Below are 57,671 nucleotides of genomic sequence, written 5' to 3'. Positions count from 1 at the left end.
TTACATGAGTACTTTAATGCCTATTTAATTCCGCTAGTACATTGCTTTTACGCGCATAAATTAGTGTTTATGCCCCACGGTGAAAACCTCATTTTAAAGCTTAAAAATTCGGTGCCAGTGGGCGCATATATGAAAGACATAGGTGAAGAGGTTGCCTTACTTAATAGCACTGAAGTATTGCCTGCAGGGGTTGAACGTATTCATGTTTCTATGCCTAAAGAGCTTGAGCTGTTAAGTATATTTACCGATGTATTTGACTGCTTCTTTAGATACTTAGTGGCAATTTTAGTGCGAGAAGAGCGTATTACAGAGCATGACTTTTGGCAGTGTGTTACGCAAAGTGTTAAAGCATATCAACATGCTAACCCTGCTTTAAATGAGCGATTTAAAGAGTATGACTTTTTTAGTGATGAGTTTGCTCACTCTTGTTTAAACCGCTTACAGCTGGGTAATAATGAGCAAATGGTTGATTTAACGGATCCGGCAGGTAGTTTGCAGTTTGCTGGTAACTTAAACAACCCCGTATCGGCAAAGCTGTATGGCTAAACCGATTACCCTTGCGCAGTTTTTATATTGCCATCAACCCGTACAACGAACTTTTAAACCGAGCTTATTATTAGTGCGCGCTTTAACAGTTCGTTGTAAGGCGCAGTACCCGACTGCGCCTAAGCAATTTATTAGTCGGCATTTGTATTTGCAGCTTTGTTGGCAAGCTATTTACGCTTATTGCTATTGGTTTGCTTGCAAGCAAAGTACGGCTGACCCCATTAACATGCCGTTAGCGGTAAATGGCGCTTATTGTCGTGGGTTTAACCTGAATAATGGCGTGTTAGTAAGTAAAGCTGAGCAAACCAAAGCGTTTACTCATTTTATAAGCCAAGTTGGTGAATGGGTAAATACCGACTACGCGCTGGGTAAAAAAGAACAAGCACGGTTATTACTCGATTCGTTAAGTAGTGCTATTGAGCGAGCTCATAGCTTAGCCCTTGCAACCACTTTACATATCAATAATTGCCATCGTCAGCTGCATACCCTTATTTGTGAGCACTTTAGCCTTGATGCGCCATTTACTGAAAACCCCCAGCGTTTAACCTGTTGCCGCTATTATTTAGCCGGTTATAGCAAATGCCAAACCTGCCCTAAAAAGGATATTAAAACCAATGAACCAACGTCTTAAAACGATTGATCTTGCGCGTGGTGCGAGCGTTTTCATTATGATTATTGTGCATACCTTATGGATGTATGCCACCACAGCGCTTCAAAGTGAAAGCGCATTTGGTACGGTTGTACATATACTTGGCAAAGGCACCGCCTCGTTTTTGGTGGCAATGGGGCTATCTATGGCGCTTTCGCGCAGGCAAACACCCTTGCTATTAATTAAGCGTGGTTTACAGCTTTTACTGCTTGCCTATTTAATGAATGCGGCCAAGTTTTGGCTACCTATTGAAGTATTTAATACCATGCCCGAGGCGTTTATAAATGCTTATGGCTGGCAAAGTCCGCTCAGTGCTGGGCAGTTACAATTTATGGTGTTAACAGGTGATATTTTACAACTGGCTGGAGTTAGCTTATTGCTGTTTGGTGTGCTTAATATTGCCCGTTGGAAAACAATATGGATTGCGGTTTTAGCCATTGCAATTGCAGTTATGAGCCAGTTTGTGAGGGGGCAACAATTTACGCTTTCACCTTATATTAGCGATTTGTTTTTTGCTAATAACTATCAAGTGTATTTTCCGGCATTTCCTTGGATAAGTGCGATATTAACGGGGTATGTACTTGGTCGTTTATACCTTAGTAATCAACAAAATGCCGATTACTTATATAAAGTATGTGCACAACTTGGTGCTGCTTTACTTGTTATTGGCGGCATATGGTTAGCCATTGATTTTAAAGGACAGTTTGGCAACTTTTTCCATTTAAATGGCGGCGGTATTAGCTATTTAGTTGGCTTAAATTTATGTGCCCTAGCGGCTATACAGTATATTTTTGCTGATAAATATAATGGTCCTATTACACGTGCTCTTTTATATGCCAGTAAAAATGTAACCGCGCTATATGTTATTCAATGGGTACTTATTTGCTGGTTTATGGGGGCGCTTGGTTATCATACCCTTAGCCTTTGGCCGACTCTTTGTATGATGGTACTAATGACTTTACTGACTTTTGCTGTGCATAAGGTTTATTTAAAAAGCAAACAGAGCTTCACAGACATTACGCAAAAAACTAAACGTACAGCTTAAGCTGTAAAGGGGCTTTACGGGCGCTGATTTGGGTGCCCTAGCCTGCTTTTATTGCGTTAATAACGCTATGCATACGCTTTGCTAATGGTCTATTTCGGTGATGACACACATAAATATTTTCGCTAATTGGTTTGGTTAAATGATGCGTTTTAATAAGCGCAGGTTTATTAAAAGCACTTACTGCGTGTGCTGGTAAAACCGTAAAACCCAGCCCTAAACTTACCGGCTCCAGTATTAAACTTATTTGGTTAGAAAACCCCGTTTGCTTAATTTGATCAACATGTTCAAATTCTGGGAAATTTTCACTTAATAAAAGCTGTGCATGATGTTTTGCATCGGGGTGGCTAATAAAACCTAGTTGATTTAATGCGCTCCATGTTGGGTTTTCTATATGTGCGGGCGTTACTAATAATAGGCATTCTTTACCAATTTTGTGGCTGGTAACTTCACTAAGGGTAGGCGCTTGAGTTAAAAAGCCAATATCGGCACTATGATTGGCCACTGCTTGTTCAACACTGGTATTTGGAGCAAAGCGGTAATCTATAATTAGCTCCTTGTACTCTACTTGCAATGCTAATAGTTGATTGTAAAACTTTAGCCCGCAACTGCCTGGCGACTGTATTTTAACTAAACCGCTGTAAGGTGAATCATCTTTTAATTGCTGCTCTAAAAACTGCCATTCTTTGAGTAACTGACTACCCTGCTGATATAAATTTTGACCCTGAATAGTAAGCGTAAATTGTTTACCGTGACGCTCAAGCAAGGCGCAATCTAGTTGCTGCTCTAACTTTTTTATATGTTGGCTTACGCCTGACTGGGTCATATAAAGGCGCTCGGCGGTTTGGGTAAAATGATTTACATCAACTAAAGTACAAAACGTGTTTAACCATGTCGGATTTATCATTACAAAATATACTCAAAATGATGATTAATGATAATTTTACTTAATGTTGGTCAATTCGTAAACTAACTCCATCAACTAAACATAGTTAAGTAGGAGTATTTATTATGAGTCATACATATCCACGTAGTTTTTCGCACATTGGTATTTCAGTTCCCGATGTTGAAAAAGCCGTAGAGTTTTACACTAAGGTGATGGGCTGGTACACCATAATGGAGCCTACCGTGATCACTGAAGACAACAGCCCAATTGGCGAAATGTGTACCGATGTATTTGGTCCAAATTGGGAAAAATTCAAAATAGCGCATCTTTCAACAGGCGACCGAATTGGTGTAGAAATTTTTGAATTTAAAGACCAAGAAAACCCTAAAGACAACTTTGAATACTGGAAAACCGGTATCTTCCATTTCTGTGTACAAGACCCAGATGTAGAAGGCTTAGCAGATCGCATTGTTGCCGCAGGTGGTAAAAAACGTATGCCAGAGCCACGTTACTACTACCCTGGTGAAAAGCCGTACCGCATGATCTACATGGAAGACCCGTTTGGTAACATCCTTGAGATTTACAGCCACAGTTACGAGCTTATATATAGCGCAGGCGCATACTAAAAGCACATAGCTTAAAGTATTTAGTAAAAACAAAGCCGCAGTATTTATTACTGTGGTTTTGTGCCTAAAAAGAATACATTGCCTAGATATGTTAGTGCTGATAACGTGATAAAACAAAACTACTTATAACTCCATGTTTTAAATTAAGGACAATAATGAACATTTCATTGGAAGATATCACTTCTGCTAATTACGAAGAGGTATGCGATTTAGACGTTACCAAAGCGCAACAAGAATACGTAGCGTGTAATATGTGGTCGTTAGTTGAGGCGCACTACAATAGTGGACATACCTGTAAAGCTATTTACCAAAATAATAAGCCTGTAGGCTTTTTTATGTGGGTGCAAGAAACCCCTACAAAAGTTTCTATTTGGCGTTTTATGGTAGATGAACATCATCAAAATAAAGGTATTGGCCGCCAAGCATTATTAATGGCAATTGCAGAGATTAAAACGACTTCTAAGCTTGAACAAATCGAGATTTGTTATAACCCGCAAAACCCTGTTGCTAAGGATTTTTATTCTAGTTTTGGGTTTGAAGAAGTTGGCCTAGATGAAGACGAAGAAGATATGTTAGCCATTATTAATATAAAAAGTTAACCCAATTTTGTTTAGCGCGTTGCTTATTGCCATAAAGATTAGTGCTTAGTAAGGTGTGGAGGATGTTGCAGTGCTAATTTTTTTAGCTGTGTAATGCATGAAAGCGCTAAGTCATGATATTCATCATCGCTATACAATATCTCGTTTAGCAGATTAATAGATTGTATGAGTGCATTGTGCGCAGCACTTTGTTCGTCTAAAAAGTGAAGTGTGGAATAAAGGCGCTCTGTAAGTGAGGTAATTTGTATGATTTGCTGTTTATTCGCACAGTTATACATTTGAGCTAATAAGGACGCACTTTCAAGTGCACACCCCAAATACGGCAATGCTTGTGCAAATTGGTATCGTTTAAACAGCGCTTCGCCACTTAGCTGCGCATTTTGAATATCTATAATTGCTTGCTCTGGTTGACATAAAACATGTTGTTTGTGTCGAGCACATAAAAAAGGTAAGGCCATGGGACGTTCCATATCTGTATATTTTTTAAGACTGTAAAACAGAAATCTTAAAAAATCAAATGATAATTGTTTTTATTTGCATTTATAGGTTTAAAGCAGTTTGTTGTGTATACTAACTTCATTGTTTTGATTCTTATTTTTATAAAAACCGATATGAAAAACCCATTTTTAGCACTTGTTTTACTCAGTGGATTATCAGGCTGCAGTACAAACACAGTATCAATATCTCAAAATTCATCCTTGTATAATTACGGGCTTTATAATGCAAATGGCCAGCGAGTTAATTCAATATTGTCAGAGTCCACGCTTTTGAATGCCGATGTTGTTTTAGTCGGTGAATGGCATACACACCCCGGTGTGCACTTATTTCAGGCTCAGCTATTTCAGCAATTAAGCACACAAAATAAGCCTATTGCCTTATCGCTTGAGCAATTTAGTCGCGCTGATCAGCAAACACTAAACCTTTATCTTGAGAGTAAAATAGGTGAACAATACCTAATTGATAATACTAAGGCTTGGCCTAATTATAAGAGCGATTATCGTGCGTTAGTGGAATTGGCGAAGATACAAAATAGCGATGTAATAGCTGCAAATGCGCCTAAGCATATTGTTACCTGTATTGGTCGCCAAGGTATTAATTATATTAATAAACTCGACCCACAACAGCGTAGTTTTATTGCAAAAGAGATAGATACTTCTCCAAGCCTTTATAAAGAACGCTTTATGCAATCCATGCATCATGGAACGGCGAGTAAAAACGAAAAACTTTACGCCGCGCAAGTTACTTGGGACGAAACCATGGCTGAGTCTATCGTTAACTATATTAGTCAAAATAAGGGCACGCAGGTTATACATTTAGCTGGTGACTTTCATGTGAGAAATGGTGAAGGCATAGCGCGGGTAATTAAGCGAGTTGCCCCAGAGCTTAATGTTGTATGGGTTTCGCCAGTATCAAAGGTACAATCTGAGCAAAGTGGTTATCAATTAGAAGTTAACGCTTTGCCTGCTCGCTATGTGCAAAAAGCACATCAACAAGCTGCATTTAAAGCTTTAGCCAAACGAGGGGAGAAAACACAGTGCCAATAATAGGTTGGCACTGTGTTTGTGTAATACACTTTTTAATATTTACTTAAGCGTAAATGTGCTTTTCATCATGGCGTAATGGCCAGGAAAAGAGCAAAAGAAAGTGTAATCGGTTCCGGCGGTTAAGCCGCTGGTTTTAAAAGTAACGTCGGTTGTTTTACCGCCGCCAATAATGTCTGTAGCACCAATCACACGACTATCATTAGGCTTTATGTAGTGGTTGCTAAGCCCTGCAGCGTTGCCATCTGTGATAATACCTTGCATGTTTTAATCGTAGATAGCACCCAGTTATGACCCATTACATTGGCAGGTAATTTACCGGTGTGGCAAGGGCGTGTTGATCTTTGATGGTTGAATTTGCAGCAGTGTGTTTGGTTTTTAGGCAAGACAGAGCCTATGAAGTGTGGTTATTCCACATAAATAGGCGATAACGCAGCATAAATACCAAACATGCGCTGTCCTTCGGGTTCTGCCTAGGGGCGATAAACTCATTGTTGCTCGATTTTTACTTAGCCCACCAGGTTACAAATCTCGCGCCGCGACTTAATCGCCCCTAGATTGAACAAATTCCAATCCGCAAAGTTCAACACGCCCTATGCTTTACGGTCACTTGCTTACAGCTTTTAGGGGCGCTTAGTGTTTTAGTTGAAAACTGCATCATATCGTTTGCATCTATATTTAGTGTGCATTCGTCTGCATATGCAGCATTGGTACTCAGTAGCAGTGTAGTGCTTAGTAAGGCTATTAATTTTTTCATACTGTCTGTGCTAGTTGGTTTGAGCTGTTTCGAGCTTTATTTGTTAAGGCTACAAGTGCTTTTCGCACGGCTAATGGGCTATCGCACTCGTTCGCAAAATTAATAAAGTAATTACGCTTGTGGCTTTGTATATAAAAGCCTGTGGGTAGTAGGCCGCTCATTATTGGGGTGTTATCGGCTACGTTATAGTGCTGCATTAATATCAGCGACATAGCATCTTGATGATCTTCATTCATATGAGTGATCATGCTTTGCTGCTGGCTTTCATCCCACTTTTTAGGCTGAGCTTGCCACTCGTTTTGCTCAAGCCAAAATATTTTTCCAAAACCGCCAATATAACGCACCCGTACTGCATCTAATTGCCAAAGCTGAAAATCATGCGCATTGCGATAGCTTGCAGCCTCAGGGTACAAAGCTATATATTTATCAAGTAGCACTTCGCTTTGCTCTTTTGCCACAATAGAGCCATCACCTACGAGTGTTACTCGCCCATGTTCGTTTTGATCGCCATAATCGGCGGCATCAAAAATAGTCAGACTCATGCGTGAGTCCTGTTTTAAATTTTTGGTATGCTGAGCTATGTCACTAATAAAAAAGTAGATGCGACCTTGTTCGTCACACATATAAGGTGTAACAGAGCCAAACGGATAGCCGCGTAAATTATTTGAAATGGTCGACATTACGCCGGCATGGGTTTTAAAAACGAGCGTACGTGCGTCGTTTAATGCTTGCTCTCTCATGAAAACTCCTGACGTTGAGAAAAAACCATGGGCGCATCGTTATAAGGATGAGGGTTAACGTGCAATTTCATGGCGTACATTTGTTGTAAGTTTTGTGCTGTTAAAACGGTATTTATAGACCCGCTTTGCAGCACTTTTTGGTTGTGTAATAAAATAGCGTTGGTTGCATAAAGGCTTGCTAAATTAAGATCGTGTATAGCAATAATGGCGCTGTTTCCTTGCTCTACAAAGGTTCTAACACAGCTAAGTAAAGTATGTTGATGACGCATATCTAGCGCTGATGTTGGCTCATCGAGCAACATTAATTTAGGCCCCGTTTGCGCAGTAAAAGCATCTAACTGTGCTAATGTGCGCGCCATATGAACACGCTGTTGTTCGCCGCCCGAAAGCGCACTCATTCGACGTGTTAGGTAATGGGTTAAATCCATAAGTGAGGCATATTTTTGAACTTTATTGGCTTGTGTTTTAAGAGACTCTGTATAGGGATAGCGACCCATAGCAATGAGTTCAACTACACTAAAATCAAAGCCAACATGGTTACTTTGCATCATTACAGCGCGCTTGCTAGCTAATTGCTCTTTAGAAAATGAATGCAAAGGTTTGGTATTAAATAGTATATCTCCCTCAAAGGGATGCATGCCTGCCAAAGTATGCAGTAAGGTCGATTTACCTGCGCCATTTTCGCCTATCAGTGCGACAAGTTGTCCTGCTTGGATATTGCCGCTAATACCCTCTAAAACACGATGGGTGTTAAAGCCTATATTGAGGTTGTTAAACGTGATCATGACCAATCTCGCTTATTTTTAATGATCAAATATATAAATAGTGGAGCCCCAAGTAACGCCGTTATAATGCCTATCGGCAGCTCCGCAGGCATAACAACCAAGCGTGCTAACCAATCTGAAAGTAGCAACACTATGACACCTAAAAGCATACAAAGTGGCAGCATATTTCGTAAATGAGGCCCAACCATTAGGCGTGCAATATGAGGGACAACTAAACCAACAAAGCCAATTAAACCTGTTAGCGCAACCACCGCACCTACGCCCAATGCCACTAATATAATGACGTATAATTTAAGCTTGCTGGTATCGACTCCTAAGTATTGAGCTTGTGATTCACCGATAAGAAGTAGATTCATTGGCTCTTTTAATCGCCATAGCCCGATAAGGCTCAGTAAAAGCAAAGGACTCGCCTGTTTTATATTATCCCAGCTCGCACCGCCTAATGAGCCCATGGTCCAATAGTTAATTAACCGCAGTGCGCTGTCATCGGCATAAAAACTTAATAATCCAATAACAGCGAATGCCAATGCATTAATGGCGACACCGACTAATATAAGCGTATTTATATTAATTTGTTTTTGTTGTTTTGAGACTAAATATACCAGCGACGTTACTGAGAGTGCGCCCAAAAATGAGGCATAAGGTAAGTAGTGTTGGGCGTTAAAATTAAATTGTGCACTAAGGGCGATAAAAGCAACCGCGACCATTGCAGCGCCTGCGCTTATACCAATAATAGAGGGATCAGCAAGCGGGTTACGACATAGCGCTTGGGTTGCAGCCCCTGTTTGTGCAAGTACTAAACCTACCATCACTGCAAGGACAAAACGAGGCAGGCGTATTTGTGTAACCACATTGATTTGTAGCGCATCAAATTGACTAAAATGTTCAGGAGCTAGCCATGCAATAGCTAAACGCCAATCCCATCCTGCGGCTCCATAGCCTATGCTAAGTAATGCTAAAGCAAAAATGCAGCCATAACTTAATAGCATCCACTTATGCGGGTTACTCAGTGTTATGGCGTTAAAACGATTCAAAGTTAACGTGCTCATAAGCGTGTTTTATACTCATGCAATGCTTGAATCGCAGTTGCAATACGCGGCGACATGCCCAGTGAAAGTAAGCTGTCCATGACCAGTAACTGACACTCTTGCGCTGCTTTTAATAAACGAAGTGTAGGTTGTTTACAAAAGGCTTGTTTCCCACCAAGGCTTTGCACAACATGCGCTGGCGCCACTAAAAAATCGGGCTGACTTACAGCCAGTACTTCACTGTTAATTGCTTTAAAGCCTGTATGCGTAGCAGCTATATTGGTAATGCCCGCATAATTAAACAGCAAGTTGGGCACCGTTTCTTGTCCTGCTGCGACGAGCCCACGCTCATTAGCTGAAAGTAAAAACAAAGCGTTGTGAGTCTGTGTTTTTGCTTTAGTAGGTAACGATTTTTTTATTTTAGTAATTAGGTTTTGAGCTTTTAGGTTTGCATCTAAATCACTACCAAGGCGCTTAATTAGCTCAAGTAGTTCATTTACAGAAGTCGGTTTTTTATAGTGAATAACCTTCACTCCGGTCGCTTCTATTTGCTTGAGCGCCTGCTCTCTTCCTGCACCTTCAAGTGCAAGTAACGTAGTTGGGCGCATTGAAAGCACTCCCTCAGCGGCTAGGTCTCGATAGTAACCTACCTGTGGCAACTGTGTTGCTTGTTGCGGATACATACTTGATTGGTCAACCGCGACTAAACTATTTTGTTTTTCTAGTGCGTAGATTATTTCAGTTAATGTGCCGCCAGCACTGATCACACGCTCTTTCGCGAGTGCTGATTGAGTGGCTAAAGCCAGAAAAAAAATTAGGTACTTCATAACAAACTCCGATTTTATTTTTTAGTATTATAACTACTTTAATCTAAATGAAAATGATTATCATAATCAATTGATCTTATTTCGGGTTGGTTGTACCATTTGAAAGTAAATAATAACTATTATCATTTGGAGTGGAGATGAATCCCTTTTCTTTTAAATTTACAGCATTAGCCTCTTTGTTAATTAGCTCTGGTAGCGCACTGGCCGAAAATGTTATTGACGATCATATTGTGGTTAGTGGCTCTCGTTTTGAACAAAAGCTTGAAGATGTGACTGGCTCAGTAACGGTTATTACCGAACAAGATATTGAGCGTCAGCTCGCTGTAGATTTACAAACTATGTTTAAATACGATCCAAGTATCTCAAGTACTGGCAGTGGCGCAGGCGCGCAAACATTAACTGTACGGGGTGTTGGTGGCAACAGAGTTGTTTTTATTAAAGATGGAAGACGCACAAACGATGGCTACGCTGGCGGCGGCGGTTATTTAGTGGGTCGAAACTACTTTGATGTTGCGGGTGTTAAACAAGTTGAAGTTGCAAAAGGGGCGGCATCATCGCTATATGGTTCTGATGCACTAGGGGGAATTGTAGTAATAACAACTAAAGACCCGAGTGATTATTTAGTGGATCAACAAAGCTTGGTAAAAGTAGCGTTAGGCTACCAAGGCCAAAGTAATCAGGTTGCTGCTGATATTACAGCAGCAAAAGATTTAGGTGACTTTGCTATTAGCGCTGTTTATAGCCATCGCGATAGTGAAGAAGTACAAAACTACGTTGAAGATTTACCAGGTTACGATGCCCGCTCGGACGCTTTGCTGCTTAAAGTTGAGCAAAAACTTGATGAAAAACGCACCCTTAAATACACCTTAGATTACTTTAATCAAACGACAGAACAAGTAATCACTCCATCCATTCAAGAAACCGAAGACGAAGACACAAATATCTCATTTGCACTCGATTATGATTCAGATATGGCAACAGCTATATTTGATAAATGGTATGGGCAACTATCTTATAGTCGATACGAGCAACAAAGTGACCAAATAAGCGCAGCTAGAAATTACATCGATTATAATGACTACGGGTTTGAGCAAGATATTTTAGGCTTAAAAGCGGTATTTAGTAAGGAAGTTAAAGGAGAAAATACCGAGCATGAATTTGTCTATGGAATCGATATTGATTTATATGATACTACTCGACCACGCTTAAAAACCCGTGTATTAAATGATGGTACTGTTGATTTTACGAATGAAAAACAAAAAGCATTTCCTGGCGCCGATACTTCTTTAGTTGGTGTATATATGCAAGACAGTATTAAATTTAATGAGACTGATTGGTCGTTAGTTGCGGGTATTCGTTACGATTATTATGCACTTGAAGCAAAAAAAGATGCGCTATACGCTGACATCGAGCTTGATGATATTACCGAGTCTGCGTTTTCACCAAAGCTGGGTGTGATTTATCAGGTAGACGATAATTTATCTTGGTATGGGCAATATGTTCGAGGCTTTAAAATACCGCCACATGACCAAGCTTATCAAAGCCATGGTGTTGAGCCATTTTATCAAATATTACCAAATGCAGATTTAGACCCTGAAAGCAGTGACTCATTCGAGATCGGATTAAGATACGCAAGTAGCGATATTAGTGTAAATCTAAGTACTTTTTATGCTGCCTATGATGACTTTATCGAAACAACAATCGCGGGTGTTGAACCAACTTATATTCCTAATGTAAATAAAACATTTTACCAATATCAAAATATTAGCGAAACCCAGATCAGCGGTGTAGAAGCTGGTATTGCTATGTATGTTACCGACGATATTTTATTAGAAGCCAATGTTGCTTACGTAGATGGTGAAAACAAAGATTCTGACCAGCCACTCACTAGTATTAGCCCGTTAAATGGTTCTATATTAGTAAGCACTGAGTTTGGCAATGTTAATTGGACCGCTGCTTGGCGTTTAGCTAAGGCGCAGTCTGATGTAGTACTTGATACTAATGGTAATAAAACAACACAAGGTAACGGTTATGGTGTTGTTGATTTATATGCAAATTATCAGTGGCAAGCATGGCAAATGAATGTAGGTTTACTTAACCTACTCGATAAAGAGTACGTACCGTTTGAACTTATTGCTGGTCAATCCAAAGGTACTGATTTTAGCCAATATAGCCAACCAGGACGTAATGTTTCGGCTCGGATAAGCTATCAGTTTTAATTAATATTAAAAGTTGTATATATACCAATCGGCATAAATATCTGAATAATTTAACGGATTGAATTTTTTTATGTTTAAGCTGATTGGTATATAAAGCACTAGAAAACACTGCGTATTGCACCATAGTGTAAAGGGGGTTTACGTCTCTATAATTTTTGTACTGCTCATATATTTCAATAGCACTATGCATACATTTTCAAAAGAGTGCGTTTAAATCAATATTGGTTTACTAAAGGCACTTATGGCATGCGTATTCAACACGAGAAACCTAAGCTAATTATAAAAAGGAGGTATCAGCTCGAACAGGTTACATCACTCATACCAAAAGTATGCGTTAAACCATCAGAATTTTTATCAATTACTATCAGATTATTCTTTTCAATGTAAAACGTGTATTCGCGCATCCAATTGAGTTTAGCAATTCGCTTTAGCTCATAACGGCCAAATGCTAGCGGGCAATTTAAATACGCATAATGATAGGCTTTCCCCATTGCCCCAGGGTCTGCGGTATAAATATAAATAGTACGATCAGTAAACGTGTTTTGTTTGTGAATATAATCAGGCGTTGATAATGAAGAACCATTGACTAAAATCCCTAAACACAAAAAAGGAATTTGTATTACACCGACTAATGTAAGAATGATATAGAACAACCACTGGGCTATTTTATTTTTAATTATGCTTTTAATTTTTTTAGGTTTGGTGAAAAGCAGTATTAAACCCGTAATTACCAACACTAATTTTATATAAAGTAGATTATGGCTTAATGTATCCATAAGCCGTGGTGAGTGCCAATTTAACCCCCATAGCGCTCCCCCGTGCATGCTTTCTAGGAATGGTAACAATAAACATGCAGAAATAAGAAAAATAATTAACGAGCTATTATTGCTGCTTGTATCCATTTATTTTTGTCCTTTAAATCTAACCGGAGTCGCTGTATTTTAGTGTGATATTTATAACATGTTTTATAATACAGCGTACCTAAAATGTCATAATGCAGACAGCTATTTTATGATATGAAAGTGACTGTAAAGGGGGTTAACAGCGGCTATGTATTATACAAAAAAATAAAAAAGCGCCTTAACCACTACATTAAGACGCTTTGGATGAAAAACTATAAATAACTAGACGTTAAAATAGCTAATCGGGACTATGAAATTGTTAGAATTGATAGGCCAATGACATCTTAAATTGAGTAGGCGCACCGGGGTAAACCCATAATGCGTTGTAGCTACTTTGAGCATATTCTTCATCAAAAATATTGTTAACACTGATATTTAACTTGGTGCGCTCGGTTAAGTTTACCTGCCCAAAAATACCAACTAGTTGATAACTCGGTAAGTTAAATGTTAAATCGGCGGCATCGCCTAATCGTTCACTGGTGTACTGATAACTAGCCCCTAGCTCAAGCTCTTTACCAAGCAAGGCTGTTTGATGGCTAAGTGTTAGGTTTAAGTTATTTTTAGGCACATTGACTAATGGGCTGCCTTTTTTTATTGGCACGCCCCAATCAGCATTTATTATGTCGTTTGCCGTACTGGCATCTATATAAGCGTAAGATAAATTAAACTTTGTATCATCAGTAATGTAAGTACTTAAATCGAGTTCAACACCTTTACTGTTTGCTTTACCAATAGGCGCTGAAAAACCAACGTTTACAGGGTCGGCTACTAACATATTACTTTTAGTGGCATCAAATAATGCTAGGGTTCCCGTTATGCCTTGGTAGCTAAATTTAGCGCCTACTTCAAATGAGTCACTGTATTCAAAGCCAAATGGGTCGCCACTTGCATCTGTGCCACTTAATGGTAAAAAGCCTTCAGAGTAACTGCTGTATAAGGTTACAGCGTTGTTTAGCTCGTATAATAAGCCTATTCGCGGGCTTACCTGGCTCTGTGAGCTACTTGAAAGCACAGCACTTTTGGTTTCTAAAATGTCTTGATCTACGCTATCGAACCTAAGGCCAACTAATAGCTTAAATTTATCAGTCAGATCCATTTGATCTTGAACGTATATACCATAAGCATCTTGTTGTTCGTTGTTTTCGTAGAGTAAACCTACTTCAGGACGCGCAACGTTATAATTAGGTTGATAAATATCAATTGTGTAGGTGCCGTTACCGCCGCGATAACGATAAAGTCCAGTGCGTAAGTCGTATTTGTATGCATCGGCTCCCATTAATAAATGATGGGTAATGCCTGCGGTATCAAAATGCCCGCTTAGCTCAAATTTAAGGCTGGTATCATCAACTTCATAATCGCGGTAGCGCTGTTGGCGGGTAAGTGTGCGGCCATCATCGAATAATGATTGGCGCGAGGGTGCAAGTTCAGCATCAGACGAAAACCCAGTTAGTGTAGAGCTGCGGTAGTTTGCGCCTACAACGAGTGACCATTCATTGTTTATATCATGATTTAAAGTCACTTGGTGACCACGAGAATATACTTGCGTGTCACCATCGTTTGGATTGCCTAAATAGCGCGAGTTAGGGACAGTATTAAAATTATCATTAAGTACAACAACCCCACGGTCAAATAGCTGGGCTAAATCAACGTATTCAAATTCATAAGTGATGCTGGTTGAAGCGTTTATTTGATGATAAATCGATGGTGTAACCACCTTTTTATGGGTGTACACCTCATCGCGGTAGCTGTCGCTATCTTGCCATGCGCCATTTATTCTAAATGCAGTGTTATCGTTAATGCCGTTTGTATAGTCACCTTCAACGCGATTAAAATTATCACTACCTAAGCTGAGCTTTAGCTCACCCTGTTGCTCAAACTGAGGTTTTTTGGTCACGATATTAACTGTACCGCCGGGCTCTGAGCGGCCATAAAGTGCGGAGCCTGGGCCTTTTAATACTTCAATGTACTCAATGTTTGATACATCACGAGGGCCGCTGAATCCGCGCCCACCGCTAAAACCATTAATTAAGTAACCCGATGGCATGTTTTCGTTACCCGATAATCCACGAATCGAAAAGCTATCCCATAATGCGCCACTGTTATTTTTACGTGAAATACTGGCAGAAAAGTCCAGCGCATCTTGTAATTGAGTTATTCCTTTTTGATCAAGTACCGCGTTATCGAGGGTTTCGATTGATTGTGGCATTTGCTTTTGAGGAATATCGCCTCGGTAAGCTTGTTTATATGTAACCGCAATTTTCTCTATTGGTTGACTTTGGGCAAGGCTTTGTGCGCTTGCACTTAAGCAGGCTAAGTAAATTAATGAGTACTTCATAAAATGCTTTTTAGTAACGTTATATTATAACCAAAACTATAACATGTGTTACTTTATAACAAAATGTTTTTTTGCGCTCTATGTGTGCGTCTAATTTTTACACTAGCGACTATGCAGCTATCACGTTAAGATGGATAAAAATAACACAATAAGAACAATATAATGTTAACAAAAACAAATGCATTAATTTACTTTTTAGCGTTTAGTAGTGGCTTTAGTATTATGGGAATAGAGCTATTAGGTGGGCGAATTTTAGCGCCTTACTTTGGCAGTAGTGTGCATATCTGGGGCAGTATTATTACGGTATTTATGCTTAGCTTATCATTTGGGTATTTACTGGGGGGTAAGCTGTCTATTCGTCATCCTTCGTTGACCAAATATGGGTTAATCTTTTTAGTTGCCAGTATTATGGTACTACCCATTGCTTTGTTTGCTGAGCCAATTATGGCATTTATTTTTTCGCATATTGAAGACAGTCGCTATGGCTCGTTACTCGCCTCAACCGCGTTATTTTTTATACCCACCATTATTTTAGGCATGATCTCGCCCTACTCCGTACGTTTACTGGTCACAAATAGTGAGCGCAGCGGCCAAGTAGCAGGTGGCCTTTATTTTGTAAGTACCTTAGGCAGCGCACTGGGCACCATTATTACCTCTTTTTATATGGTACTGGCGTTTGATGTTAACGCGATTATTTTAGGTTTTGCTGGTGTATTGGGCACGCTTGGGCTAATTGCTATTACCTTTGACAAACTTAAAGTACGAGAGGCCGTTTATGCTTAAGTTTAAATCCCTGTTTGTTTGTATTACGGCGCTACTGCTTTCATCATACAGTGCAGCTAATGTTGTGCATAAAGAGCGCTCCTTGTATCGAAATCTACTCGTTGAAGAAACTGGCGATTTACGCTGTTTAAAGTTTGATGAAAAAACCCGACAAAGCAGCCAAAGTTGCATGTACATTAGCGACCCTAAAAAACTCGTGTTTAACTACACTAAGCTGGCTTTTTCTAGTTTGTTACTGATTGATAACCCTAAAAATGTGCTCATTATTGGTTTAGGTGGTGGAACGCTTTCTAATATGATTCACGAGCTATACCCGAGTGCGCATATTGAAAATGTAGAAATAGATCCTGCGGTAATTAAAGTGGCGCGCGATTATTTTAACTTTATAGAAACCGATAACGTAACTGCTAAAGTGCAAGATGGGCGTATTTTTATTAAACGTGCGGCGCTTAAAAAACAGCAATTTGATTGGATTATTTTAGATGCGTTTAATGGCGATTACATTCCTGAGCACTTACTCACAAAAGAGTTTTTTGAAGAGATAAAAAGCGTATTAGCCGAAGGCGGAATTGTGGCTGCTAACACGTTTTCATCAAGTAAACTCTATGAGCATGAGTCGGCAACCTATCATGCGGTATTTGGCGATTTTATTAATGTAACAGCCAATAATAATAGTAATCGTATTATTTTAGCTGGTTATAGCAATATCCCTACAGAGCAACAAATAGCGCAGCGGGTGACGCAGCTAGCTCCGTTACTTGCCCCTTATGACGTAGATATAAAGGCAATTAGCCAGCGTATGTTTTTCACCAAAGATGGTAAAGATTGGCCAAGTGATACTAAGGTGCTAACCGATCAATACTCTCCAGCAAATTTACTTAACTTTTAGTAGCTGTTATATGGTCACTTATATCCGGTGGCCATTACTTATTAAAAAGATAATATTTTAAGGAAGCGATAATGCACATTCACTTTATTATTCATGAACATTTTGAAGCGCCAGGCGCTTATGAAACCTGGGCTAAAATGAATGGTCATACGCTGTCTTATACCCGTATTTATTTAGCTGGAAACTTACCGCAACATGCTGATGATATAGACTTTTTAATCGTAATGGGTGGGCCACAATCGCCCGCTACATCGCTTGCAGAATGCGCTTATTTTGATAGCAAAAAAGAACAAGCCTTTATTGCCAGCATGATCACGGCAAACAAAGTAGTGTTGGGCGTTTGTTTGGGGTCGCAATTAATTGGTGAAGCGTTAGGCGCGGCTTATCAACCTAGTCCAGAAAAGGAAATTGGTAAGTTTGCTATTACCCTCACTGATGCAGGTTTGAATCATCCGTTATTTAGCCATTTTGGCAGTGAGCTTAATGTGGGGCATTGGCATAACGATATGCCAGGGCTGACTACTACAGCCAGTATTATTGCCTATAGCGAAGGTTGTCCAAGGCAAATAGTCGCTTATAGCGATTTAGTATTTGGTTTTCAATGCCACATGGAACTGACCACCGAGGTGGTTACCCTCCTCATTGCCAACGATGATTTAAGCAATGCCCAAAACCATCGCTTTGTAGAAAATCCCGAAAAGCTCTTAAGTCAGGACTATAGTGAAATGAACAATAAGCTTTATACTTTCTTAGATAAGCTTGCCGTACACTATTTATCTAAATAATACTTATTTACGTGAAGTTAAAATACCAAACATTTACTTAGCCTGCTAACTAATGCTAAAATTTGCTGGATATTCACAAGCAAGAGTTCCTATGAGCAGCACTATTCCTTTTCATGAAACACTCGATTTAACCTTATGCGGCAATATGGGTCGAGTGCACCGCTTATGTCGAGAAGCGGTGACAGTGGCGGTTGAACCCTTAGGTTTAACTCAGTCGCGCTGGACGGCAATGATTCACTTACATCATTTACCTTTAGGGGCAACACAGCAAGCGTTGGCGACCAGTTTAGGGATTGAAATGCCCTCATTAACGCGCACCATTAAGCAATTAGAGCAGCAAAATCTGGTTATTCGACAAGTTGATGAACACGATAAACGTAGTAAAAAATTGTACTTTACCGATGAGGGTATAAAGTTATTAGAACACTTAAAAGAGCTAACAAGCGATATTAAACAGCGTTTATATGCCGGTTTAAGTACTGAGCAACTTGATGGTATGGCGCACAGTTTAGTGCAAATGGAAGAAAACGCGCGGCGTTGTATTGCAAGCTTATCTGGAGATAAATAAGTATGACACCTGATCAAAAATTTGCCCGCTACGTTAAAGTTTCGCTTGTTGGTTTTATTGTTGTCTTTTTTTATTATATTGTTGCCGATGTATGGTTGCCGGTTACGCCACAGGCACGGGTTTATCATCCGGTTGTGCAAATATCACCGCAAATAAATGGCCGTGTTACCGATGTATTGGTCAGTAATAACCAAGCGGTTAAAGCGGGTGATGTATTATTTGAGATAGATAAAAATACTTACCAACTAGCACTTGAGCAAGCACAGCTTGCCCTTGACGATGCTAAACTTCAAAATAAACGCCTTGATACCAATGTAAAAGCGCTTGAGGCACAAATAAGTGCAGCTAACGCTAAATTGCATGAGCAGCAGCTATTAAAAAAGCGTGGCGAAACGCTTTATAAACAAAACTCTATTTCGGAACAAGAGCTTGAAAGCATTCGTGCAAATTTTGCAGCAAGCCAATCTAATTTAGCCGCCTTTGAAGCACAGCTTTCTGAAGCTGTTTTAGCGCGTGGCGATTCAGGGCAAGATAATTTAGCGCTGCGCCATGCGGCCAATCAGTTAGCGCAAGCCGAGCTTAACTTATCCTATACGCAAGTGCGTGCTTTAAGTGATGGTGTAGTGGCTAATTTACAGTTACTTGAGGGTTCCTATGCTGTTGCGGGTAAGCCATTACTTGCTATTGTGGCAAGAAAAGCAGATTTAGTGGCTGATTTTCGTGAAAAGTCACTATTAAATATGCAGCCAGGCAGTTTAGCAAAAGTAGTGTTTGACAGCCGACCTGGTGAAGTATTCGACGCTAAAATTGAAACCTTCGAAGCAGGTGTTAGTGACGGGCAACTTAGTGCGAATGGATTACTTAGCACCACCGAAACCAGCAACCGCTGGGTTCGTGACGCTCAGCGTCAACGTATTCATTTAGTGCTGCCAAATAACACTCAACTTATAAATAATATGCCCAGTGGTGCGCGTGCCACTGTGCAGTTACTTCCACAATCGGCTATAGGTCAATGGTTGGGATCAGTACAGATCCGCTTTATTAGTTGGTTACATTACATTTATTAGTGGGGCGAGTAATGACACAACATGTTAGCCAAGCGCCACAACTCGATTCAAATGGTTTACGCCAAGCGCTACGGATTGCTGGCGGCTGCACTATTGGTTTTACTTTGTGCAAGTTAATGAATTGGCCCAATGGAATATTTTTTACAGTTTACCCTATGTTATTACTCGGTTTAGTGCCAAGTATTAACAAAGGCGTGATCCGTCAATTTGTTGCCAGTGCTGCCTACAGTGCGTTTATAGTGCTTATTTTACAGGGCTTATTTTCACACTTGCCGGTGTTAATGACGCTCATTATTTTTGCCAGCTTTTGTATATTGTTTTACTTAATGAGCTCTGGTGGTGCGTTTTTATTTGGTGCGTTAGGTGCGGTGAGTTTATCGATTCAGTTGCACTTTGCCAGCCATGTTGATCAAGGAAGCAGCATTTACCCGCTTATTTTAAGTAATGGTATGGCTATTTTTATTACTATTATTATTGCGCTCTTGATGCATGGTTTGTTTCCTGATGTGACAGCGCGGCCCATGCGGGCTGTGCCACACAAGGATAAAGAAAGTATTCGTCACGAGGTGTTGCTATGCGCTAGCGTTGCGACTTTATCATTCGAGGTTTTTCAGGTACTTGACTTACAAGATTCAATTTCGGCGCAAGCGGCGTCTATTTTAATTTTGTTTTCGTTGTGTTTTAAGGCTGCGGGCACCGCAAGTTGGCAACGTATTATTGGTACACTGATAGGCTGTAATGCTGCTTTAGTTGCGCAATTGTTTTTGTATAACCATACTGACGTTTTGCTTTTTCCGGTGGCTATATTATGGATTTTGTCTTTTATATTCAGTCGTTTTCATATTTTAGGCGGTGGTCCACCGGGTGTTGGGTTTGGGGTATTGACCACGTTTGGCATTTTATTTGGTCAGTCGTTAGGCCCAGGGCAAGATTTAATATACAGCGCCATGTATCGATTTAGCTCGGTGGCTGTTGCAGTAACAGTAAGCTTAAGTGCAGTGTATGTAGTGCATCGAATCCTCAACCGATTTAGCGTCACCCGCCATCATACTTATGATTAAATTAAAGGCTGCATCCGCAGCCTTTTTTATACTAGCCTATTGCAAGTAAATTCAACGCAGTTAGCGCTGAAAATAGCTGCTTGAGATAGATTTATTATCCAGAGTTCAGATTACTTAAGTTATAGCTTAATATTACCGCGTAGGGCTTTGGTTTGGCCGTGTTTGGTTTTTTTGTCCATGCGTTTACGCTGTGAGTTACGGCTAGGTTTGGTAGCACGACGTGCTTTATTAACTTTAGTCGCGCTTAAAATTAAATCTTTTAGCCGTTTTAATGCATCTTCCCTGTTGAGCTCTTGAGTGCGGTGGCTTTGCGCTTTAATTATCAATACCCCTTCTTTGGTGATCCTTGAATCTTTTAAAGCAAGTAATCGTTCTTTATAAAAGTCAGGTAATTTAGAGCGATTAATATCAAAGCGTAAATGTATAGCACTGGCTACTTTATTAACATTTTGCCCGCCTGCACCTTGTGAGCGAATAGCGCTGAGCTCTACTTCCCATTCATCTATGGTTACGGTATTTGAAATAGTTAACATAGTGCCCCGCTCTTTTTGCAAAAAATGTATTATATCATCAGTACATTGACTTGTGGTGAATCAAGCGGTCATTGCTATTTACAGTCTAATATTTGTTAAATAAACACATAAAAACTAATTTATTCTACACTTACTATATTGCTTTTTAATTCGCTTTAATTATATGAAACAAATATCTATTTTAATGTTTTTGGTGTGTATGCTCGCTATTTCATATGCTGTTTATGCTAAATCATCACAAACATTTAGTGCTGGTGTAATTGCACAAGAACAAGTTTATCCAATCAAAGTATTAGCTTTGGGTGATTTTCAGCGTTGCTTTGTTGTTGCTGCGCAAAAAGAAGATGCTCTGTATTCTGCGTGTTATATCAAAAAGAGCGCGCAATCGATTTGGGTTGCTGAATCTGCGGGAGCGCGTTGTGAAATAAAATGTGAGTCGCATTTAAACAGTGATGGCAAAACACAGGTGCAGTACTTTACTACTGATTTATAGTAAAAATGCTGTGCCAAGGTTTCTTTATCGCGGTGGTGAGCCCTTTTATTTGTTTAATCACTTGCGTATCACAAGCTGTTTGCTTTGCATTATGAGGTCCTGACAGCATCAAATAGTGGGCTTTACCTTTTATTGCTCGTTCTGCTATGAACAGTGATGGGTTTTCTTTTAGCAGTTTTTTGTTAACGGATTTTTTAGAGGTATATGCACCATACTGGCAAAAATAAGTCTCAGTATTTTTGGTTTGCATATCGCTCCACTCCCCTATTTTTCGCCACTGTGGTGAGACATATCGCCTTGCATCAACCATAAAGCTACCATGAAGCGCTGGTATTGAATAAACATCATTAATGGTTTGTTGTGCTTTAGCTGCATTGTTATATGGGCCTGCAACGAGGTAATAGCTATCACGACGTTCATGCTTATATAACTGCAAAGCATAGGCTGCTTTATCAATTTTATTCGCAACAGTAAGTGCCGATTGAAACTTTTTGAATACGCCTAATTGCACAAAATAAGGTGTTTGTTGGTTTGATTCAGCCGCTATTGTAGCTTGTTCAGTTAAGGTATCAGCGTTATTTGTGTATACAATAATATCTTGCAATATTATGGTATCGCCGCTTTTTTCAGTGATGACCTGCTCAGGAAGATTTTTTATAGTTATGTTTTCTGAGAGTTGCTCATTTTTTTCTATTTCAAGTATATAATTTCCTTGAGAAACATTGGGGAAATAATAATAACCATCATATTCAGTGACCGTTGAATAATGCTTTTCGCCGTCTTTTTCTTTAAGTACAACCGTGAGTCCTGCGATAGGTTTACTCTTTTCATTGCTCGATAGATAAATAGTCCCCTCAACCTCGTTGTAGACCACTAAAGGAATATTTACTTTGGTTTGTCCGCCTCTATGAGCCAATGTTTTAATTTTTCCTAAAGAGGGCTGCAAGTAAGGATTAGACAACGAGCGTAAATTAACATCTAAAACCTGGCCACCGTAACTGCTTGGTAGCAAGACCTTTCCGTCATTATTGGTGTATTTATCTCGCCATAGGTAGTTGCCAGTAAAATTAACGTCTTGAATTGGCTCATCGCCTTGGTCAAAGATTTCATTTTCATTCCAATCTATGAACGAACTAACTTCTATTTGCCCGGAATTTAATGAGCGAGGAGTGTCAAAGTTAAAGTCTGCTTCTAAATGATCAAAACTAAATGTGCCATTTAAACCTAAAGATAAGCGCCAATCTCCTTGATTATCAACTTGCCCTGATACTTGTATATTAAATATCTCATGGCGGTAAGTATATTGATGATTTAAAAGCGTACTTGCCGCAGAGTTAGACTGATACGTCAGCTGGGTTTGATTAAAGGTACTTTGTGTTTGTGGCCAGCGTAAACTACTTCTCAAACGAGTGAGTTCTGCGCCATTATTAGCCTGCCAATCTAAGGTGTTGGTCCATTTCCAAGAGGCAATATCTATTGAAGAATAAAGCCGGTTTATTAGGTTATTTGTATCGTCATCATAAAATAGTTGGCTTGACCATGTTCCTGCGACATAACTTTTATTGATGCCTAATGAGAACCGATTTTTAGTGTTAGTATTTTTACGTACTTCATTGTTCCACCTCATATTCCAGTTAAGGGAGTTAAAAAAATCAGTGCGGCCATTGAGGCTCAGTGACAGCCTATTTTTGAGTGAGTTCTCTTTTGCTACAAATAAAGCGCTAGAAAAGTTATTAAGGGCACTGTATTCAACATTAACATTGATATCGTTATAAAGTTTATTAGAAAGTAGGCCTCTAAAACCGGCAAAATAAGCATAGCCAGCATCGAGTTGTTTTGTGGCTAAAAAACGGTAACTGCCGTGATCTGTAAGTGTGTTTAGCCCAGATGATAGGTAGCTGCTGTTATTTTGTTCAGTTTGCAAATGAGTAATTTGAGCGTCATAAGTAATAAACTCACTAATGCCATAAGAGAGATTACTTTTAAAGGCATTACTCATCGCCGTTGAGGAGTTACTGGATTGATTAAAAACGCTTTTATCTGTTTCTAAAAACTCCACCTGATAGCTTATTTTTCCGGGCGATAGTGCGTCTGCCCTATTGTATATTTTTGAGTGCGTGTAATTTGCTCACCCTGTGAGCCAAAAAGTTTAATTTCAAAGATATTGTTGCCGTAAAAAGTTTCAACATCGGTAAATCGAACCAAATTTTCGTCGTTAGCTTGAGTCGTGGCAATAAATTGGCCATTTCGATGCAGCTCTGCTTGCCAGCCAGGTAGTGCCGGTTCTTCTATGGTGATAGTTGAAAAATTTTGTGCCGAATGCGGGTTAGCATTTGAAATATAAAATCCCCGGCCTTGGTTTGAGCTAGTAATAAGCTGATCTGACTGAGATTGAATATCTCCCAATTGGTAGTGAATGCGTGCCAGTGAGTGATCTTGTTCACTTAAGTTAAAGTCTTTAGTTATTTTTAAAAAGGTATTAGCGGTGTTTTCGTTTTTGTTGAATCGTAGTTCAGCTCGATGATGAAATAAGTCAAAGTAGCTATTAAGCCTGAGTAGTCCCTTATAACGATTATTAGACGATTTATAGCTTGCTGATAGCGAATATTCAGACACGGGGTAGGTTAGCGCTTGGTATTGGTCGTCTATAAAGTGGTCGTATTGCAGTGCTTTGGACTTAATTTTTTTTGTAATACCACTCGTTACTTGGTTGTTATTATAAGTAAGCAAGTTACTAGAAAATGAAACCTGCATCAGTGAGTAATCAAAGCGCGAGTCGGTATTTAAAAGTGTATTTATAACAGATAAATCAACATAGTGGTCGTAGTCATCGACAGCCCACAATGAAACATTTTCTGAGGGGGCTAAAGTTGAGGAAAGCTCAGCATTCAGCACCTGCTCACTTGAGTCAACGTTAGCAGACAGTGTATTTTGTGACACGTTTAAGCTAATTCCCATGGTCGATTTCAGGCCGCTTATGGGAAGTAGCAACTTATTTGATTTTGAGTAGTAAGCTTCTAAGTCGGAGACAACAGAACGGCCATTAACTCTTACATTTATAATCACAAAAGACTCCTCATCAATAGGCCATTGATAAAGAGTCGGTAACTGCTTTGCGATGATTGCTTTGGGTACAATTAACAGTAATGTACAAAGTAACAAGCGAGCCGTTATACCATAGTATAAGGCATTAATGTGTAGCATTTGTTATTTGATATTAATAGGGATCGCTAACTCGATTTTACCGCCGTAAAGCTCGTTTTCTTTGTAATTGAGTGTCACAGGCCCTGTCACAGGGGCCTGTAAAGTGATGTATACCTTGCGACGTGATAAAGGGGTATAAACGGCCACATTGGCTATTTCACCAATCATTACATTATTCTCATCGACTAATTCAAAGTTTCCATACACAGAGCGATTCCCTGTGAGTGTTTGCCAAAATGTTAGAGTCGGACGCCCATTTTGAGTAATTAATTGCGGGTTTATTAATTCTGAGTCAGCCTCTAATTGGCCATGACGAACAATAACAGGCACGCTGTAAGCAACTTTAGGTCTAATGCTTATTCCATCAATGTCGGGGTTTTGTGACTCAGAGGCTATGATTTTAAGCACCGCCCTGTATTCGCCTACAGCAAGCTCAGCTTTTTTGCGAACGGTCATTCTGATAGCTTGCATCCCTTTTGGGGCAATAGTGCCGCGACGTGGAGAAAACCGTAGCATGTTTTTGGCAGAGCGTCCTTCAACTTGTTGCGGAGTAACATCTATAAGTGCTCCTTCTTCGGTCATATCTTTATGGGTAACAACAAGTTTAAAATCGAGATTTTTATTAGAGGTATTTCTGATAAGTAGTGAATTATTTTTAGTACGTCCATCAAAGTATAAACGGTATTCAGACAGCGCAAGGTTGGCACTACAAATTTCAGGTAGTAAAAGAGTTAGGCAAAGGGCGGCCCAACAAAAAAGTTTAAGAATCATGGGACAACTCAACAACATGATAATAAAAAGTGGAGCGCGTTGCTCCACACATTTTATTTTTAATGCGCAATTGCGCAAAAAAATAAACTGAGGCTAACTTAGTAAGTTAGCCTCAGCTTTCATAGTCTTATTGGAAAGACACATCTACAGTATAATCTACAGTGTAAGCAGCGCCCGCTGTCAGTGTAGAATCAACTGTCATATCACCATATACACTAACAGTAATATCGGTTGCACTTGCATCAGTAGTGAAAGCAGACGCAACATTGTCAGCAGTTGTTACACTGGTTGTGCCATCTGTAGCCGTTGTTACTGGAGCAAAAGTTAAGTTAGTGCCTGTGCTTCCAGATACAGTAATATTCATTGCTGAATTTGGCGCTAAACCAGATACAGTAATTCCACCTAATTGAATGTTTGCATCTGACGCATCACAGTCACCCGATACAGCGCCTGCATTATCCATCGTACAGGTTGAGCTTGTAGATAAGCGAATTTTACCAAAGTGCAGTGGGCTATCTTCTGCAAAAGTAGGCTCAGTCCAACCATTTACACTTGCTTGAAATGTTTGGTTAGATGCAAGTAAAGAAGTTGATGAAATTGCTAGCAAAGCGGAAGCAGCAAAGATTTTTTTATTCATAGTTTTTCCATTTTTAAAAATTATTATTTTTTTACTTCCGTGCAAATTAGTTTTGAGGGTTATCTCAGTCCATTGTTTCGGATTTAAACACAATTGTTATCAAAATGAAATCTTTTGTTAACATTAAGGCTTTTTAAAAGAGATAATTAGTATGAAGTTATTAATTTTGACCAGCAAAATGCAACAAGAAAAATAGCTCCGATGTTAATTATTTTTTAACGCTAGAGGGAGTTATTTTAAGGCATAGTCAAAGCGACTTAATTGATGTTGAGCCTATATGAATGTTTATAAACTATTTTTAATCTTTCATAACCATTTTTTAGTTTTTTATGGCAATCGCTCTGTGCTTAAGCGGTGAAATAAAGTGACTGCAACATCTATGCTAAATGTTTATTTTTTGAGCATAATTTACGCGTTGTATCTCTATTGCTACCTTCCCAGTTAAAATTATTACGGATTAAACTGCATTTATCAAAGATCAGATTTTTACTAACATGTCGGTTTAAAAGTATAAAATTTAATTTTCCAAGCCTGTTTTTTCATCGTTTTGGTTGTTTTTTAGCTTTCTTTGGTAATAAGTTAGTAAAAAATCGGTTTATGCCAGCGGTATTTTATGCCTTGTTGGTAAAATACTGATCCAGTGTTATTTGAGAGAAATTTATAGCTTAAAAGGTCTCTAATTATTAGCTTCTTATATCAAAATTACCTGTTAAGGCTATGGAAAAACTTATTAAATAGAGTGCTTTATTTAACTTTTAATTTCATACACGGACGTGTGTTTACTGTGTCTTTATGTATTTAGCCGGTAACAGCAACGCATCCAGAGTAAGCATTCACTTAGATAGGTTATTTTATAGCTGACTTTTAATCTTTATATAGATCACTATTTAACTAACTCAATTAAATGCCTATTACTGCATTCAAATACAAATAAGAATTACTATCTTTTGTATTTGTTGGCGTTATAATATCGCCATCTTTTTTTAGCTATGTTTAAAAGGAATTTGCAGTTTATGCAGGCCACCAACCGTCTTTTAGACTTTCCCAAACCCGTTTTTTCTATGTTATGGCAATTTATGCAACGCTTTAGCTATGAATTAGCGGTTTTATCGCGTTTTTTTATTGCCATTGTTGGCGGGTATTTTTTTACAGCCGTAAGTGTGTCGCTATTAAGTGCAGTAGTGCCTGTGCCTAAAGTTGACGCGGTTTTGCTTAGTGTGTCTGCGAGTATTTTAATTTATGCCCTGGTGTTTATTTATAGCTTTTATATTCATTCATTAAAAACTGTTTGGATCAGTATTTTACTAAGTATTGCAGCGCAACTTGTCGTGTTATCGCTATTGAAGGGATGGTTATGAAAGGGAGTTTTTTTCGTTCAATGACGTGGTTACATACATGGGTGGGTTTGCTCGTGTGTTGGTTACTGTATTTAATATTTTTTGCAGGCACTATTAGCTTTTTTAGAGATGAAGTGAGCTTATGGAATCAGCCAAGTGTCCATAATATTGAGCAGCAGGCAGATCGTATTGGCGCGCAAAAGCAACAAATCGTGTCGGGTGTTGAGTATTTAAATGCGCAAGCACCTAATGCGCCTAATTGGCGTATAACGCTTCCTGAGGAGCGTATACCTTATTTAACGTATGGTTATGCAAAACCAAAAGAGCCTGGACAGCGCAGAGCGCAGTTCGAAAATACCCGTTTAGATCCAAATAATATGCAGCCTTTAGCACCCTTTGTAGATACTCGAGGGGGGAATTTCTTTTATCGCCTGCATTTTGATTTGCATTATATTGATGTTAAAACGGCGCGTTGGATTGTCTGCTTTGCTAGTTTATTTATGCTCATTGCGTTGATATCTGGCGTCGTTATTCACAAACGTATTTTTAAAGATATGTTTGTTTTTAGAGCTAATAAAGGCAGCCGTAGCTGGTTAGACGTGCATAATTTAAGTTCGGTATTTGCCTTACCGTTTCATTTAATGATTACTTATACGGGCATTATTACCCTGATATTTATGATTTTCCCCTACCCCGCGCAAACCGTTTATGAGGATGGAATACGAGGCTTTTTTAATGATGTTTCGCCAAGTAGTTCTGCAACAGAGTCGTTGCAAGGCACTGCACCGTTAGTGCCTATCAATACTATTTTGGATCAGGTTTATACTAAGTGGCCAGAGGCTGATATAACTAGGGTGATTATAAATAAGCCGAATAAGGCCGCTGCGACTATTATGGTTTTGGTCAGTCCTGGAAAAACATTAAGGGATCAAGCACCGCGTTTGATATTTAGTGGAGCGAGTGGTGAGCTTGTTGCTCAAACTGATGATGAACTTACCGGCAGTAAAGCGCTGTATGAGTCACTAAATTCAATGCACACTGGGCGTTTAGCAGAGCCATTATTACGTGTTTTATACTTTTTAGGCGGCATTGCTGGCTGCATAATGATAGCCACGGGCTGTATTATGTGGGCGAAGCGTATTCGGGAGCGAATGAAAAAAAATGCCCAGCCATCATGGGGTTTAAAACTCGTCGAAGCGCTTAATTTAGGAACTTTAATGGGATTGCCCTTGGCAACGTCTGCGTTCTTTTTAGCAAACCGATTAATCAGCACTCGCGCAATGGAGCGCGCGGATAAAGAGATACTTGCCTTCTTTTTAACTTGGTTGTGTGTACTTATTATCGCTTTTGTAAAGCGTGACAAGTCGCAGTGGTGTGTTATGGCTGCCATAAACTGCATTGCTTGTTTTAGTGTGCCAGTGGTTAATGCGCTAACAACACAAGGGAATATAATCAGTTATTTACGTAATGAACAGTGGGCTTTATTTATGTTTGATAGTCTCTTTTTACTGTTTGGTTTGCTGTTTTTGTTACAAACCGAAAAATTACGTACTGCGCTGCAAGCTAAAAAACCTAGTCCGATAAACACTAAGGAGCAAAAAGTATGATGGCACTGCTCCCTTTTAGTTTATGTTTGGTGGCTTTTAACTGCTTTGCACTGGCTAAGTTTAATCATTTTAAGGATGTTTTTAACAAGCGCCCGACTGATCAGCAGCGTTTAATTTTATTGAGTGTTGCTTGGATCAGTATTTTACTAAGTTTACTACTTTGTGTTAGCGAATTACACGGCTATGGCGCTCTACAGTTTTGCGGGTTTATGTCGTTAAGTGCTTTAATTATAATGATTTTTTATAGTTTTTTAGTCAATCTAACTAAGCTTTTTAACTTGCTTGTATTATTGATATTGGCCACGAGTACGTTATTTTTTGGTTTAAATGGGCTTTAGTTAGTAAAAATCTGATCCCAAAGAATAGGCTAAATTGAGGTAAAAAAATGGCAAGCCATCAGGCTTGCCAATTAAAAAGGGGGATTGTCATTATGTCTTGTACTTGCCTGTCTCTTTGCAAGTGAGGCTAATATAGCCCCTCTTTATTTAGTTTACCTTACAGTAAGGTGAACGTTTTATTACAACCTAGGGGCGTGTAAACCCCCTTTACAGCGATTTTTGATTTACCCATATAATCTCATCAGTTGCAAAACCAAGCGCTTTTACTTGGCTTAAAAACTGCTGCTTGAGCTCTTTACTCACTGTAGGTGTTCGCGATAAAAACCATAAGTAATCTTTGCTATAACTGGTAATAAACGCATATTGATAATCAGGTTGGTCGAGCTCAAAAATAATATAGGCACCATAAAACGGGCCAAAAAATGACACTTTAAAATGCCCTGTATCGGCTTTTTCTACAAATTTAGCTAAGCCTTCAGCTTCGTCCCATTTTTGTACTTTACTAATAAAGCCTTTGTTTAATACCTTTACCGTTCCATCATCGTTAATTGAATAAGTGGCTGTTACTTGCTCCATTCCTTGTTCAAAAGAGTGGTCTAATCGTGCTATTTCATACCACTTGCCTTGGTATTTCTCTAAATCAAAGTTTTTAACAGGGGTTATTCCTTCGGGTGCGCTGGTACAGGCACTGAGTAAAAACACGGTGGTAATAAATAATGCGGTTTTAAAAGCGAGTTTCATGTTGTTTCCTTTTCTTTAGAAATTGCTATAGGATCGCTTTAATACTAAAGCAATTTAAAGAACTTAGCATGAAAATTTGGGTTGATGCTGACGCTTGTCCGGTGGTAATAAAAGAAATTTTATTTAGAGCCGCAGAGCGTACGCAAACAGAAACAATACTGGTTGCAAATCATGCCATGCGCATCCCACCGTCAAAATTTATTAGCCGACTACAAGTGTCATCGGGCTTTGATGTGGCTGATAATGAAATAGTAAAACGAATAGAAAAAGGCGATTTAGTGATCACTGGAGATATTCCACTGGCAAGTGAAGTGATTGATAATGGCGGCCAAGCGCTTAATCCGCGCGGTGAGCTTTACACCACTGAAAACATTCGTTCATTACTAAATGTACGCGATTTTATGGATACTATGCGCTCAAGTGGCGTAGAAATGAGTGGTGGGCCGCCTCCATTAAGCCAAAGTGACAGACAAAACTTTGCTAACAATCTTGATCGTATTTTAGCGCAAAATAAGAGCAGTTAAAGTGAGCAGCCAGTTAATAGGGTTAGGTGATAATTCATTCAGTGTTGCTGTGTATGTAGCAAAAGCGCCCCCTATGCCTTACTTTGAAACACTTGCGCAGCTAGAGCCTGTAGTTAGTGGGCAAATAAATAGCATAAACCAGCACTGTGGCAATGGCTGGCGAAAAGTTTTTAATGTGTACGCCAAGGTGTTATTTGCGCTGCCAAGCGAGTATTACTCATTTGCTAAACAAGCCGTGAGTTGGCAAGCATATCGCGATGAGCTGTTGTTACAGCAGCATAGCGGGACTGCATTACTCTTTAGTGCGCCGGTGCTTACTGAGCATAAAAATCAATTGCACATTATTGCAGGAAGAACTCACGCTAAAAACTTGATACAACAAGGTAAGTTAAACGCCCAACTTGATTGGCTTGATGATGAGTTTGCTATAGATAAAAGCCAGAATATTATTGTATGCCCCTATTTTGATTATAGGCAGCTGAGTAATATTAAAATTGCCCGTTTGAGTGAATTAGTGGCTCAGTTGCGAATAATCTAAGCCACTTTCGTTTTTTAGGTAAGTGTTACGCTCAGTGTGTTAGCGCTATCAACTAGCATGAGCGAGCCCAAAATAAATAGGATGCAGGCCGATGCACGGCCAAATTTTAGTGAGAGCGCCGGATTATTGCTGAGGATTTTTCTGGCACTTACCCCTATTAACCAATATACCAGCGCACAGCCAACTAAATGAATAATGCTAAGTACCAGCAATTGTTCAGTAATAGAAAATGACAGTGTTGGTAAAACAAACTGCGGCAATAAGGCTAAAAATAACAGCATCACTTTGGGATTCAAGCCACTAATTATAAAGCCCTTTCTCACCCACTTTAGAGGCGTATCTGAGGTGTGTTCTTGGCCATCGTTATAGGCTGCAGGCATTGGAGGAAATCGGTACAGTGATACGGCAATCCAAATTATGTACAAAGCACCAAATAAGGTTAACAGCTTTATAAACATGGCATGCGATGCTAATAACGCGCCTAAACCTACCACCACTATTAAACTGGCCATTAAATGCCCAAGTATTAACCCCGCTACTGCAGGAATGATTTTATCACCCGCTATACCTGCACTGATTGTATAAGCCCAATCGGCACCGGGGGTAAGTACAAACAAGATTGATACCAGCCAAAAAGAAAAAATAATATTAATATCCATACGTATCCATGCGCTAAAACCCAAAATAAGTGAGCTGCTATTTTATTTCTTTCTGATGAGTAAAAGTTACTGTATTTTACTGACATAAGCGTTCATTTTAGGAAATAATCAACTATGGATACCATAGATAGGAAAATTCTTGCTGAGTTGCAAGTTGATGGCAGGCTCACCCTTTCTGAATTGGCTGATCGTGTTGGGCTAAGCGTGTCACCTTGTCATCGTCGTGTAAAAGAGCTTGAGAAAAGCAAAGCAATTGTTGGCTACAGAACTGAAATATCACCTGAAAAAGTGGGTTTAAACTTTTCTGCGTTAGTATTTATTACTATTAAAGAAGGTGATAAAGCGTCGTTAAGCAAATTAGAGCAAGCGGTGGATGCTATTCCTCAGATCACCAATGCACAACGCTTATTTGGCACCCCTGATTACTTATTACACGTCGTTACTAAAGATTTAGCCGCGTTTCAGCAACTCTACGATGACAAGCTATCAGCCTTACCGGGTGTACAACGTTTAACCTCAACCATTGTGATGAAAGATATTGTAAGAGCGCGTAACTTGCACTTTTAACAGGTTATGTTTTACACGAACTTTAAAAAGTTAAGGCGATGACGCTGCAAAGCCTATGGCAGCGGGCTTTGCCTAAATAGGTAAAAATAAAGTGTAAATAAAGCTTGTTATAAAGTGTATTGCTGTTATTCTGCTTGCCATCGGGTTGATAGAAAGCCCTGTTTATTTGTAAGTACCTCGTTGTTATTAGTAATAATCCTTCGCGATATCCTCAAGTTAAATGTTTGTTTTCTTCCTGTTAAACGCCTATTTTAAGGCAAATTTTTTATTATTTTTTTAGGATATTATTATGTCTAATACAACTACTGGTACAGTAAAATTTTTCAATGAAGCAAAAGGTTTTGGTTTTATTGAGCAAGAATCTGGCGCAGACGTTTTCGCACATTTCAGTGCTATCTCTGGCGACGGTTTCAAAACATTAGCCGAAGGCCAAAAAGTACAGTTTACTGTAACGCAAGGTCAAAAAGGCCCGCAAGCTGAAAACATCGTTTGCATCTAAATAGTTTTAATTGATGGGTTAGTGTTAACCCATCAATATTTATAAGTTTGAAAGAAGTTTTGTTTTATTTGTTAGTACCCCGTTGTTTTAGTAATAATCCTACGCGATATCCTCAAGTTAACTATTTTTTCGGCTCAATCGCCTCTTTTCAGGCACACTTTAATTAATTTTTAGGATACATATTATGTCTAATACAACTACTGGTTCAGTAAAATGGTTTAACGAAGCAAAAGGTTTTGGTTTTATCGAGCAAGAATCTGGCGCAGACGTTTTCGCACATTTCAGTGCTATCTCTGGCGACGGTTTTAAAACGCTAGCTGAAGGCCAACGTGTACAGTTTACTGTTACTCAAGGTCAAAAAGGCCCGCAAGCTGAAAACATCGTTTGCATCTAATTATAGAAGGAGTGGGCTTTAAAGCGCACTCACTCCGCTTAAACTAGTGTTAAGCAATAAAGCTAATATCATTATGATATTAGCTTTTTTTTTGACAAAAATTTATACAACGTAACCGCTAAAGCCAAGTGCTTTAAAATAAAGCTTTGGAATACCAAATCCACATTCATTCAGTAGTTCACTAAAGCGCATACGATCTAGGGGGTAAAACTCTCTTTCGAGGTTATGCCCCATTTGAGTTTTGCCAGCTTCAGTTAAGCCTAATTGAGCACAGGTGTTTAATTGTGACTCACGCTCAAATGTTGTTTCTGGGCGCATTAAATCAGCAATGTAAAGATTCGCTCCTTTTTTAAGGTTAGTTTTAATGCTTTTAAGAATTTGTTTTTTGTCGCCGTTATCTTCTACAAAATGCATCACCAGTAAACATAATACGGCGTCTGCTTTCGCTTTTACTTTATCAACTGGGCTACATTCAATAGTGACACGGCTATCAATACCTTGCTCTGCAAAGCGCTGTTTTGCAATATCGAGCATATCACTGGAGGTGTCTTGGGCAGTAAACTGCCATTTAGGATTTATTTGTGCTAATGCTAATACTTCCTTACCTGTGCCGGCACCAATCACTAAAATGTGTGCATCGTCGCTTAACGTGGTTTGCAGTTGTGCATTGGTTAGTTGATGAAGTAGCTCATAGCCTGGGACTAAACGGGTAATGCGGTTATCATATTCTTGTGCTTCTTCGCCTTTGAAAGTGGGCATGCTGTCTCCTTAAATTACGTTTATGGTGGAGTATCCACCCGGTTTTTTAGCGACATGAATTTGCGTAGCAACGCGTTCGCTCATTTCACTTACATGTGAAATTACACCGACCTTTCTACCTTGCGCTTGCAATGAATCTAGCGCGTCCATGGCAATACTGAGTGTTTCACTATCTAGTGTTCCAAAGCCCTCGTCAACAAATAACGAGTTAATTTGCACTTTGTTCGAAGATAGTGAGGCAAGTCCCAGTGCTAATGCCAACGACACTAAAAACGATTCACCGCCAGATAGCGTATTGACCGAGCGTTGTTCATCGGCCATATCGCGGTCGATAATGGCTATATCAAGTGACTCAGCAATTGCAGTGAGCTCATAACGCTTGTTAAGGGTTTTTAAATGGCTATTAGCATAATGCAGCAATATTTTGAGTGTTTGTGTTTGCGCTAAATTACGCATTGTTTTACCTGTGGCATCACCTAGTACTTTATTAAGTAAATGCCATTGGTCAACCTGTTGCTTGAGCTGGCTCAGTTCAGCTTGTTTGCCCTCAAGCGCTTTTGCATTTTGGTTGTGCTGCTCAATCGCGGTGTTGATGGTGAGTAAGCTATTTTGCAATTGTGTTTGCTGGGTATTTAAGTGGTTTTGTTGCTCAATTAGCTGTGCTTCGCTTTGCGTTGGCTGATTATTTTGTTGATGCTGTTCATTAGCTTGTTGCTGTTGCTTTAACGCGGCACTGGCATCAACGACTGCTTGCGATAGTTGCTCGCCTTGTTTTAACTGAGTTTTAATATCGTCGTTGCTGATAGTTAGTAAAAATGTGACTTGCTCATGACTGATATCGCCATGAAGGATGTTAAATTCTTTAAACCAGTCGTTGTAACGCGTTTCAAGCATCACTAACTCTTGGTGGTTATCTGCCAGACGATGCTCAAGGTTTTTAAGCGTGATGGCGTGTTCATCGCGCTGTTTTACGGCACTGTCGTGTGCTTGTTGGCTGGCACTTAATTGGTTTTGGCAGTGCTCTAGCTGTGCTGACAGTTTAGCTTGGTAGTCATCGGCGCTAATAGTTTGGTTATCAAACAAGGCTAAGCGCTGTTGCTGCGTATTATTGTGCTGTTGCTGTGTTTGAGTTAATTCTTCATTGAGCGTGTTAACTCGCTGCTCTGCTTTGGTTATAAGCGGTGTTAGTTGTTGTAACTGTACATTGGCGCTGTCGAATTGTTTTTGACTTTGTTCAAGCTGTGCTTGGATTTGCTGATATTGTTCTACCTGCTGAGCTAAATCGCTAAGCGGTAACGAGCCTGCTTGCAATGCGTGCCAAAAATCACTGTGTTTAAAATGTAAATTGAGCTCTTTTATAAGCGCTTCGCTTTGAGTTGCTAGTTCATCGCATTTGTTATTAAGCTGAGATTGCTGATTGCTCAGCTCAACATGCTGTGTATTTAATTGTTGCTGTGTCGCTTGTTCTTTTTTAACTGTGCTTTGCAGCTGGTTAACAGTTTCTTGCAAATTACTGAGCTGTTTTTGCGCCGAAAAATACTGTGTTTTTTGTTCACTTAATTGCTTATAAGTTTCATCAAGCTGCTCAACTGTTAACTCATTAAGCTCGGTTTTAGCCGCTTGCATGGTATTTTTAATTTCCAGCATTTTGGCTTGTGCATCACTAATGGCTTGGCTGTACTGAGCATGCTCTGCCACCAAAACCGCGTGTTGTGTTTGGTGCTGATGAAGCTGTGTTTGAGCATCTTGGTGTTGCTGCTTTTCGTTATTATATGCATTTTCAAAGTCGGTTATTAGGTTTGTAAAAGGTTGGCTTTGATTGCTCGCGAACGGGTGCTCTGTAGCCCCACAAACGGCACACGACTCATTTGGAACCAGTTGTGCGCGTAAATGCTCAACATGCTCACTGGCACGAAGCCTCGCTTGATTAAGCGCTTGCTCTGCGTGTTTAAGTGCCTGCTCTTTGCTGGTTAAATGCGTAAGCAGCGTAGTTTTAGAGTGTTCACTGTGGCTGAGCTTTTCTGCCACATCACGTTGCTGTTGCACCGTGTGTTTTAATTCTTGGTTAAACTGCTTATAGCGTGTGCGCTGATCTTTTAAATAATCAATGTTTTTAAGCTTAACGTCGCATTGTTCAATGTTAAATTGAGCGTGCTGCTGGTTTAGCTTATTTAGGCTTTGCTGCTGCGTTGTAAGCGTTTGCTCTGCTTGTTCGAGTTGTTTATTTTGCTCGCTAAGTTTTGCTGTGAGTATTGTTTGTTGCTCTGCGTGAGCCTGAGCTTGCTGCTGGGTTGTTTTTAGTTGTGTCTGAGTATTAAAAAACTGCTTAAAACTATGATGAAAATAGTTCCAATCAGTTGCCAATGGCTTTAATTGACTCTGCTCGTTCAACCAGTGCTGATGCCCTGTGATTTGAGTTGTGGCTTGCTCTGCACTTATTTTGTTTTGTTGTAGCTGCTGTTGTAAATCACTTAATTGTTGCTGCTCTTTGGCGCTTTGTTGAGTCAGACTTTTTATAGTTTGGTTATATATTGCTAATTGGCTGTCGAGCTCTCGCGCTTTTGCAATCAGAGGCTCTGCTGTTAGCTTTTGTTGTTTTGCTGTATCTAATTCGTTTTGCTGTTTTTTAACGTTACTTGCTTGCTCGGTGATCAGCGAGTTGTGATCAAGCTCGTTTAATTGTTTTATTTGTGTATTTAACTGGCTATTTTGTGCTGTTAAGCTTTCACAGCGCTGGCGGTTATCTTTAATTTCAAGCGCACTTTGCGCTTGTTTCGCTTGCTCCGTTTGCGCTTTAACAGCATTGAGTGCGGCATGTGCTTGTTGCTCGTTTTGCTGAGCATTTTTTAATGTCAGCTCCAAGCTATGTGCTTGCTTATACCAATTAACGCCTTGCTCTGTCGTTGCTAAAGTTGTTTTAGTGTGTTCAATTTGTTGTTTTAAATCAGCCAGCGTTTGTTGTTTTTCACTCAGCTCATCGTCAGACAATAACGTATAACTGGCTAAACTTGCCGTTAGTAATTCAAATTTATCTTTAATAGCTTTGTTGCGCTCAAATATACGCTGCCCTATTCGACTAAATTTATCGGTGCCAGTCAGGCACTCTAAAAGCTGCGCGCGCTCATCGCCAGTGGCTTTTAAAAAGGCGGCAAACTCATGTTGTGCTAGTAACACCGCACGCGAGAACTGCTCAAAGGTCAAACCTATTTTATTTTCTATGGCTTTTAAGGTGCCACTTTTGTCAGCAATTAAGGTTTCATCGGGTAGGCTATGTAAAGTATGTTCGGCCACTTTAAGTTTGCCGGTTACTTTTTTATGCGTACGTTGAATACTATAACGTGCTCTGTAAAGCTGTTGGTCTTGGCCACTAAAATCTACTTCGGCGTACCCTTCCCATTTGCCACGGCGCAATAAATTGCGGGCATCGTTAAGCTTAATGTTATCGCCATTAAAATCAATTAGGTTACCTTTATCGCCTTTCAAACGCGCAGTTTTAGTATAAAGTGCTAAGCAGATAGCATCGAGTACGGTGCTTTTTCCTGCGCCGGTGTCACCTGTAATGGCAAAGAGGCCTGCGTCTTTGAGTGGTGAGGCTAAAAAGTCGATTTCGGCATCGGCAATAGAGGCTAAATTATGAATACGAACAGCCGTTATTTTCATAGCAGTTGCTCCTGTTCAAGTTCTTCAATTACGTTGGTTAACAGTGCTTTTAATTCATTGGGCACGGTCGCTGCGGCCATATCTTTATCATTATTAAATGCTTGTTCGAGTAAGCTAATTGGGTTGAGCATTTCCACAAAACTTAAATCTTCAAATACCGTTTCTGAGGAATTACTCATTTGCTGGTCACGAACTCGCTCTATGCCACAAAAATTAACCTGTTTTCCTTTAAGTGCTTGCTCGATTTGTTCTCGAAAGGTGGTATCGATATCACTTGATTTAAGTTTTACTCGCAAGTAAGGAGCAATGTCGTATTGCTCTGTATCGAGTGCTTTTATTTGCTCACACAGCTGCGCTAAAGGCACACATTCTCCTTCAGGAAGTACAATGACTTCAGCTAAGCGCGGAATGTAAAGGGGGTTTACAGTGGTGTTTAACGGTTGGTTTTTTTGCTCGCTAAATTCAACCACATTTACTTGATGGGTATACTTTCTCTCTGAAAACGACATTGGAATAGGCGTGCCGCTGTAACGTATTTGCTCATTTTTAGCTACTAGTTGTGCTTTATGTAAGTGGCCTAGTGCGACGTAATTGGCTTGCTTACCAAATACCGACGCTGAAATAGCTTCTTCACCGCCAATGACCAAATTACGTTCAGAGTCACCGGAAATATTACCGCCTTTTGCATGCAAATGACCCATAACAATTAAAGGCGTATTTTCAGCGTTAAGTGTTAGCGCATGTTCAAGAGCAAGTTCATAGGCTTTTGCAACGCCCTGTGCGTAACTGGGGCCATTTTCGGTTTGGCTAAGCGTGCTTATGTCACTGGTGCGTAAAAAAGGCATAGCGAGTACCACAGCGCGTTTATCATCGTTATTAATCGTTATTACAACGTCACTGGGTTTAGCAGGATCAAACCGCCCTACCACATGAGTATCAAACTGGGCTAATAAGGGTTGTGCAGCCAAAATACGATTAGCGGAGTCATGATTACCCGCAATAATAACAACGTGTAATTGTGGGCACTGGGCTTTGGCGTTTTTTATAAATTGATAGAGTTGGTTTTCGGCGCTAGCACTCGGTGTGGCAGTATGATAAATGTCACCTGCAACAAGCAATAAATCGATTTGTTGGTTAACGAGGGTGGTTAACAGCCAAGAGAAAAAAGCATGGTGTTCATGACGGCGATCATGTTCATAAAATTGCTGACCTAGGTGCCAGTCTGAAGTGTGAAGAACTTTCATTTTGCGCTCTTAAAAAACCATAAGAGCGCCAATATACCCAAGGCAATTAAAGATGCAAGTATCGCTTTAGGTTAAAGTATACCAAGCTATAAAAATAACGGGCAAAGCAGCGAGCGCGATTGTTAAAGGCCACTTTAATGCTTTGGCTTTTTTAGCTTGTAATACTTGCAGTGCATTAGTTTCATTACAAGCAGCGACTTTATCAATATACAGATAACCCGAGTTTATATACTGCTTACAATTTTGCACGTCTGCTGGTATTGCAATTAGTTTTTGCTGCTTTTTTAGGACATAAAAATCCATAAACTCACCACACTTGTTACGACTAGTTAGAACAAAAAATATTTGAGAGAAACGCTAAAAAAATGCTCTCAAATTAAAAAAGTGGGCGATTCTAATTACAAACCATAGTAAAGATCAACCTAAAACTGCGTTATTTAGCTTTTTTAATGAAAATAGCTGTGTTTTTTGCTTTTATCTCTACTTTTAGTGATAGCCAGTGTGTTTTGTAAACCCCCTTTACAGTTTTGTTTGGCGTATTAATTGCCTTTGTTTTTTTATTCAATTTCTGACGAAATGTCCGTTCTTTTTTGTTGTATAAAACGCTATTTATTGTATTTACAAAAAGGTGGGGAATATCACCCTATAAAAGCAGGGTTTTATCGCTATTTTATTGAAGCTAAGCTGTAAATTTGTCACAGTAGCGTTACTAAAATCGATCAGGATTAACAATGAAGAAAAATTTATTTACACTGAGCGCGTTTGTATTGCCTTTGGCAATGGCAAGCACTGTGCTTGCCTCATCTGTTGAGCAAACTAAAGGCAGTTATGTTGATAAGTTTCGTCAACTAGATGAAGCTTTACCTACGCCTAATGTTTACCGCAGTGCAGCAGGTGCCCCTGCTGAAAATTATTGGCAACAACGCGTTGATTACGATATTGATGTAAAGCTTGATGAGCAAAAGCGTCGCTTAACGGGGAGTCAAACAATTGAATATAAAAATAACTCTCCGCATACATTAAAGTATTTATGGCTTCAGCTTGATCAAAATATTTTTAAAAATGACTCAATTGCAGAAACCACGCAAACATTTAAAAGTACCCTACAGAACGAGCCAGATGCAAAGCCTGCTAAGTTAAGCTTAGGTGATTTACGTCGTCAGCAATTTATGGACGATAATGAACTGGGTTACACCATTAGCAATGTTAAAGATGAAGATGGTAAAGCACTGCGCGTGACTGTGGTTGATACCTTAATGCGCATTGATTTAAATACCCCACTTAAACCCGGTAAGGATGTTGAGTTTAGTATGGACTTTGCGTTTAACCTCGTTGAAGAAGACGCGGTAGGCGCACGTGCAGGTTACGAGCATTTTGAAGAAGACGGTAACGATATTTTCTTGGTTGCACAGTGGTTTCCTCGCTTAGCGGCTTACACCGATTACGAAGCATGGACAAACAAACCGTTTTTAGGTAGTGGTGAGTTCACTTTAGAGTTTGGTGACTACGATGTTGAAATTACGGTTCCTGCGGATCATATTGTATCGGCAACTGGTAAGCTTGATAACCCAAGCTCGGTATTGACCAGCACTCAGCGCAAGCGTTTAAAAGAAGCTGAAACAGCAAAACGCCCTGTGTTTGTTGTTACCGAAGAAGAAGCGCTCGAAAACGAAAAAGCCGGTACAGACAAAACAAAAACATGGCATTTTAAAGCAGAAAATGTTCGTGACTTTGCTTGGGCATCATCACGTAAATTTATGTGGGATGCTAAAGGTTACCAGCAAGGTGGTGATGAACAACCACTCGTTATGGCGATGTCGTTCTTCCCTAAAGAAGGTGGCGACTTATGGAAGAAATACTCAACTGAAGCGGTTGTACACACGATGGAAGTGTATTCACAGTATTCATTTGATTACCCATACCCAACTGCGCAGTCAGTTAATGGCCCTGTAGGGGGTATGGAATACCCAATGATCACTTTTAATGGCCCACGTACAGATTTACAAGACGATGGTACACGCACTTACTCTCAAGCAGAAAAACGCTTTTTAATTGGTGTTGTTATCCATGAGGTAGGTCATATCTACTTCCCAATGATTGTAAATTCAGATGAGCGCCAATGGACTTGGATGGATGAAGGCTTAAATAGCTTTTTAGACGGTGTTGCTGGGCGTGAATGGGATCCAACGATTCCATGGGGCGTTGAACCACGTGACATTGTTGCTTACATGAAGTCAGAGACTCAAGTGCCTATCATGACGCAATCAGACAGCGTGCTACGTTTAGGCCCTAATGCCTATACTAAACCTGCTGCGGCATTAAATATTTTACGTGAAGTGATTTTAGGGCGTGAATTATTTGATTTTGCCTTTAAAGAGTACGCTCAGCGCTGGAAGTATAAACGCCCTACTCCCGCTGATTTTTTCCGTACTATGGAAGAAGCCTCAGGTGTTGATTTAGATTGGTTCTGGCGTGGTTGGTTCTACACCACAGACCATGTTGATATCTCGCTTGATAAAGTATATCAATTACGTTTAGACACCAAAAATCCAGATATCGACTTTAAACGTTTACGTGATATTGAAGCGAATAAGCCAAGTTCATTATTTGTTGAGCGTAATCGCGCTGAAGGTAAACAAACGTGGGTTGAACAAAATCCAGATGTGACAGATTTTTATGACGAAAACGATCGCTTTACCGTTACAAACAAAGAGCGTAATACGTACAAAAAGTTTTTAAAAGGCTTAAAGCCGTGGGAGCGTAAAACACTTGATCGCGCGCTTGAAGAAGACAAAAACTACTACGTGATGGAGTTTTCAAACCTCGGTGGCTTAGTGATGCCAATTCTTTTAGAGCTAACGTATGAAGATGGCACTAAAGAGGAACGTTATATTCCTGCAGAAATTTGGCGTCGTAATCACAAAAACGTACAAAAGCTGATTATTACCGACAAAAACAAACCGCTTACCTCAGTAACGGTTGATCCAGGCTGGGAAACAGCGGATGTTGATGTAGAAAATAACCACTACCCACGTCGTATTATTCCTTCGCGTATTGAAGTGTATAAACGTGAAAAGAGCAAGGCAAAAGTAAGCCGTGATATTATGCAAGATATCAAAACAGAGCTGAAAAAAGACGAGCCAAAAGACGAAAAAAATAACGACGAGGACCAATAATAATGCGCTTTTTGCTTATTATTGTTTGTTTTTTAATTGCTGCGCCAAGTATGGCGCATCAATTAAAATCATCCGTTACAACGGTGTTATTTAATCAGCGTACGCACAACATTGAATTGATGCATCGTTTTTATTTACATGACACAGAGCATGCTGTTGGTAACTTGTTTAAAGGCAAAGTGGATATTATGAGTAACAAGCGTGACCAAAAACGCTTTGCCAAGTATGTTGAATCTCATGTTGCCTTACAAACCTTGAGCGGTGAGCCCCTCACCCTTAATTATGTAGGTGCACAAGTGGATGGTAAGTTTTTTTGGGTGTACCAAGAAGCTGCTATTCCCGATGAGATTGAGGGCATTAGAATGAGTCATGGTGCACTGCGTGATTTGTGGCCTGCACAAGTGAATATGGTGAATGTTGAAGGGCGAGGACAGATAAAAACCTTAAACTTTAGCCAAGACGATACCTGGCTTGAAGCGAAATTTGAGCCGAAATAACCACTATTATTGCGCACCTTTAGAGGGTGCGCACTTTCCTTTATAGCTGATCGAGTTAATTAATTGCATCGTAAAGTCTTTACTATACCAGTTATACAAACCCAAACTATTACGTTATCAAATGAGCTATAATTAAATTTCAATGGACTGAGCTGTTTTTTATATGTTTATTGATATACTTTTTATTAAAGGTTTAGATAACCTAAGCCAAACCTAGCATACTGAGCTAATTATTTAGCGCAAGGAATGAAATGAAAACGCAAATTGAGGCAATCAAAGGTGTTATTTTTGATTTAGACGGAACTTTAGTATCTTCAGAATTAAACTTTTCATTGATAAAAGCCCAAGTAGGTTGCCCTGCAGAGCAAGACTTACTCGATTACATAGAACAACTGCCTTCCCCCTATATGCGTGAAGAAGCAATGAATATAGTGCATCAGCATGAGTTGTTAGATGCGCAATCGGCTAAGCTTCTACCTGGCGTTGTAGAGGCTGTTAAAGCGCTACAAGCTAAAAACATACCTATGGCCATTGTTACACGTAATTTTGATAAGGCGGCGACATTAAAGTTACAGAATAACCCGCTACCAATAGAAACAGTACTCACCCGAACAGACGCACCAGCAAAACCCGATCCGAGCGCTTTATTAACGGTTGCAACTCAATGGGAAATGCCGGTTGATAATGTGATTTATGTTGGTGATTATTTATACGACATACAAGCGGCGCACAATGCTAATATGCGTGCCTGTTTGTATGCACCTGATGTGACCCCCGGGTATGCCGAACAAGCCGATTTTGTTATTCATGCATTTGATGAGTTGGTGTCATTAATTGACAATTACGCTGAAAAAAGTTGAGTTATGTTAAATTGAGCTTTGTTTTATTTGTTTAATAACATAATGGGTATTATTTAAATTAATACCCAGCTGCTTTTGCACAGCATAGCATGTTGAACCACTAGCCCAATACGGTTTGAATTGGTAAAATATCGCAAACCAAATGTATTCAATAGAGGCACAAGATGGGCAGAGCATTTGAAGTCCGCAAAAGTTCGATGGCTAAAACAGCCAACGCAAAAACTAAAGTAAATTCGAAGTACGGTAAAGAAATTTACGTTGCAGCCAAAAGTGGTGAACCCGATCCCGATGTAAATCAAACATTGCGCCGCTTAATTGAAAAAGCAAAAAAAGACCAAGTTCCTGCGCACGTAATCGAAAAAGCAATTGAAAAAGCAGCCGGCGGGGCAGGGGAAGATTACTCTTCAGCCCGTTACGAGGGTTACGGCCCTGGTAATTGTATGGTGATTGTTGACTGTTTAACCGACAACCCAAACCGCACAATTAAAGATGTACGTTTACCGTTTACTAAAACAGATTCAAAAATAGGTACGCCTGGGTGTGTTGCACATATGTTTGATCACCTTGCTGTTTTAGGATTTGCGGGCGATGACGACGAAGTTGTGTTAGAAGCCCTCATGATGGCTGACGTTGATGTAACCGATGTAGAAGCCGAAGATGGCAAGGTATCGGTGTTTGCACCGCATACTGAGTATTTTAAAGCTAAAACGGCACTGGAAGAGGCATTTGAAGGCATTAACTTTGAAGTTGATGAAATTACCTTTGTGCCACAAGTACATGTTGAAATTACTGACGAAGAAGTTATTGCCAACTTTGATAAATTTATCAATATGCTTGAAGATTGCGATGACGTACAAAATGTTTATCACAACGCGACCATTAAAAATTAATTCGTAGCGATCTGAATAGTGATTATTCACTAGCGTTATAAAAAATTAGCTTAGGGTCTGTTGACCTTTGCGGATTAAAATTTGTTCAAACTAGGGGCGGTTTAATCGCGGCGCGAGGTTTGTAACCTAGTGGGCTAAGTAAAAACCGAGCAAAGCTTCCGCGTCCTGCTCACGCCCCTTACCTACATCCATGTAGGCAACAAAGAGTAAATCGCCCCTAGGCAGAACCCGAAGGGCAGCGCCTGTTTGGCATTGATGCTGCGTTATCGCCTATTTATGGGGAATAACCACATTATACCCAAATTGCCTTAATATACAGAATTCAGCGTTTCACAGGGACTTAATATCAAGGCGTTCCCTTTGCAATAATGGTCCTCCCTTTTAAAAAGGAACAACGAAGGGAGTAAGTTCCTGTGAAACGCCCTACGGGTTGGTTTAAAAGCTATTTATGCTGCGTTATTGATTTTAACAAGGGAATAACCATTATTTTCAATCAATGCCTTGTCAAAATAGCTTTTAATTCCAACTGAAACTCGCAGATTAAGGTAATTTGGGTATAGATAGGCTCTGCCTTGTCTAAATACCAAACAGACTGCTGTAAATTTAACCTTGAAAGGTCAACAGACCCTAGTAAAGCTGATTTTTTTATTTTTAGGTTAAGTTTTAAGTTAGTGCTGTGCTTTATATTTCAAGCGGTAGCTGTGTAGTAGCGGCTCTGTGTAACCGCTCGGTTGACTAACCCCTTCAAATACCAGTGCTAAAGCAGCTTGATACGCAATACTTTTAGCTAATGTCTGCTCATTAGTTGCCATTGGCGTGTAAAGGCTGTCATGCTCGTTTTGGCCATCAACAACCTTAGCCATTTTTGCCATCACTTTTTGTACTTGCTCTTTGCTACATACACCATGATGTAGCCAGTTGGCGATATGTTGGCTTGAAATACGTAAGGTGGCTCTGTCTTCCATTAAACCAATATGATTAATGTCAGGCACTTTAGAGCAGCCTATTCCTTGGTCAATCCAACGTACTACGTAGCCTAAAATACCTTGCGCGTTGTTTTCAAGCTCGCTTTGAATATCTTCTTTTGATAGCGTTTCAGGGTTTGGCATGAGCGGCGGTGTAAGTAAGCTCTCTAGGCTTGCTATTTGACGCGTGGCAATGCTTTGCTGCAGGCTAAATACATCAACATCATGATAATGCATTGCGTGTAATGTGGCGGCAGTAGGGGAGGGCACCCAAGCGGTATTTGCGCCAGATTGAGGGTGCGCTATTTTTTGCTCCATCATCATTGCCATTTTATCTGGCATTGCCCACATACCTTTACCAATTTGCGCTTTATGGCTTAAGCCACAGGCTAGGCCAATATCAACGTTGCGATCTTCGTAAGCGCTGATCCAAGGCTGTGCTTTAATAGCCGCTTTCGGCAGCACAACACCCGCTTGCATTGAGGTATGAATTTCATCGCCAGTGCGGTCTAAAAAGCCAGTGTTAATAAACACAACACGCTCTTTTGCTGCATGAATACATGCTTTTAAGTTGGCTGATGTACGACGTTCTTCATCCATAATACCCATTTTAAGGGTGTTTTTAGGCAAGCTCAGCGCCTCTTCAACCATACCAAACAAGGTATTAGCAAAGGCGACTTCATCAGGGCCATGCATTTTCGGTTTTACAATATTAATACTTTGCGCGGTTGAATTTTTAATCGTGTTTTTAGTGTTTAAATCGTGCAAAGCAGCTGTTGCGGTGAACATGGCATCCATAATGCCTTCAAACACATCATTGCCGCTTACATCGGTAATGGCTGGATTTGTCATTAAATGTCCCACGTTACGCACAAACATCATACTGCGCCCTTTGAGGGTCATTTTTTGGCCATCAAGACCTGTATATTGTCGGTCAGCTTGTAACGTGCGGTCGACCATTTTGTCGCCTTTTCTAAACGTTTCAACCAAGTTGCCTTGCATTAAACCAAGCCAGTTTTTGTAAACTTGTACTTTATCTTCTGCATCCACTGCGGCAACCGAGTCTTCACAGTCCATAATGGTTGTTAGTGCGGCTTCTAGCACCACATCTTTTAACCCTGCTTTATCAGCTTGACCAATAGGGTGGTGATGGTCTATTTGCAGCTCAATATGCAATCCATTGTTTTTAAGTAAAATAACACTCGGGTTTTGTGCTTCACCTTGATAGCCAATCAGTTGCTCAGGGTTTTTAAGTGTGGTGTGCGAACTGTCGCGCAGGGTAATAGCAAGGGCGCCGTCAACAATAGAATAGTTAGTACTTTCAATATGCGAGCCATTTTCAAGCGGTAATGCTTTGTCTAAAAACTGCCTTGCGTAAGCCATTACTTTAAAGCCACGAACAGGGTTGTATTGGCTGCCTTTTTCGGCGCCGTCGTCTTCGCTTAATACATCGGTTCCATATAAAGCATCGTACAACGACCCCCAACGTGCATTAGCTGCATTAAGTGCAAAGCGTGCATTACTAACCGGCACTACTAGCTGTGGCCCTGCAGTCAACGCTATTTCTGGCTCTACATTTTGAGTTTCAATACTAAAATTTTCAGGCTCATCAACTAGGTAGCCAATATCTTTTAAAAACGCTTGATACTGAGCTTGGTCAGCATTTTTATTTGCAAGGTGGTAGTCATCAATTTGCTTTTGTAGCTGTTCACGCTTAGCCAGTAGTGATTTGTTCAATGGTGTAAGTGTTTGCACTATGTGGGCAAAGCTTTTCCAAAACTGGTGTTCATCAAGATGGGTACCAGGTAATAATTGTTTTTTAACAAATTCAGCAAGTTGCTTATCAACGCTGAGTCCTGAATGGGTGAGAGTGTGGCTCATAATTAATATCCTTAAACGGTCCGACAGTGTGCAATTTTTTATATGCGTACACCTACCATATCGCAAAAAAGTGGCTTTGAATGCTTTTTAGTCATTCACTGTATGTATAGCCGCAATAAAAACTATAAATTTACTAAATCTAAAAAATAAGCCTAATGTTTAATTAAGCGCTACAGAGCTAACGTGATGTAGTCACTCTCTCAACAATAAATATTAATACCCGTTCGAAGGACTTTATTATGACAACATATCAAGGCGAAACAGATACACTAGCAACATTATGCCAATCACAAGGCAGTGCATGGAAAACAATTAATCCTGAATACGCAACACGTATGCGTTTACAAAATCGTTTTCGCTCTGGTGTTGATATTGCACAATTTACAGCAGACATCATGCGTGAAGACATGGCTGCATACGATAAAGACACAAGCCAGTACACACAGTCTTTAGGTTGTTGGCATGGTTTTACTGCCCAACAAATGATGATGGCAATTAAGCGCCATCAAAAAACAACTAAGCGCAGTTACGTGTACCTAAGCGGTTGGATGGTTGCAGCGCTTCGCTCTGAGTTTGGTCCTCTTCCAGATCAAAGTATGCATGAAAAAACATCAGTACCGGCACTTATCGAAGAAATCTATACCTTCTTAAAGCAAGCGGATGCACGTGAACTTGACCACTTATTTAATGAACTAGACGACGCAAAAGCAAACGGCGGCGACGTTCAAGCAGTACTTAACAAAATTGATAACTTTGAAACGCACGTTGTACCAATTATTGCTGACATTGATGCCGGTTTTGGTAACGAAGAAGCAACTTACCTACTAGCTAAAAAGATGATTGAAGCGGGTGCATGTGCTATCCAAATCGAAAACCAAGTATCAGATGCTAAGCAATGTGGTCACCAAGCAGGTAAAGTGACGGTTCCACATGAAGACTTTTTAGCAAAAATTAATGCAGTGCGTTACGCGTTCCTAGAGCTAGGTATTGATAACGGTATTATCGTTGCGCGTACCGATTCACTAGGTGCAAGCCTTACGCAAAAAGTACCGGTTTCAAAAAAACCAGGTGACTTAGCAAGCCAATACAATGCATTTTTAGAAACAACCCCAGTAAACAGTGTTGATGACTTAAATGAAGGCGAAACAGCAATGAAGCTTAATGGTCAGCTTTGTAAGCCAACACGCCTAGACAATGGTTTATACCAGTTCCGCGAAGGCACTGAAAAAGACCGTGTAGTACTAGATTGTGTAACGAGCCTACAGTCAGGTGCGGATTTACTGTGGATTGAAACAGAAAAACCACATGTAAAACAAATTGCTGAACTCGTTAATCGCGTAAAAGAGCAAGTACCAGATGCTAAATTAGTATACAACAACTCACCATCGTTCAACTGGACGCTGAAGTTCCGTGAGCAAGTATACCAAGAATGGCAGGAAGAAGGTCGTGACCTGAGCGCTTACCCAAGTCTTGATGATAACAAAGCGCTTATGGCTCCAGAAATGGATGCAACAGAGCTTGCAGCAGCCGCTGACTTATTAGTACAAAACTTCCAACGCGATGGTGCACGTGAAGCGGGTATTTTCCACCACCTAATCACGTTACCAACGTACCACACAGCAGCATTAAGCACAGATATTCTATCTGAAGGTTACTTTGGTGACTTAGGTATGCTGGCTTATGTACGTGATGTACAGCGTCAAGAAATCCGTCGTGAGCAAGCGTCTGTTAAACACCAAGACCTTGCAGGCTCAAACATTGGCGATACACACAAAGAGTACTTCTCAGGTGAGAATGCACTTAAAGCCGGTGGTGAAGCTAACACCATGAACCAATTTTAATTCAACTAGATAGTGTTACTTAAGGGCCGCAAGGCCCTTTTTTTATGCTTGCATAAAGGCAAAATTTAATAGATCAGTATTTTACTAGCCATTTGGTTAGTGAGATTTTTCAATGCAATGCAGGTTAAAAGTGTAAATAAAATTTAAAGGATGTTTATGCTCGGCTGGAGGGCTTGATAGTCTGGTTACGCTTTAACACGTATAAGCACGATAAATTAACTGTTTTTGCCGTATATAGATCAGAGTTTAACTAACTGAGTTAAAGCAGATCACGATTTAACTAGCTGCTCTTAATACAGATCAGATTTTAACTAACCATGCTAATAACGGCCATTTTTTATTATTAAAGAGGGGAATTTGTCTTTCTAACCCACAATTTGACCACTTAAACGATTAATTTAAAGGTTTTAGGCAGGTATCGAGAGAGTAATAAACCGATTTTTTACTAACTGCTGCAGCTTATAAAACATTTTTTTACTAACTGAGGGCTTATAAACAGTGACTCAAACCGATTTTTTACTAACTCACAGCACTATTTCTTCTATAAACCGATTTTTTACCAACTCAGTCTGAAGCTAAGTCCGATATTTAGTTTGAGTATGTAAGGGGTTACTTACATTATTGCTGTAAAGGGGGTTTACACTTGTGAGCTTCGAGCAACGAGCTTATATAGCTCGTCACTCATAACTCTGCGTTTTATTTCGAATGCTTATCAAACCACCATTGAATATATGCCACTTTGGTCATTAAGTTAGATGGACGGGCAGTAATACCATGTGAGGCGTTTGGAATACGCACCATCGCAGTATCAACTCCCTGCAATTTTAAGGCTTGATAAAACTGCTCTGTTTCTGAAATAGGCGTACGGTAGTCTGCCTCACCCGTGAGTAACATGGTTGGGGTTTTAACATTGCCAACATAACTGATGGGTGAGCGTTTCATGTAATGCTCAATATGATCCCAAGGTTTGCCCGGAAACCAATAATCGGCAAAGAAAGGATAGAAGTCGGCAGTGAGTACAAAGCTGATCCAATTAATTACTGGTTTGGCAACAACAGCTGCAGCAAAGCGATCTGTATGACCTACAATCCAAGCAGTTAATACACCGCCGCCAGAGCCACCGGTTACAAATAACTTAGATTCATCAATAAACCCTTTTGCAATAAGCGCATCAACCCCAGTCATTAAATCATCGTAATCATTGCTTGGGTAATTATGATGGATGGTTTGCGCAAACTCTTTACCGTATGAATCACTACCACGTGGGTTCATGTATAAAACCACGTTCCCTCTAGCGGCAAATAGTTGTACTTCGGCACTAAAGTGCGGGCCATAATTAGCAACAGGGCCACCGTGAATTTCAAGCACCAGTGGGTATTTTTTTGATTTATCAAAACCCGGCGGGTAAGCAACCCAGCCTTGTATTGGTAACTCATCATGGCTTGATTTTAACCATAACTCTTCAACCTTGGCGAGCTGTTTAGTTTGTAGTGCATCTGAGTTTAAATCGGTTAAACGCTTTACTGTACCTCTCTTTATTGTAGCTACATCAGCAGGGCGCTGGGTATCAGCCAGTGTAAACGCAATGTCACCATTTTCACTAATATCAAAATCACCACCAGAATAAGGGCGACCAAACGCCACACTGCCTATTTTTTCGGTAATCACCTTACGTTTACCACTTCGAGGTTGATAAGCCAGCGCAGTTTGCCCTTCATCGGCATAGCTAAAATAAAGCCCTTTTGAGTTCGCGCTCCACTTAATTTGGCCAACACTTCTATCAAAATCGGTGGTTAGGCTTTGAGTATTCCCTGTTTTTAAATCGCGAATATAGAGTTGGGTGTTTTCGTAATTAGTACGCTTGTCGTCATACCCTGTATAGGCAAGGTATTTGCCATCAGGTGACACTTTAGGTTGTTGATCAGGCCCATTACGCTCAGTTAGAGGGAAAATGGCTAGCGAGTCTAAATCGAGTTGATAGAGCTCAGTGTTAGTGGGCTTCAATTCATTATTTTCATTGCGATTAGCAGAAAAATACAATGTTTTACCGTCTTTACTAAAGCTGACTTCCCCACCATTATTAAAATTATCGTTGGTGAGTTGTTGAGCATTACCGCCATTGGCATCAAGTGTAAATAATTGACTAAACCCTTTTTCAGTATAACCCCCTCCATCGGCACGATAATAAACATCGTCAATATATTTAGCAGGCTCTGCCCACGTGGCACCTTTTGGTTTTCCAGGTAAGCTGACAGGCGCAGACGCCGCCATTGGAACAAACATACTAAACACCAGCTGGTTTGAATCAGGAGTCCAAGTTAGTGAGCTTGGATTGCTAGTTAAATTACTAACCTTAGCGATAGCCCCTGTTTTTAACCATTTAATATATATTTGGTTGCTACCATCTCGGTTTGATATGAAAGCAAGTCGCTGTCCGTCAGGAGAGACTACTGGCGAGTAATCCATATATACACCAGAAGTTAATGGTTGTAGTTGCCCTGTGCTGTAATCAACAGACCAAATATTGGCTACTTTACGGTCGGTTTTAATATCCATGCGGTTGCGGACAAAATACACGGTTTTACCGTCTTCTGTTATGTCTATTTGGTTGGCATATTCAAGATTGAAGATATCTTGAAGTTGTAATGTATCGGTATTGGCAACAGCTAATTGACTGCTGCCCAGTATAAGACTCATAGCTAAAAGCGTTTTCATTATTTATCCCTGTTTTAAATCACTGCTCTATTTATAGGGTAGGAGAGGGATAATTAACAGTCAGATGCGACGAAGCCAGTATTTAAAACTACCAATGAATGAAGGTGATAAAAGAAAGTAAAAGCTGTAAAGGGGGTTTACAGCTTAGAGGAAGTTATACGCTTGCGCTGCAAAGTGCCTTAATGTCTTCAATAAGCGCAACACCTTGGGCGTTATCACCGTGCACACAAATACTATCGGCGTTAAGTTTTAACGATTTTCCTGACTGGGTAGTCACACTGTTACTGGCCAAAAGCTGTTTAACTTGTGCCAATAATGCTGCTTTATCATGCACACTGCCTGCTATATTTCGTGCTACGAGGTGCCCTTGATCTGTATATAGCCTGTCTGCGAACGCTTCTAAAACAAGCGTTAGTCCAAGGTGACGTGCCATTGTATGGTGGTGTTTAGCATCGGCCGTGGCAAGTATCATTAATTTTAGATCAGCAGGGTAACTGGCAACCGCGCCCATCACAGCACTAAGTAGTGGCTGGTGTTTCATCATGTCGTTGTAAAGCGCACCATGGGGTTTGACATAACGAAGGGTTAATCCTTGTGCCTTTGCCATACCATCAAGAGCAGCTATTTGGTAGTGTAAACACTGAGTGAGCTCGGCCACACTCAGGTTCATTGAGCGTCTGCCAAATCCTTGTTTATCGGGGTAGCTTGGGTGAGCGCCAATCATAACATTATGCTGTTTAGCGAGCTTAAGAGTATTGGCCATAACGCTAGGATCGCCCGCATGAAAACCACAGGCAATGTTTGCCATATCAATATGCGGCATTACTTGATCATCAAGCCCCATTTTCCACGCGCCAAAGCTTTCACCTAAGTCACAATTGAGTTTCATATTAGTGGCTCTTTGATTGTTTAATAGTTACCGGTAAGCTGCCTTTAGCAGGGGCTTGACCGAGTAATACTTTAGCAAGTGCTGTAAATGCAGGCCCAGATACTTGCTCGTTTTTGTCTACGTCAATATTATAAGCATATGAAGCTAATACTGCATCGGCAGAATCGCCAAACTGAGCAATATCATAAGGGGCTCGCAAACTAATAAACACGGTGGGTATTTGTTGCTTGTTAGCCATTTTAAGTAATGATTCAAGTGCTTTAGGTTGCTCTGCGTTATTGAGGGCAAAGTCTGGGTTATCGGCTAAATCATCCATCCCGCCAATTTCCACCGCGCTTTGATTAGGCGTGGCATTTCCGGCAATAATAATATCAGCTTGGTTTATATTTCGCTGAGCATCGATTGGGTCAAAACCTTGTAAACTGCTACAGCTATAAACTAATGCGTGTGAGCTGAGCGCCATTATGGCTTGTTGTATGGCCATACATTTACGCGTATCGGGCATAATAATATGAATGTGTTGGCCAGCAGTAAGCTTAAGTGGCAAGGTGTTGTTGTTATTTTTTATTTGGGTGATCGCCGCTAATGCCAGTGACGCTTCTAATTCGCGATGTGCTTTATTACCAATAATGTGCTTAGCATTGGCTAATGCTTTAATGGGATCAGGAAAAGCGTTTAATTTAAATTTACTTTTAAGTGAGGTTATACGCTGTGCCGAATGCGCAATTTCCTGTGCGTTTAGTTGCTCTGATTTAACCGCATTGACTAATGACTCAATGAGAGCATCGAGCTTTTTAATGTCATCTGGCGTTCTAATCTCTATTGGCATCAGCGCAATATCAACCCCAGCGGCAAAGGTGTTTATAATTGCTTGAGTTGGACTAAAAAAGTGACTAATACCTGCCATATCAAGTGCATCGGTTACCACCACACCTTGATAGTTAAGTTCTTTACGTAGAATATCGGTCATGATTTTACGCGACATTGTCGCGGGCTTGATCATTTGCTTACCGTCTACATTGGTTAATGTACTGCTATCAAGCTCAGGGTATTGAATATGCGCAGTCATTACCATGCCCGGACTATGCTGCTCAATAATGTGTTTAAAGGGCGCTAAATCTTGTGCGTAAATCACCTCTTTTGAATGCATCACTTTAGGCAAGCCAGTATGACTATCTACATTGGTGTCGCCATGCCCAGGAAAATGCTTTAGTGCGCTAATAATGCCATTTTTTTCAAATTCACTAACTTGTGCGGCACCTAATACTGCTACATCATTTGGGTTTTCACTAAAAGAGCGGACATTAATGACAGGATTGTCTGGGTTCATGTTTACATCAACGGTTGGCGCGTAATTTACATTAATCCCCAATGCTGAAAGCTCCGTGGCAAGAACATTCGCGGTTTGGGTGGCGAAATAAGTGCCATGCTCTGGATAGGTGGCGCCAATTGACATATTACCGGTAAATGAAGTGGCCACATCACGTGGCAGTCGTGCTACGCGTCCACCTTCTTGATCAATTGAAATAAAAAGCGGTAAGCCTGATTTAGAGTGAGACGCCGCTTGTTGCAGTTGCTGATTAAGGTTAATTATTTGCTCTATGCTTTGGGTGTTTTCGGAAAATAAAATAACCCCACCAATATCATAACGGCTAATTGCTTTAGCAAGTTCATCAGGTAGCTCAGTGAGTGCCGTTCTACAACGCTCACTGCTTCCTTGATGGCAAAAATAGCGTAAATCGAGCATGAGCTTTTGCCCAAGTTGCTGCTTAAGTGACAGTGCAGGATCGGCAAAAGAAGATTTTAGTGGCATAAAACATCCGATTAAAAAAACAGAAGACGACAACAGATACTTATTTAGCAACACACACCTCAAGCTAAATAAAAATAAAGTACACGCAGCTTAACTATTATTGAGCTTAACTGCAAAACTCAACATACATAATAAATGTCATTTTATTATTCCAAAAATAACAAAAATTAGGCTACTTAGTTTAATTTCTGTATTATGTGCGCGTGCAATATAGCAGTCGTTTTATTTACTCAGAGTGATATTCAATTTGCGTTTTCCTTTTCAAACTACCTTAAAATTAAGACAACTCATTTTATTTTTAGCGCTTTCGGCCGTTGTTATTGCGCTAGGCAGTAGTTTTTATCTTACTTATCAAGTACAAAAAGAGCAGTTGATTAATTACACCCTAAAAAGTAATTACGCTTATGCTAATAAACTGGCCTCAGCAACGAATAATTTTTTAGAGTCTGCACTTCAACAGTTGGCATATTCTGCAAAAATAATAGAAGCAGATCTTGATAACAATGTATTGTTAGAGAAGGAAGTAAAGCGTCTTCATTTGCAAACCAATAGTTTTAACTCAGTTGTTATTAACAAAAATGGTATAACGGTGGCAACCTCACCTTATTTACCGAATGTGCTCGGCGTCACATCTTCTTCTATTGGTGCGCAGCAAGCACTTGCAAAAAAACAACCACTGGTCAGTTACCCTTATATCTCACTTGAAAATAACTTAGTGATTTTTATTTCAAGTCCATTTTTTGATAAAAACGGCAAATATATGGGCTATATTGGAGGAACGCTATATTTAAAGGAGTCTAATATTTTAAGTGAACTATTAGAGCAGCATTACTATTCTGGTGGTTCGTACATTTATGTTGTAGATGCGAACAAAAAACTAATTTACCACCCTGATAGCAAACGTATTGGTGAACAGGTCAATAATAATTCAGTGATCACTGCTGTGTTAAGTGGCTCCTTAGGGAAAGAATTAGTAAAAAACAGTGACAATATATCTATGTTAGCAGGGTATGCCCCTGTAGAAATAGCCAACTGGGGAATAGTTGCTCAGCGTCCATTAAAAGACACACTCGCCTATTTAGATGTGTTGGGGATCGAGATTTTTAAACGTATCACTCCTTTAGTACTTATGATGTTACTAGCTATTGCTCTTTTAGCGCACTTTATTTCAAGACCTTTAAAGCTCTTAGCTGACAGCTCACATTTATTAAATGACGAAAATAATGTTAATAAATTAAAAGACATTAAATCATGGTATTTTGAAGCGCAGCAACTTAAAGCAGCAATGTTAGAGGGAGTGAATACATTGCAGTTACAAATGGGGCAATTACGCCAAGATGCACTCACCGATCCGCTAACTGGTGCGCATAATCGGCGAGGTTTGTATTTATTGTTAGATAAATTAATTCAAAAACAGATCCCCTTTGCGGTTCTAGAAATAGATATCGACTTTTTTAAACGGGTTAATGACACTTTTGGCCATGATGTGGGCGATGAGGTACTAAAAACTTTAACGTGTGTGATCAAGCAGGTATCTCGCAAAGATGATATTGTCGCGCGAACAGGTGGCGAGGAATTCTTACTTATATTACCGAACGAAAATAGCGATAGCGCGTTTGTTATTGCTGAGCGGTTACGTAATGAAGTGGCGAATACACCGATGGCCAAAGTTGGTTGTATAAATGTCTCCATCGGCATTGCTACATGGCCGCAGCACAGTGATGATATTGATCAAGTATACAAATGTGCTGACAAAGCGCTCTATCATGCAAAAGAAACCACGGCTAGCGCATTTTAATCCCAGATTCTAACAGGGTTGAGCGATAATCATCGTCTAGCCCTGCCATTTTCTTTTTTCTCGCCATACTGGCTGTTTTAGTTGTATCTTGTTTAAATAACGCCATGGCTATTTTTCTCATTACGTTAAAAACAAGGGGTCCTTGCTTCTTACGGATTCTTGATTCATCTTCCCTAAAGTTCATATCCAACATCCAATGCATACTTTCAACCTGCCAGTGGCTTCGTACCGCATTAAGTGCTTGCTCCGCACCTAACGCTAACGAACTAATATACCAACGCGTTTCTATCGTGTCTGTACCTGATGATTTATCGTGAACCTCAGCGGTTACTTGAATAACACTCTTTAAGCCAGACCATTGGTAGATTTTATCTAACCAGCTTTTATCAATAAGCAATTGCTGACAAACCCTTGTTTCAATGCGCCCATGCCCTGAGCTTATTTCGGTATGTTTATCATAGTTGCTATTGGTCAATCCTTCGCGCTCACTCTTGTGCCACCAAGCTTCTAATTCACTCTGCATACCTGAATGGTTACCTTTGAGCGCTAGGATATAATCAGCTTTTTGTTTAATTATTTGTTTCGCTATTTCTTGCTGGCAGCCCATAGCATCAAGTGTAATGATGCTATTTTCAATATCTAGCATGGTGAGTAACTCAGGTATGGCTGTGATTTCATTTGTTTTGCTATCAACGGCTGTTTGCCCTAAAACTAACTGGTGTTGGCAGCTCCATGCACTGACGGTATGTAAAGCACTTTTTCTATCTTTGGTTGTAAATGAACGACGTGCAGTTTTTCCATCCATAGCAATAATATCAGCACCCGTGGTTTCAATAAGTGAAGATATCCAAGATTGAAATGCATGCTCTATTTCATCTGATTTTAACCGACAAATGACACGGGCTATGGTGTCGTGTCTTGGAATACCCGCGTTGAAAGCGCCATATCTTTTTAACCAATCAAGTTTTAGATGCCCAAAGTCTTCAATATCCTCCCATCCTTGTGCACCGGAGATTACTGCACTAATGGCTAAAAGGAGAATATCGATAAGCTCATGCTTTTTACAGCGTTCAATGCGAGGATCGGTAATTGAATTAAAGTGTTTCAGAAAAGTAGCGCTCATATTTTACGTGACCAAGGTGATTATTATGTCTTGATCTGATCACTACATATTCTATAAGTTCAATTTATAATGATCTTGCCGTG

The 57,671-nt window shown here is 39.9% G+C and carries 54 protein-coding genes (1 of these 54 running past the window's edge); 28 read left to right on the top strand and 26 right to left on the bottom strand.

Going from position 1 to position 57,671, the window contains the following annotated elements; all coding sequences use genetic code 11:
- The 3 genes in view from L641_RS0116085 to L641_RS0116075 are tightly spaced (each overlapping or abutting the next) and all read left to right on the top strand, a layout consistent with a single transcriptional unit that may run on beyond the window.
- Window positions 1–546 carry the final stretch of a GNAT family N-acetyltransferase gene (locus tag L641_RS0116085; protein ID WP_024602453.1) on the top strand. 1,803 nt of this gene lie to the left of the window's left edge, so only the last 546 of its 2,349 coding nucleotides appear in the window; its start codon lies beyond the left edge, outside the window; its stop codon occupies window positions 544–546.
- Entirely contained in the window at window positions 539–1,177 is a 639-nt protein-coding gene (locus L641_RS0116080) for a hypothetical protein (RefSeq protein WP_024602452.1), read from the top strand. The genes L641_RS0116085 and L641_RS0116080 overlap by 8 nt, the downstream gene beginning before the upstream one ends.
- Window positions 1,161–2,240 carry a heparan-alpha-glucosaminide N-acetyltransferase domain-containing protein gene (locus tag L641_RS0116075; RefSeq protein ID WP_024602451.1) on the top strand — a complete coding sequence of 360 codons (1,080 nt, stop codon included), beginning with the start codon at window positions 1,161–1,163 and terminating at the stop codon, window positions 2,238–2,240. Before L641_RS0116080 ends, L641_RS0116075 begins: the two co-directional genes overlap by 17 nt.
- A 37-nt stretch (window positions 2,241–2,277) precedes the next feature.
- Here the strand turns inward: L641_RS0116075 and L641_RS0116070 are convergent, their stop codons facing one another.
- Window positions 2,278–3,144 carry a LysR family transcriptional regulator gene (locus L641_RS0116070; RefSeq protein ID WP_024602450.1) on the bottom strand — a complete coding sequence of 289 codons (867 nt, stop codon included), beginning with the start codon at window positions 3,142–3,144 and terminating at the stop codon, window positions 2,278–2,280.
- A 104-nt stretch (window positions 3,145–3,248) separates the two neighbouring features.
- On the opposite strand from L641_RS0116070, the gene L641_RS0116065 reads away from it, so the two are divergent.
- Window positions 3,249–3,749, top strand: coding sequence for a lactoylglutathione lyase family protein (locus L641_RS0116065; protein ID WP_008130525.1), 501 nt, complete (start codon window positions 3,249–3,251; stop codon window positions 3,747–3,749).
- Window positions 3,750–3,904: 155 nt separating this feature from the next.
- Window positions 3,905–4,348 (top strand): GNAT family N-acetyltransferase, encoded by a 444-nt coding sequence (locus L641_RS0116060; protein WP_024602449.1) that lies wholly within the window; start codon window positions 3,905–3,907, stop codon window positions 4,346–4,348.
- Between the two features lie 38 nt (window positions 4,349–4,386).
- On the opposite strand, the gene L641_RS0116055 is transcribed toward L641_RS0116060, so the two are convergent.
- The gene (locus L641_RS0116055; protein WP_010388755.1) at window positions 4,387–4,806 is read right to left on the bottom strand and encodes a hypothetical protein; all 420 of its coding nucleotides are present in this window, start codon (window positions 4,804–4,806) and stop codon (window positions 4,387–4,389) included.
- 153 nt (window positions 4,807–4,959) lie between these two features.
- On the opposite strand from L641_RS0116055, the gene L641_RS0116050 reads away from it, so the two are divergent.
- Window positions 4,960–5,892, top strand: a complete 933-nt coding sequence (locus L641_RS0116050; protein ID WP_024602448.1) for a ChaN family lipoprotein — start codon at window positions 4,960–4,962, stop codon at window positions 5,890–5,892.
- Between the two features lie 39 nt (window positions 5,893–5,931).
- Here the strand turns inward: L641_RS0116050 and L641_RS22410 are convergent, their stop codons facing one another.
- The 6 genes from L641_RS22410 to L641_RS0116020 all read right to left on the bottom strand — a co-directional run bounded on the left by L641_RS22410 (window position 5,932) and on the right by L641_RS0116020 (window position 10,026).
- Complete coding sequence (locus L641_RS22410) at window positions 5,932–6,153, bottom strand: plastocyanin/azurin family copper-binding protein (RefSeq protein ID WP_051385875.1); 222 nt, start codon at window positions 6,151–6,153, stop codon at window positions 5,932–5,934.
- A gap of 319 nt (window positions 6,154–6,472) precedes the next feature.
- Window positions 6,473–6,646, bottom strand: coding sequence for a hypothetical protein (locus L641_RS22405; protein ID WP_235190268.1), 174 nt, complete (start codon window positions 6,644–6,646; stop codon window positions 6,473–6,475).
- Window positions 6,643–7,386 carry a DUF2470 domain-containing protein gene (locus L641_RS0116035; RefSeq protein ID WP_024602447.1) on the bottom strand — a complete coding sequence of 248 codons (744 nt, stop codon included), beginning with the start codon at window positions 7,384–7,386 and terminating at the stop codon, window positions 6,643–6,645. Before L641_RS0116035 ends, L641_RS22405 begins: the two co-directional genes overlap by 4 nt.
- The gene (locus L641_RS0116030) at window positions 7,383–8,171 is read right to left on the bottom strand and encodes a heme ABC transporter ATP-binding protein (RefSeq protein ID WP_029750413.1); all 789 of its coding nucleotides are present in this window, start codon (window positions 8,169–8,171) and stop codon (window positions 7,383–7,385) included. Before L641_RS0116030 ends, L641_RS0116035 begins: the two co-directional genes overlap by 4 nt.
- Window positions 8,168–9,220, bottom strand: coding sequence for an iron ABC transporter permease (locus L641_RS0116025; protein ID WP_024602445.1), 1,053 nt, complete (start codon window positions 9,218–9,220; stop codon window positions 8,168–8,170). The genes L641_RS0116030 and L641_RS0116025 overlap by 4 nt, the downstream gene beginning before the upstream one ends.
- Window positions 9,217–10,026, bottom strand: coding sequence for an ABC transporter substrate-binding protein (locus L641_RS0116020; protein WP_024602444.1), 810 nt, complete (start codon window positions 10,024–10,026; stop codon window positions 9,217–9,219). The genes L641_RS0116025 and L641_RS0116020 overlap by 4 nt, the downstream gene beginning before the upstream one ends.
- Window positions 10,027–10,163: 137 nt before the next feature.
- Between L641_RS0116020 and L641_RS0116015 the strand changes: the two genes are divergently transcribed.
- A complete protein-coding gene (locus L641_RS0116015; RefSeq protein ID WP_024602443.1) occupies window positions 10,164–12,245 on the top strand; it encodes a TonB-dependent hemoglobin/transferrin/lactoferrin family receptor in 2,082 nt (693 codons plus the stop codon).
- Window positions 12,246–12,538: 293 nt separating this feature from the next.
- Here L641_RS0116015 and L641_RS0116010 read toward each other — a convergent pair whose 3' ends face one another.
- Window positions 12,539–13,147 carry a hypothetical protein gene (locus tag L641_RS0116010; protein WP_024602442.1) on the bottom strand — a complete coding sequence of 203 codons (609 nt, stop codon included), beginning with the start codon at window positions 13,145–13,147 and terminating at the stop codon, window positions 12,539–12,541.
- A 259-nt stretch (window positions 13,148–13,406) separates the two neighbouring features.
- Complete coding sequence (locus L641_RS0116005) at window positions 13,407–15,482, bottom strand: TonB-dependent siderophore receptor (RefSeq protein WP_024602441.1); 2,076 nt, start codon at window positions 15,480–15,482, stop codon at window positions 13,407–13,409.
- 162 nt (window positions 15,483–15,644) lie between these two features.
- On the opposite strand from L641_RS0116005, the gene L641_RS0116000 reads away from it, so the two are divergent.
- The 6 genes from L641_RS0116000 to L641_RS0115975 all read left to right on the top strand — a co-directional run bounded on the left by L641_RS0116000 (window position 15,645) and on the right by L641_RS0115975 (window position 20,635).
- Complete coding sequence (locus L641_RS0116000) at window positions 15,645–16,265, top strand: fused MFS/spermidine synthase (RefSeq protein ID WP_024602440.1); 621 nt, start codon at window positions 15,645–15,647, stop codon at window positions 16,263–16,265.
- Window positions 16,258–17,154 (top strand): fused MFS/spermidine synthase, encoded by an 897-nt coding sequence (locus tag L641_RS0115995; RefSeq protein WP_024602439.1) that lies wholly within the window; start codon window positions 16,258–16,260, stop codon window positions 17,152–17,154. Before L641_RS0116000 ends, L641_RS0115995 begins: the two co-directional genes overlap by 8 nt.
- A gap of 71 nt (window positions 17,155–17,225) precedes the next feature.
- Window positions 17,226–17,939, top strand: coding sequence for a type 1 glutamine amidotransferase (locus L641_RS0115990; protein WP_024602438.1), 714 nt, complete (start codon window positions 17,226–17,228; stop codon window positions 17,937–17,939).
- Between the two features lie 91 nt (window positions 17,940–18,030).
- Window positions 18,031–18,507 carry a MarR family transcriptional regulator gene (locus tag L641_RS0115985; RefSeq protein ID WP_024602437.1) on the top strand — a complete coding sequence of 159 codons (477 nt, stop codon included), beginning with the start codon at window positions 18,031–18,033 and terminating at the stop codon, window positions 18,505–18,507.
- A 2-nt stretch (window positions 18,508–18,509) separates the two neighbouring features.
- On the top strand, window positions 18,510–19,574 hold the full coding sequence (locus L641_RS0115980) for an HlyD family secretion protein (RefSeq protein ID WP_024602436.1): 1,065 nt from the start codon (window positions 18,510–18,512) through the stop codon (window positions 19,572–19,574).
- An 11-nt stretch (window positions 19,575–19,585) separates the two neighbouring features.
- Window positions 19,586–20,635 carry a DUF2955 domain-containing protein gene (locus tag L641_RS0115975; protein ID WP_024602435.1) on the top strand — a complete coding sequence of 350 codons (1,050 nt, stop codon included), beginning with the start codon at window positions 19,586–19,588 and terminating at the stop codon, window positions 20,633–20,635.
- A gap of 119 nt (window positions 20,636–20,754) precedes the next feature.
- On the opposite strand, the gene arfB is transcribed toward L641_RS0115975, so the two are convergent.
- Window positions 20,755–21,168 carry an alternative ribosome rescue aminoacyl-tRNA hydrolase ArfB gene (arfB, locus tag L641_RS0115970; RefSeq protein WP_013462803.1) on the bottom strand — a complete coding sequence of 138 codons (414 nt, stop codon included), beginning with the start codon at window positions 21,166–21,168 and terminating at the stop codon, window positions 20,755–20,757.
- A gap of 163 nt (window positions 21,169–21,331) precedes the next feature.
- On the opposite strand from arfB, the gene L641_RS0115965 reads away from it, so the two are divergent.
- Entirely contained in the window at window positions 21,332–21,661 is a 330-nt protein-coding gene (locus L641_RS0115965) for a hypothetical protein (RefSeq protein ID WP_024602434.1), read from the top strand.
- Here L641_RS0115965 and L641_RS23620 read toward each other — a convergent pair.
- The 4 genes from L641_RS23620 to L641_RS0115950 all read right to left on the bottom strand — a co-directional run bounded on the left by L641_RS23620 (window position 21,648) and on the right by L641_RS0115950 (window position 26,273).
- Window positions 21,648–23,720 (bottom strand): SdrD B-like domain-containing protein, encoded by a 2,073-nt coding sequence (locus L641_RS23620; protein WP_253944069.1) that lies wholly within the window; start codon window positions 23,718–23,720, stop codon window positions 21,648–21,650. The genes L641_RS0115965 and L641_RS23620 overlap by 14 nt on opposite strands.
- Before the next feature lie 8 nt (window positions 23,721–23,728).
- Window positions 23,729–24,727, bottom strand: coding sequence for a hypothetical protein (locus tag L641_RS23615; RefSeq protein ID WP_253944068.1), 999 nt, complete (start codon window positions 24,725–24,727; stop codon window positions 23,729–23,731).
- 141 nt (window positions 24,728–24,868) lie between these two features.
- Entirely contained in the window at window positions 24,869–25,636 is a 768-nt protein-coding gene (locus tag L641_RS0115955; protein ID WP_232311369.1) for a hypothetical protein, read from the bottom strand.
- A gap of 127 nt (window positions 25,637–25,763) precedes the next feature.
- A complete protein-coding gene (locus L641_RS0115950; RefSeq protein ID WP_013462807.1) occupies window positions 25,764–26,273 on the bottom strand; it encodes a hypothetical protein in 510 nt (169 codons plus the stop codon).
- A gap of 1,013 nt (window positions 26,274–27,286) precedes the next feature.
- Here L641_RS0115950 and L641_RS0115945 point away from each other — a divergent pair.
- Genes L641_RS0115945 through L641_RS0115935 form a run of 3 tightly spaced genes read left to right on the top strand, consistent with a single transcriptional unit; the run spans window position 27,287 to window position 29,555 of the window.
- A complete protein-coding gene (locus L641_RS0115945) occupies window positions 27,287–27,631 on the top strand; it encodes a hypothetical protein (RefSeq protein WP_016899979.1) in 345 nt (114 codons plus the stop codon).
- The gene (locus tag L641_RS0115940; protein ID WP_024602432.1) at window positions 27,628–29,217 is read left to right on the top strand and encodes a PepSY-associated TM helix domain-containing protein; all 1,590 of its coding nucleotides are present in this window, start codon (window positions 27,628–27,630) and stop codon (window positions 29,215–29,217) included. The genes L641_RS0115945 and L641_RS0115940 overlap by 4 nt, the downstream gene beginning before the upstream one ends.
- The gene (locus tag L641_RS0115935) at window positions 29,214–29,555 is read left to right on the top strand and encodes a DUF3325 domain-containing protein (RefSeq protein ID WP_016899981.1); all 342 of its coding nucleotides are present in this window, start codon (window positions 29,214–29,216) and stop codon (window positions 29,553–29,555) included. The genes L641_RS0115940 and L641_RS0115935 overlap by 4 nt, the downstream gene beginning before the upstream one ends.
- A 207-nt stretch (window positions 29,556–29,762) precedes the next feature.
- Here the strand turns inward: L641_RS0115935 and L641_RS0115930 are convergent, their stop codons facing one another.
- A complete protein-coding gene (locus L641_RS0115930) occupies window positions 29,763–30,296 on the bottom strand; it encodes a lipocalin family protein (RefSeq protein ID WP_024602431.1) in 534 nt (177 codons plus the stop codon).
- 68 nt (window positions 30,297–30,364) lie between these two features.
- Here L641_RS0115930 and L641_RS0115925 point away from each other — a divergent pair, with 68 nt between their 5' ends.
- Both L641_RS0115925 and L641_RS0115920 read left to right on the top strand, forming a co-directional pair.
- Window positions 30,365–30,820, top strand: coding sequence for a YaiI/YqxD family protein (locus L641_RS0115925; protein ID WP_024602430.1), 456 nt, complete (start codon window positions 30,365–30,367; stop codon window positions 30,818–30,820).
- 1 nt (window position 30,821) lies between these two features.
- Window positions 30,822–31,358: a hypothetical protein gene (locus L641_RS0115920; RefSeq protein WP_024602429.1), complete on the top strand. Its 537-nt coding sequence runs from the start codon at window positions 30,822–30,824 to the stop codon at window positions 31,356–31,358.
- Between the two features lie 14 nt (window positions 31,359–31,372).
- Here the strand turns inward: L641_RS0115920 and L641_RS0115915 are convergent, their stop codons facing one another.
- Window positions 31,373–32,017, bottom strand: coding sequence for a LysE family translocator (locus tag L641_RS0115915; RefSeq protein ID WP_024602428.1), 645 nt, complete (start codon window positions 32,015–32,017; stop codon window positions 31,373–31,375).
- Window positions 32,018–32,131: 114 nt separating this feature from the next.
- Between L641_RS0115915 and L641_RS0115910 the strand changes: the two genes are divergently transcribed.
- From L641_RS0115910 to L641_RS0115900, 3 genes are all read left to right on the top strand, one after another.
- The gene (locus tag L641_RS0115910) at window positions 32,132–32,584 is read left to right on the top strand and encodes an Lrp/AsnC family transcriptional regulator (protein WP_013462814.1); all 453 of its coding nucleotides are present in this window, start codon (window positions 32,132–32,134) and stop codon (window positions 32,582–32,584) included.
- A 289-nt stretch (window positions 32,585–32,873) separates the two neighbouring features.
- Window positions 32,874–33,083, top strand: coding sequence for a cold-shock protein (locus tag L641_RS0115905; RefSeq protein ID WP_008463923.1), 210 nt, complete (start codon window positions 32,874–32,876; stop codon window positions 33,081–33,083).
- A gap of 184 nt (window positions 33,084–33,267) precedes the next feature.
- Window positions 33,268–33,477, top strand: coding sequence for a cold-shock protein (locus tag L641_RS0115900; protein ID WP_007377377.1), 210 nt, complete (start codon window positions 33,268–33,270; stop codon window positions 33,475–33,477).
- Between the two features lie 102 nt (window positions 33,478–33,579).
- Here the strand turns inward: L641_RS0115900 and L641_RS0115895 are convergent, their stop codons facing one another.
- The 4 genes from L641_RS0115895 to L641_RS0115880 form a co-directional block, all read right to left on the bottom strand.
- Window positions 33,580–34,236, bottom strand: a complete 657-nt coding sequence (locus L641_RS0115895; RefSeq protein ID WP_016899984.1) for a class I SAM-dependent methyltransferase — start codon at window positions 34,234–34,236, stop codon at window positions 33,580–33,582.
- A gap of 9 nt (window positions 34,237–34,245) precedes the next feature.
- Window positions 34,246–37,896, bottom strand: coding sequence for an AAA family ATPase (locus L641_RS0115890; RefSeq protein WP_024602427.1), 3,651 nt, complete (start codon window positions 37,894–37,896; stop codon window positions 34,246–34,248).
- Entirely contained in the window at window positions 37,893–39,140 is a 1,248-nt protein-coding gene (locus tag L641_RS0115885) for an exonuclease SbcCD subunit D C-terminal domain-containing protein (protein WP_024602426.1), read from the bottom strand. Before L641_RS0115885 ends, L641_RS0115890 begins: the two co-directional genes overlap by 4 nt.
- A gap of 66 nt (window positions 39,141–39,206) precedes the next feature.
- A complete protein-coding gene (locus L641_RS0115880; RefSeq protein ID WP_013462818.1) occupies window positions 39,207–39,443 on the bottom strand; it encodes a hypothetical protein in 237 nt (78 codons plus the stop codon).
- A 428-nt stretch (window positions 39,444–39,871) separates the two neighbouring features.
- Here L641_RS0115880 and L641_RS0115875 point away from each other — a divergent pair, with 428 nt between their 5' ends.
- From L641_RS0115875 to L641_RS0115855, 4 genes are all read left to right on the top strand, one after another.
- Window positions 39,872–42,316, top strand: a complete 2,445-nt coding sequence (locus tag L641_RS0115875) for a M1 family metallopeptidase (protein WP_024602425.1) — start codon at window positions 39,872–39,874, stop codon at window positions 42,314–42,316.
- 2 nt (window positions 42,317–42,318) lie between these two features.
- Window positions 42,319–42,813: a DUF6702 family protein gene (locus L641_RS0115870; RefSeq protein ID WP_016899988.1), complete on the top strand. Its 495-nt coding sequence runs from the start codon at window positions 42,319–42,321 to the stop codon at window positions 42,811–42,813.
- Between the two features lie 251 nt (window positions 42,814–43,064).
- The gene (locus tag L641_RS0115865) at window positions 43,065–43,673 is read left to right on the top strand and encodes an HAD family hydrolase (protein WP_024602424.1); all 609 of its coding nucleotides are present in this window, start codon (window positions 43,065–43,067) and stop codon (window positions 43,671–43,673) included.
- A gap of 164 nt (window positions 43,674–43,837) precedes the next feature.
- Window positions 43,838–44,563 (top strand): YebC/PmpR family DNA-binding transcriptional regulator, encoded by a 726-nt coding sequence (locus L641_RS0115855; protein WP_013462824.1) that lies wholly within the window; start codon window positions 43,838–43,840, stop codon window positions 44,561–44,563.
- Window positions 44,564–45,231: 668 nt separating this feature from the next.
- Here the strand turns inward: L641_RS0115855 and L641_RS0115850 are convergent.
- Entirely contained in the window at window positions 45,232–47,409 is a 2,178-nt protein-coding gene (locus L641_RS0115850; protein ID WP_024602423.1) for a malate synthase G, read from the bottom strand.
- Between the two features lie 239 nt (window positions 47,410–47,648).
- Between L641_RS0115850 and L641_RS0115845 the strand changes: the two genes are divergently transcribed.
- Window positions 47,649–49,250, top strand: coding sequence for an isocitrate lyase (locus L641_RS0115845; protein WP_013462827.1), 1,602 nt, complete (start codon window positions 47,649–47,651; stop codon window positions 49,248–49,250).
- Window positions 49,251–49,946: 696 nt separating this feature from the next.
- Here the strand turns inward: L641_RS0115845 and L641_RS0115840 are convergent.
- The 3 genes from L641_RS0115840 to L641_RS0115830 form a co-directional block, all read right to left on the bottom strand.
- Complete coding sequence (locus L641_RS0115840) at window positions 49,947–51,965, bottom strand: S9 family peptidase (RefSeq protein ID WP_024602422.1); 2,019 nt, start codon at window positions 51,963–51,965, stop codon at window positions 49,947–49,949.
- A gap of 154 nt (window positions 51,966–52,119) precedes the next feature.
- Window positions 52,120–52,854, bottom strand: a complete 735-nt coding sequence (locus tag L641_RS0115835; protein WP_024602421.1) for a 5-oxoprolinase subunit PxpA — start codon at window positions 52,852–52,854, stop codon at window positions 52,120–52,122.
- A 1-nt stretch (window position 52,855) separates the two neighbouring features.
- A complete protein-coding gene (locus L641_RS0115830; protein WP_024602420.1) occupies window positions 52,856–54,667 on the bottom strand; it encodes a glycoside hydrolase family 3 protein in 1,812 nt (603 codons plus the stop codon).
- Window positions 54,668–54,986: 319 nt separating this feature from the next.
- On the opposite strand from L641_RS0115830, the gene L641_RS0115825 reads away from it, so the two are divergent.
- Window positions 54,987–56,465 carry a sensor domain-containing diguanylate cyclase gene (locus tag L641_RS0115825; RefSeq protein WP_051385876.1) on the top strand — a complete coding sequence of 493 codons (1,479 nt, stop codon included), beginning with the start codon at window positions 54,987–54,989 and terminating at the stop codon, window positions 56,463–56,465.
- Here the strand turns inward: L641_RS0115825 and L641_RS0115820 are convergent.
- Window positions 56,452–57,588, bottom strand: coding sequence for an ISAs1 family transposase (locus L641_RS0115820; RefSeq protein WP_024602346.1), 1,137 nt, complete (start codon window positions 57,586–57,588; stop codon window positions 56,452–56,454). The genes L641_RS0115825 and L641_RS0115820 overlap by 14 nt on opposite strands.
- Window positions 57,589–57,671 lie beyond the last annotated feature (83 nt).

Source organism: Pseudoalteromonas sp. TB41 (assembly GCF_000497975.1).
GTDB lineage: Bacteria > Pseudomonadota > Gammaproteobacteria > Enterobacterales > Alteromonadaceae > Pseudoalteromonas > Pseudoalteromonas tetraodonis.
Note: the sequence above shows the minus strand (reverse complement) of the source record. Positions and strands in the feature narration are given on the sequence as shown.

What these genes read in the sequence shown, in the direction of transcription:
- L641_RS22405 (WP_235190268.1), bottom strand. Translation starts at nt 6,646, where the DNA reads ATGAAAAAATTAATAGCCTTACTAAGCACTACACTGCTACTGAGTACC.
- L641_RS0115875 (WP_024602425.1), top strand. Translation starts at nt 39,872, where the DNA reads ATGAAGAAAAATTTATTTACACTGAGCGCGTTTGTATTGCCTTTGGCA.
- L641_RS0116065 (WP_008130525.1), top strand. Translation starts at nt 3,249, where the DNA reads ATGAGTCATACATATCCACGTAGTTTTTCGCACATTGGTATTTCAGTT.
- L641_RS0115880 (WP_013462818.1), bottom strand. Translation starts at nt 39,443, where the DNA reads ATGGATTTTTATGTCCTAAAAAAGCAGCAAAAACTAATTGCAATACCA.
- L641_RS0115850 (WP_024602423.1), bottom strand. Translation starts at nt 47,409, where the DNA reads ATGAGCCACACTCTCACCCATTCAGGACTCAGCGTTGATAAGCAACTT.
- L641_RS0115865 (WP_024602424.1), top strand. Translation starts at nt 43,065, where the DNA reads ATGAAAACGCAAATTGAGGCAATCAAAGGTGTTATTTTTGATTTAGAC.
- L641_RS0115945 (WP_016899979.1), top strand. Translation starts at nt 27,287, where the DNA reads ATGCAGGCCACCAACCGTCTTTTAGACTTTCCCAAACCCGTTTTTTCT.
- L641_RS0115955 (WP_232311369.1), bottom strand. Translation starts at nt 25,636, where the DNA reads ATGATTCTTAAACTTTTTTGTTGGGCCGCCCTTTGCCTAACTCTTTTA.
- L641_RS0116055 (WP_010388755.1), bottom strand. Translation starts at nt 4,806, where the DNA reads ATGGCCTTACCTTTTTTATGTGCTCGACACAAACAACATGTTTTATGT.
- L641_RS0116080 (WP_024602452.1), top strand. Translation starts at nt 539, where the DNA reads ATGGCTAAACCGATTACCCTTGCGCAGTTTTTATATTGCCATCAACCC.
- L641_RS0115830 (WP_024602420.1), bottom strand. Translation starts at nt 54,667, where the DNA reads ATGCCACTAAAATCTTCTTTTGCCGATCCTGCACTGTCACTTAAGCAG.
- L641_RS0116070 (WP_024602450.1), bottom strand. Translation starts at nt 3,144, where the DNA reads ATGATAAATCCGACATGGTTAAACACGTTTTGTACTTTAGTTGATGTA.
- L641_RS0116020 (WP_024602444.1), bottom strand. Translation starts at nt 10,026, where the DNA reads ATGAAGTACCTAATTTTTTTTCTGGCTTTAGCCACTCAATCAGCACTC.
- L641_RS0115905 (WP_008463923.1), top strand. Translation starts at nt 32,874, where the DNA reads ATGTCTAATACAACTACTGGTACAGTAAAATTTTTCAATGAAGCAAAA.
- L641_RS0116050 (WP_024602448.1), top strand. Translation starts at nt 4,960, where the DNA reads ATGAAAAACCCATTTTTAGCACTTGTTTTACTCAGTGGATTATCAGGC.
- L641_RS0116035 (WP_024602447.1), bottom strand. Translation starts at nt 7,386, where the DNA reads ATGAGAGAGCAAGCATTAAACGACGCACGTACGCTCGTTTTTAAAACC.
- L641_RS0116060 (WP_024602449.1), top strand. Translation starts at nt 3,905, where the DNA reads ATGAACATTTCATTGGAAGATATCACTTCTGCTAATTACGAAGAGGTA.
- L641_RS0115935 (WP_016899981.1), top strand. Translation starts at nt 29,214, where the DNA reads ATGATGGCACTGCTCCCTTTTAGTTTATGTTTGGTGGCTTTTAACTGC.
- L641_RS0115975 (WP_024602435.1), top strand. Translation starts at nt 19,586, where the DNA reads ATGACACAACATGTTAGCCAAGCGCCACAACTCGATTCAAATGGTTTA.
- L641_RS0115995 (WP_024602439.1), top strand. Translation starts at nt 16,258, where the DNA reads ATGCTTAAGTTTAAATCCCTGTTTGTTTGTATTACGGCGCTACTGCTT.
- L641_RS0115835 (WP_024602421.1), bottom strand. Translation starts at nt 52,854, where the DNA reads ATGAAACTCAATTGTGACTTAGGTGAAAGCTTTGGCGCGTGGAAAATG.
- L641_RS0116075 (WP_024602451.1), top strand. Translation starts at nt 1,161, where the DNA reads ATGAACCAACGTCTTAAAACGATTGATCTTGCGCGTGGTGCGAGCGTT.
- L641_RS0115840 (WP_024602422.1), bottom strand. Translation starts at nt 51,965, where the DNA reads ATGAAAACGCTTTTAGCTATGAGTCTTATACTGGGCAGCAGTCAATTA.
- L641_RS0115900 (WP_007377377.1), top strand. Translation starts at nt 33,268, where the DNA reads ATGTCTAATACAACTACTGGTTCAGTAAAATGGTTTAACGAAGCAAAA.
- L641_RS0115930 (WP_024602431.1), bottom strand. Translation starts at nt 30,296, where the DNA reads ATGAAACTCGCTTTTAAAACCGCATTATTTATTACCACCGTGTTTTTA.
- L641_RS0115885 (WP_024602426.1), bottom strand. Translation starts at nt 39,140, where the DNA reads ATGAAAGTTCTTCACACTTCAGACTGGCACCTAGGTCAGCAATTTTAT.
- L641_RS0115820 (WP_024602346.1), bottom strand. Translation starts at nt 57,588, where the DNA reads ATGAGCGCTACTTTTCTGAAACACTTTAATTCAATTACCGATCCTCGC.
- L641_RS22410 (WP_051385875.1), bottom strand. Translation starts at nt 6,153, where the DNA reads ATGCAAGGTATTATCACAGATGGCAACGCTGCAGGGCTTAGCAACCAC.
- L641_RS0115915 (WP_024602428.1), bottom strand. Translation starts at nt 32,017, where the DNA reads ATGGATATTAATATTATTTTTTCTTTTTGGCTGGTATCAATCTTGTTT.
- L641_RS0115925 (WP_024602430.1), top strand. Translation starts at nt 30,365, where the DNA reads ATGAAAATTTGGGTTGATGCTGACGCTTGTCCGGTGGTAATAAAAGAA.
- L641_RS0115990 (WP_024602438.1), top strand. Translation starts at nt 17,226, where the DNA reads ATGCACATTCACTTTATTATTCATGAACATTTTGAAGCGCCAGGCGCT.
- L641_RS0115965 (WP_024602434.1), top strand. Translation starts at nt 21,332, where the DNA reads ATGAAACAAATATCTATTTTAATGTTTTTGGTGTGTATGCTCGCTATT.
- L641_RS0115980 (WP_024602436.1), top strand. Translation starts at nt 18,510, where the DNA reads ATGACACCTGATCAAAAATTTGCCCGCTACGTTAAAGTTTCGCTTGTT.
- L641_RS0115985 (WP_024602437.1), top strand. Translation starts at nt 18,031, where the DNA reads ATGAGCAGCACTATTCCTTTTCATGAAACACTCGATTTAACCTTATGC.
- L641_RS0115910 (WP_013462814.1), top strand. Translation starts at nt 32,132, where the DNA reads ATGGATACCATAGATAGGAAAATTCTTGCTGAGTTGCAAGTTGATGGC.
- L641_RS0115950 (WP_013462807.1), bottom strand. Translation starts at nt 26,273, where the DNA reads ATGAATAAAAAAATCTTTGCTGCTTCCGCTTTGCTAGCAATTTCATCA.
- L641_RS0115895 (WP_016899984.1), bottom strand. Translation starts at nt 34,236, where the DNA reads ATGCCCACTTTCAAAGGCGAAGAAGCACAAGAATATGATAACCGCATT.
- L641_RS0116025 (WP_024602445.1), bottom strand. Translation starts at nt 9,220, where the DNA reads ATGAGCACGTTAACTTTGAATCGTTTTAACGCCATAACACTGAGTAAC.
- L641_RS0116010 (WP_024602442.1), bottom strand. Translation starts at nt 13,147, where the DNA reads ATGGATACAAGCAGCAATAATAGCTCGTTAATTATTTTTCTTATTTCT.
- L641_RS0115845 (WP_013462827.1), top strand. Translation starts at nt 47,649, where the DNA reads ATGACAACATATCAAGGCGAAACAGATACACTAGCAACATTATGCCAA.
- L641_RS0115870 (WP_016899988.1), top strand. Translation starts at nt 42,319, where the DNA reads ATGCGCTTTTTGCTTATTATTGTTTGTTTTTTAATTGCTGCGCCAAGT.
- L641_RS0116000 (WP_024602440.1), top strand. Translation starts at nt 15,645, where the DNA reads ATGTTAACAAAAACAAATGCATTAATTTACTTTTTAGCGTTTAGTAGT.
- L641_RS0116015 (WP_024602443.1), top strand. Translation starts at nt 10,164, where the DNA reads ATGAATCCCTTTTCTTTTAAATTTACAGCATTAGCCTCTTTGTTAATT.
- L641_RS0115940 (WP_024602432.1), top strand. Translation starts at nt 27,628, where the DNA reads ATGAAAGGGAGTTTTTTTCGTTCAATGACGTGGTTACATACATGGGTG.
- L641_RS0115855 (WP_013462824.1), top strand. Translation starts at nt 43,838, where the DNA reads ATGGGCAGAGCATTTGAAGTCCGCAAAAGTTCGATGGCTAAAACAGCC.
- L641_RS0116030 (WP_029750413.1), bottom strand. Translation starts at nt 8,171, where the DNA reads ATGATCACGTTTAACAACCTCAATATAGGCTTTAACACCCATCGTGTT.
- arfB (WP_013462803.1), bottom strand. Translation starts at nt 21,168, where the DNA reads ATGTTAACTATTTCAAATACCGTAACCATAGATGAATGGGAAGTAGAG.
- L641_RS0116005 (WP_024602441.1), bottom strand. Translation starts at nt 15,482, where the DNA reads ATGAAGTACTCATTAATTTACTTAGCCTGCTTAAGTGCAAGCGCACAA.
- L641_RS0115890 (WP_024602427.1), bottom strand. Translation starts at nt 37,896, where the DNA reads ATGAAAATAACGGCTGTTCGTATTCATAATTTAGCCTCTATTGCCGAT.